Consider the following 57671-nt stretch of genomic DNA (forward strand, 5'->3'; position numbering starts at 1 on the left):
AGCTTGATGGGCGTCACGTGGGACACCACCAGCACGGTCTGGTGCCGGTAGCGCACCTTGAGCTTGTCGAGCGCGGTGCGGACGCGGCGTTCGGCCTCGACGAGGCTCTCACCGCCGGGCGGCGCCACGGACGGGTCGGCCAGCCAGGCCTTCAGCTCGGCGGGCCAGCGCTCCCCGGCCTCGCGGAACGTCAGGCCCTCCCACGAGCCGAAGTCGGTCTCGCGGAACCCCTCCTCGACCCTTACTTCGACGCCCGTCTCGGCGGCGACGGCGGCGGCGGTGTCGCGGCAGCGGCCCAGCGGCGAGGTCACGATCGCGTCGATCGACCTGCCTTTGAGCGCCACCGCCACCGCCCGCGCCTGGGCCAGGCCGTGCTCGGTCAGCGGGAAGTCGCCCACGCCCGCGAAGCGCTTCTCGATCGACAGCGGCGTCTCACCGTGCCGCAGCAGGAGCGTCCTGGTCGGCGTGGCCGTCGCCCCCGACCACGCGAGCGCGGGGGCCGCCGGTTCAGGGGTGGGCGGCGGCTCCTCGTCCTCGACCTTGCGGACCCAGTGCTCGCCGCGCGCCGCCGCGTCCATCGCCTCGTTGGCCAGGCGGTCGGCATGCGCGTTGCGGTTGCGCGGGATCCAGCCGTAGGAGACCGAGCCGAGGCCGTTCGCCGCCTCCCGCCCCGCCAGGGCCAGCGGGATCATGTCCGGGTGCTTGATCTTCCAGCGGCCGGACATCTGCTCGACGACGAGCTTGGAGTCCATCCGGACCTCGACCCGGGCGCCCGGGTCGATCGCCGCGGCGGCGCGCAGGCCCGCGATCAGGCCGCGGTACTCGGCCACGTTGTTGGTGGCGTGGCCGATCGACTCGGCGACCTCGGCCAGCACCTCACCGGTGATCGCGTCGCGGACCAGCGCGCCGTACCCGGCCGGGCCGGGATTGCCGCGCGACCCGCCGTCGGCCTCGACGACCAGCTTCCGCCCCACGCCTACAGACCCGACTCGGGCGTACGGATGAGGATGCGGCGGCACTCCTCGCAGCGGATCACCTCGTCGCCGTCGGCGGCGCGCATCCGGTTGAGATCGACGGTGTTGAGCGCCAGGTGGCAACCCTGGCAGGCGCCCCGGTAGAGCTTGGCCGCGCCGACCCCGCCGAACTGGCCGCGCAGCTTCTCGTACAGCGCCAGGAGGTCGTCCGGGACGTCCTTGGCCACGGCGGTACGGGCCGTGCTGGTCATGCCGGCCTCTTCGTCGATCTTCTGCTGGGCCTCGTCGCGGCGGCCGCCGGCGGCGGCGAGCTCCTCCTGGGCGGTGGACTGCTCGGTGCGCAGCGCGGTGACCCTGCCCTCGGCCTCCTCGCGGCGCTCCATGATCTCCAGCACGACCTCCTCCAGGTCGGACTGGCGGCGCTGCAGCGAGGCGATCTCGGCCTGCAGGCTGCTCAGGTCCTTGGCGGAGCCGACCTGCCCGGAGTCGAGCCGCTTCTGGTCGCGGTCCGCCCGGGTCCGGACCTGGTCGACGTCCTGCTCGGCCTTGCGCTGCTCCCGGTCGAGGTCGCCGACCTCGGTCTCGGCCGCCACGATGGCGTCGCGCACCTCGGTCAGGCGGGCCTCGAGCCGCTCGATGTCGGCCAGCTCGGGCAGGGTGCGGCGGCGGTGCGCCAGCCGGTCGAGCGTGGTGTCGAGCTCCTGCAGGTCGATCAGGCGCAGCTGGGCTTCCGGTGCGGCTTTCACTTTGCTCCTTCGTAATGCAGGCTCCACGCGTCGGTGACGAGCGTGGACACCCGGGTCTTCACGTCCAGCGTGCGGGCCAGGCGCCGCTCTACATCGGCGAGCCACGGCCACTCGGTCGCCCAGTGCGCCGCGTCGACGAGCGCCGGGCCGTCGTGCTCGGCGAACTCCGACGCGGGATGGTGCCGCAGGTCGGCGGTGAGGTAGACGTCCACACCCGCCGCGCGGGCGGTGTCGAGCAGCGAGTCGCCCGCGCCGCCGCAGACCGCGACGGTACGGATCGTACGGCCGGGATCGCCCGCGGCGCGCACACCCCACGCGGTGGCGGGCAGGCCGGCGGCCGCGCGGGCGGTGAATTCGGCCAGTGTGACCGGCTCGGCCAGCTCGCCGACGCGTCCCAGGCCCCGGCCGCCCTCGCCGGCCGCGCCGGATCCGGCGGGCCCGTCCGCCGGGACCATCGGGCGCAGCGGCCCGGTCAGGCCCACGGCCCGCGCCAGGGCGTCGGACACGCCCGGATCGGCCACATCGGCGTTGGTGTGGGTGGTGTAGAGCGCCACTCCGCTCGTGATCATCCGGTGGATCAGGCGGCCCTTGGGCGTGGTCGCGGCGACGCTGGTGACCCCGCGCAGCAGCAGCGGATGATGGGTGACGACGAGGTCCGCGCCCCACTCCAGGGCCTCGTCGACGACGGCGGCCACGGGGTCGACCGCGAACAGCACGCGGCCGACCTCCTGCTCCGGATCACCGCAGACCAGCCCGACGGCGTCCCAGGCCTCGGCCCAGGCCGGAGGGTAGAACTCCTCGAGGACCGCGATGACTTCGGAGAGACGCACGCCCCGCAGGCTACCGCTCCCGGCGGCCCCAGCCGAGTCACGGACGGCGACTGACCATGTCCGCGTCTGGAACGATAGGAAGGGGAGAGCCAGACCGAGGGGAGATCGTCATGCCGGCTTCCGGCGCCGTACCGGGAGTGGTTCCCGCCAGCAGCCGTCCGTACATGCCCGGTTATGGGATCGGCGGCCCGGCGGAGGGCACCGGCCTGCTGCCGTGGTCGTGGGCGGTCGAGCGGTTGAACAAGACGCGCAACTTCTGGCTCAGCACGGTGTGGCCGGACGGGCGCCCGCACACCATGCCCGTGTGGGGGGCCTGGTCGGGCGAGGCGCTGTGGTTCAGCAGCAGCATGTCGTCGCGCAAGATCAGCAACATCCGGGCCAACGAGATCGTCACGATGGCCACCGAGGACGCCGAGAATCCCGTGGTCGTGCAGGGGCGCGCCGAGATCGTCACCGAGCCGGACCGGCTGCAGCGGTTCATCGACATGGTCAACGCCAAGTACGACACCGGCTATCGTGTGGACTTCCTGGACCCCGCCGTCAACGCGACGGTGGCCGTCTGGCCACAATGGGCGTTCGGGCTGCAACAGGGAGACTTCAGCGGTTCTCCCACCCGCTGGTCGTTCACACAATGAACGGCGGCGGGATCAATCCGGAGACTCATCGCGTTGGAGAGTGTGTGAAGTCACCCTTTCGCCGCCGCAAGCGCGTCAAGGGCCGCCCCATGGGGACGGCCCCCAAGCCTGCCGAGCACGAGCCCGTGGACTGGCCGCAGGAGGGCACCGGCAAGTCGTCCCTGATGGGCGCGATCCGCGGTGACGGCGAGACCGGCGCCGGCTTCGGCGGCGGCATGTTCGAGGATCTGGCCTCGGCCTTCGAGGGCTCCAAGAAGGTCAAGATCGAGGAGCAGGAGCAGCAGAAGCTGCGCAAGGCCGACGACATGCTCCAGGCGGGCACGGGCGGCCGCGACAACCTGGCCTCGGGCAAGATCCGCATCCGCCGCGCGCCCGCCGAGGGCGAGCCGCAACCCGAGTAGGGCGGGAGACGCATGGGCAGAGCCGTGCGCGCAGCCATGACCGTGTGCCTGGATACTCCGTGCCTGGATACTCCGTGCCTGGAAACCGCGTGCCTGGTTACGACCCTGCGCCCGGATACGAACATGTGTCCGATATGTGTCGAACATAGGTTCGAACATCGGGTTATCGTGGACGGGTGAGCACGTACGTCCCGCCCGGCTGGCCCGCGCAGGTGCACCCCCCGGCCACCGAGCGCTTCGAGGACACGGCGATGACCTGGCTGCTCGAGCTCGTCCCGCCGGAGTATCGCCGCTACGGGGTGCTGCGCCGCTATCCGATCGCGCTGGCCCGCATGGCCCGCCACCACGTCAACGCCTCCGTCGAGGCCGCCCGGGAGGGTTTCCGCACCGCCCGGGTCGAGCTCGCGGAGGCCGTCCCTCCCCACGGCATCGAGGCCGTCCTGGAGACCTACCGCCGCGAGGGCGGCCGCCTGGTCGCCCTCGCCTCGGCGATCGAGCTCGTCGAGTCCGCCCTGCGCAGCCAGGATCTCCCCGACGACCCCGAATTCCGCCGTCCCTTCACCCCCAAGCTCTGACCCGCCCGTCCCCGGCCTCCCGGTTCCCGCCGGGAGGTCAGAGCGCACGGGTGGTGGGCCGCTCGGCGGGAACGGCCGTCAGGAAGCGCGGTGGACGCCGGGCCCGGCCTGCCAGCCGGCTCGTGACCGCCGCCCGGATTCCAGGCACGCCGGCCATCGGGACCAGGGCCACGCCGCAGCGGCCGATGGCCAGCCCGCCCAGCGCGCCGGCGTCATGGGCGGCGTCGAGGGCCAGATCCAGCAGGGGTTCGCCGCGCACGTGAGCCTCGGTGAGCAACGGGCCCAGGCCGGCGATGTCACCGGCGCGCAGGGCCGCCGCGGCTCGTTCGGCGAGGCTCCCGTCCTGGCGGGGGGACGGCGCGCCGGCGCAGCCGACGTCCATGATCAGGAGCCTCAGGCCCGCGGTGACCAGGTCGAAGGGCAGATGCTCGATCTTGTCCGAGAGCAGCAGCGCATGCTTGGCGCGGGCGTTCAAGGCGGTCGCGTAGGACGCGGAAATGGACGGGCGCGGGGACGGGCGCGGGGACGCGTCGCACGGCCGTCCGTCCGCCTCGTGGAGCTCCCGGAGACCCAGCTCGACTGCGCAGGCTGTCTCATCGCCCGTGAGCAGCCCCATCTGGGCCGGCAGTTCGCGGTTGACCATCACCCGTGTCCCGGGCCCGTCGTACGCGATCAGCGCCTCGGCGGCGGCACGCGCCCACTCCGGAACGCCGCCCGAGGCGAGCGCGGACGGGAGCCGCCCGTGACCGACCGAGAAGGCGTCGGTGTGGTGGTTCATCGAGTAGAACGCGGCGGAGCCGTCGCCGGTCGCGGCGAGGGCCACGATGACGCCCCACGGCAGCGCGACCGCCAGCGCGGGCTGCCCGCCCAGCAGCGTCAGCGCGCCCGGCGCCCGCCAGACCCCGGCGGGCGCGCTCCCGTACGCCCGCTCGAAGATGTGCGCGGTGATCCGCACCTCCGGCTCGACGGCGAGCTCGGTCACGTCAGCTTCTCCAGACGCTCGGCCGCCTGGGCCGCTCCCCCGGCGGCCGCGAAGGAGTCCCGGACGCGTCCGGCCGCCGCGCGGTAGCTCTCGCCGGTCAGCACCGTGCCGAGCGCCGTGCGCAGCTCGTCCGCCCGCACGCGGGCGAACCGGACCGTCACGCCGGCGCCCGCCGCCTCGACCTGGCGGGCGATCACCGGCTGGTCGTCGCGGATCGGCGCGACCACCAGCGGCAGGCCGTTCGCGAGCGTCTCGCAGACCGTGTTGTGGCCGCCGTGCGACACGACCGCCGACATCCGCTCCAGCAGTGCGAGCTGCGGCACGTGGTCGCGGACCAGCACGTTCGGCGGCGGGTCGGCGACCATGCCGGCGGGCGCGACGAAGACGGCCTGCACGTCCATGCCGCGCACCGCGTCGGCGGCGGCCCGGAAGAAGCGCTCCCCCGCCGGCCCGTTGACCGTCCCCAGCGAGACGAGCACGGCCGGGCGCCTGCCGGTCTCCAGCCATTCCCAGGGGAATTCACCTCCCCGTGGACGTCCCAGGGCGGGCCCCACCAGCGCGAAATGATCCGGGAAGAACGAGACGTCACCGATCAGCGCGCCCGTGGAGAACACCAGCACCAGGTGGTCGGAGAAGCGGAGGTCGAGCAGGTCCTCGATGCCGTGGTCAAGCTGGAACTCGCCGATCTGGTCGCGCACCCACTCCTCGACCAGGGGCATCCCCGCCAGCGGCCGGGTGAACTCGGCCGACGTGGTCGCCGACGTGACCCAGGGCAGCCCGCGCAGCCGCGCCGCGACCGGCGCCGCCAGCACCTGCTGGTCGGAGATCACCACCTCGGGCCGGAAGTCCTCGATCGCCGCCTCGACGCCCGGCATCATCGCGTGCCCGAGCGGGACGATGAGCTCCTCCCAGAGGAACTTCAGCGCCGCGGGGCCGCGCAGCCGCAGCCATTCCCTGCGGCTCTCCGCCAGCCGGGCCGTGAACGCCTCGTCCTCCGCCGGGTAGACGCGCGATCCCGGGTTCAGGAGCGGTTCGAGACTGTCCGGGTGGCCCACCCATGCGACGTCGTGGCCCCGCTGGACGAGCTCGGCCGCCACCGCGACGGTCGGGTTCGTGTGCCCGGTGAGCGGCGGCACGGCGAAGAGGAACCGGCGCGGAGACGCCTCGGCGCGGCCCTCGTCCGCGCCGCCGGCCACCGCGCCGCCGGTCGCCGCCCCGCTGGCCCCCGTTCCACCGGCCGCCGCCCCGCCCACGAGCGGCGGGACCTCGACGCGGCGCGGCTTCGCCGAGCGTCCTCCCTTGCGCGACCGCCCCGTCATGCCGCACCCCCCGCCGCCATGACCGGGACGCGCGTCCCGGCATGATGCGCCAGCCACGGCAACATGACTCCGAGCAGTTCCGCGGTGCCCTCTCGGAGCACGGTGTGCGCGTGACCGGCCATGATGTGGAGCGTGCAGCCGGGTACGGAGCGCAGTAGCAGCCGTCCGGCGGCCACGATGTCCGAGTGCTCGCCGTAGACGGCCAGCACCGGGCAGTCCAGGGCGGCCAGGGCGGCGGGCCGGACGGGCTCGACCGCGGCCAGGTCGTCGAGGAGGCTGGTGCCGTTGATGAGGGCGTGGGCGGTCTGCGCCTGCCTGCCGCCCTTCCGCCAGCCGATCGCCAGCAGCTGGTCGGCGAGCCGCTCGTACTCCAGGGCGAGCGCCGACCGCCCGATGGTGTTGAGCATGTCCTCGGTCCACTCGCCCGCGTGCTCGGCCGGACCGTACGACTCGATCATGACCAGCCCGGCGACCCGGCCGGGCCGGGCGAGCGCGGCGTTCAGCGCGACGACCCCGCCGAAGCTGTTGGAGACCAGGTAGACCGGCTGCCGGTGGCCGAGGGCGTCGAGGACGCCGAAGAGGTCCTCGACCCCGTCGGCGGCTCGGTAGCCCGCCGGGGTCAGCTCGGAGCGGCCGTGGCCCCGCAGGTCGTACAGCACGGCGCGGGCCCCGGCCGCCGACACCGGCCCCGCCAGCGTGTAGTAGAAGCTCGACAGGTTGTCGATCACCAGCCCGTGGACGAACACCACGACGGGCGCGCCGGGCGCGGCGCCTCGCGGGGGGTCCATCGTCTGGGCGTGGAACCGGATCCCGCGTACGGTCACCTCGGGCATGCGCGTCCTCCAGGAAGTCCTCGAAGTCCTTGCTGTCCTTGAAGTCGTTGCCGTCCTTGCAGCCCTTGCCGTCCTCGCAGGCCCTCGGGGCCGGTTCAGACGCCGGCGGGCCGCAGGCGCGACTCGATGTGCCGGACCAGGTCACCGACCGTCATCCGCATGATCTGGTCGAGGTCCATGCCCGCGATGAACGCGGCGAACTGCACGCGCTCGCCGTAGCGCCGCTGGAGCCTCTCGGCCAGCACGACGAACTCGATGCTCTCCAGGGCGAGGTCCTCGTTGAACGTGGTGTCCGGGCCGACCTCCACGTCCAGCAGGAAGTCCTCCCCGACGACGCCGACCAGCATCGCGACGACCTCCTCGAGGACGTCGCCGGTGTCCGCGTTCATGTCCATGTCATCTCTCCTCGGAATCTCTGCTCTGCGACGTGACGGTCCAGGTCACGACATGGCCGTCCACCGCCCGGGACGCCACGGCCGTCAGCGAGTCGAGCGCGGCCACCAGCAGGCGGTCGGCGTCGGCGGCGATGACGGCGAAGTCCCCGGTCCGGACGGCGTCGCCGGGCCGGCCACCGGCGGCGACCTCGCGCGCGGCGGCGCGCTTGGCGGTCAGCAGCCGCGCGGTGGCGGTGGCCGGGTCGCCGGGCAGACGTCCCAGCAACGCCCGCTCGCCCTGGCTCAGCGCGGTCCCGCCTGCGGAGTCCGGATCCTCGGCGATCGGCATGATGTCGATGCCCGCGGGTTCGGTGGCGGGCCGGACGAGCGCCACTCCCAGCTCCCGGCTCCGTGCGATCGACACCGCCAGCGGCAGGTCGAAGGGCCCCGCGACCTCGGTCCGCCCCGCCTCGTCCTCGCGGACGGTCACCTCCGCCGGGAACAGCGGCCCGTGGCCGCGGCCCCACAGCCAGTGCCGTACGGCGTCCTTGGCCGCGATCCGGCCCAGCAGCCACGGGTCCTGCTCGCGCGGCCCGAGGGCGTGGTACTCGGCCCGTTCGGCGGCGCACAGGTACTGCCGCATCAGCAGGTCGCGCGACGCCGCGCCGTCCCAGCGCCGGCGCGCCAGGCACCAGTCCCCCGCCTGCGGCTCCCCGATCGCCGAGACCTCTGGGGTGAGCCTCATCCGCCACACCGGCTCGTCGGTGTAGAAGCGGCGCGTCGTCCAGCCGTCGACGCGTCCCCACACCGTGCCGTCCGCGCGGACCAGCTCGGCGTCGCACCGGATCGTCGTGTCGGACATCGTCCGGTTCCAGACGGTGACGTCGAGCCGCTCCCCCGCCGGCGGCAGCGGCGCGTACCAGGACACGCGCTCGATGCCGACCGGGAAGACGGTCTGGTCCTTGTCGCCGTACACCTGGATCCAGTGGCCGCACAGGTGCCCGGCGCTGTCCATGAGCGCGCCCGGCGTGGGCAGCGAGACCAGACCGGCGCGCAGGCCGTCGCGTGCGACCGCCGAGATCTCCTTGACGCCCCGGTAGAGCGGCCCGTGGAACATCCACCGCTCGGCGTAGAACCGCTCGGCGAGCACCGGCGGCGGTCCCTCGGCGGTGAGCGGCGTCCGGTCGGGGGCGGGCGGCGCCGGGTAGCCCGCGGCGAGCAGGACGGTCCCGTCGGTATGGCCCTTGATGACCACCTTGACCCGGCGGACGCCGGAAAGGCCGGGAACGCCGGGGACGCCGCCGGAATCCGCGAGGGTCGCCTGGATGTCGGCGGTAGTCGCCGGTTCGGCGATGACCCACCGGTGGGCCCGCACGTCCTCGAAGCCGACCACCACCAGCTCGGGGAAGAGCTCCCGGGCGGTCTCGGCCATCACCTCGAGCAGGGTCGTCAGCGGGACGACCGGGAACCGGTCGGAGGTGTCCGGCCAGTCCGCGCGCTGCGGGATCACGCAGTGGTCGATGACGTACGGCATGGAGTCGAGCGAGAACACCCGCGAGGTGGTCAGCTCGGTGACCTGCGGCGCGGGCGGCGGCGCGGGCTCGGTCGGCGAGGACCGCACCGTGCCGGTGTGCAGCGCGTCGAGGACGACCTGGGCGCTCTCGGTGGCGTCCCGGAGCAGCGCGTCCAGCTCGGCCATGATCGGCCCGGCGTCGGCCGGCGCCGGCAGGTCCCGGGGGAAGAGGCCCGTGCCGAATCCCGTGCCGACCCCCGCGTCGACGTTCAGCGGCGGTACGGCGCCGTCCAGCCGGACGAGCGGGGTGCCGAGGTCGAGCCGCATCCCCGTGCCGTGGCCCGCGTCCGGCTCGCCGGGTCGCTCGTCCTGCTGCGCGGCTCCGTAACCCTCCGCCCACAACGCCGCGACGACGCGTTCGAGCTGGGCGAGGCCCGTCCGCTGGGCGGTGTTGGCGGCCATGGTGACGTGGTCGCGGCCGCCGAGACGGTCGCTCACGAATCCGGTCAGGCTCCCCGGCCCGACCTGGACGAACGCGCGCACGCCCGCCCCGTACAGCTCCTCGATCAGCTCGCTGAACCGGACCGGCTCCAGCAGATGGCGCACCATGAGCCCGCGCACCTCGTCCGTCCCGGCCGGGAACGGCGCGGCCGTGGTCCCCGACCACAGCGGCACGCGCGGCGCGCGGATCGGCAGCGCCTCGAACGAGCGGTGCACGCTCTCCAGGTAGGCCCCGGCCATCGGCGTGTGGAAGCCGGACCGGAACGGCAGCTCCTGGCCCAGCACGCCCTCGGCGCCGAGCCTGGCCAGCACCGCGCGCACGGCCTCCGGAGGTCCGCAGATCACCGACTGGTGCGGGCAGTTGTCGTGGCTGACCACGACGTCGCGGCTCGTGCCGATGGCCCGCAGCGCCTGGTCGACCCCGCAGCCCAGCGCGGCGTACGCGGCGTCCGGGACGTCGAGCGCGCCGTGGTCGAGCGCCGTGAGGAACGCCTCGGCGGCGCCCGGCTCGTACATGCCCGCGGCGATCATCGCGGTCCACTCGCCGAGGCTGTGCCCGGCGGCCACGTCCGGCTCGATGCCGAGCCCGCCCAGGGCCCGCGCCAGCAGCCCGCCGACGGCGATGACGTCCGCCGCGTGCCCGGGCAGGTCGGTCCGGCCGGTGAGGCCGGGGCGCGGCATGCCGAAGTGGTCGGCGACGTCGTCGACGCGCGGCTCGAAGACCGGCTCGAAGCCGGGGAAGAGGAACGCCACCTTGCCGCCCGCCGCGAGCAGGGGCCGCGGCGTGAACCAGATGTCGCTCCGGCCCCGCCACGGCGTGCCCCGGAGCACGATGGCCCGCGCGAGGTCGAGCCGCCGGCGGGACGGGTCGACGATCGCCAGGCGGCACGGCAGGTCCGGGGGGTCCTCGCCCTTGGCCGCGATCGCCTGCAGGTCGTCGTCGGGCCGTTCGAGCAGCCGGGACAGTTCCGCGTCCGTGCGGGCCGCCAGCCGCAGCACCCCGGCGCCGCCGGCATCCGTGCGCGGCGAGCTGATCATGCGCAGCCGTTCCGGCCCGCCCGCACGGGTGCCGGGCCGCAGATGCGCGGGCGGCTCTTCGAGGATCACGTGGGCGTTGGCGCCGCCGAAGCCGAAGGCGTTGACGACGGCGCGGCGCGGCACGCCCGGGGCGGGCGGTTCCCACGTGACCGGCTCGTGGACGGGCCGGAGCCGCGAGCCCGCGAGCGCCGGGTGCGGCTCTTCGATGTTCAGGGTCGGCGGCAGCACGCCGTCGCGCAGCGCGCAGGCCGCCTTGATGAGGCCCGCGATGCCGCCGGCGGGCATGGCGTGGCCGATCATCGACTTCACCGTGCCGAGCGCGAGCGGCGGCCCGCCGTCGCCGAAGACCCGGCGCAGCGTCGCCAGCTCCGCCTCGTCGCCCGCCGGGGTGCCCGTCCCGTGCGCCTCGACCAGGCCGAGCGCGCCCGGCGCCGCGGGATCCAGCCCGGCGTCCTGCCAGGCGCGTTCCACCGCGAGCACCTGGCCCTCGACGAGCGGGCTCATGATGCTGCCGGCCCGGCCGTCGCTGGACGAGCCGGCGCCGCGGATGATCGCGTGGACGCGGTCGCCCGCACGTTCGGCGTCCGACAGCCGCTTGAGCAGCACCACGCCAGTGCCCTCCGACAGGAGCGTGCCGTCGGCGGACCGGTCGAAGGGGCGGATCCGCTGGCTCGGGCTCAGCGCCCGCAACTGGCTGAAGACGCTCCACACCGTCGCGTGGTGCGCGTGGTGGACCGCCCCGGCGAGCATCGCGTCGCACTGCCCGGAACGTAGCGCCCGGACGGCGTGCTCGACCGCGATCAGGGCGGACGCGCAGGCGGCGTCCAAGGTGTAGGCGGGGCCGCGCAGGTCGAAGCGGTTGGCGATCCGGGACGCCGCGAAGTTGGGCACCAGCCCGATCGAGGCGTCCGGGGTGTCGGGGCCGAGCCGCTCGCAGAACGCGTGCCGGATCCGCGCCAGCCGGTCGGCGCCGAGGCCCGGCACCAGCTCCATGAGCACGGACGTGAGCTGGTGCGCGGTGCGCACCCGCTGGTCGAAGCGTGCCACGCCGGGCGTGATGTAGCCGCCGCGCCCGATGACGACCCCGATGCGGGACCGGTCCGGCAGGCGCTCGTCGCCGCCCGCGTCCGCGATCGCCTCGGCCGCGGTGCGCAGCGCGAGCAGCTGGTCGGGCTCCATGCCCGCCACCGCGTTGGGCATGATGCCGAACCGGGCCGGGTCGAACGTGGCGAGGTCGTCCACGAACCCGCCGCGCCGGCAGTAGAACCGGTCGCTCTCGGGTGCCCGCCCGTACGCCTCCGGGTCGTAGTACAGCGCCGGGTCCCAGCGGTGCGCCGGAACGTCGGTGATCGCGTCGAGCCCGGCCCGGATGTTGCGCCACAGCTCCGCCGCCGACCCGGCGCCCGGGAACAGGGCCCCCACCCCGACGATCGCGATCGGCTCCGTGTTCATCGGCTCGCTCCGCTCACCGGCTCACGGCCGCCTTCACGTGACGGCTTCCCTCGTCGCTCTGGTCGCAAGCTCCCGCCGCTCCTCACTCCAGCCGCCACACGGCCGCCCGCGCTCATCGAGCGGTCGTCCCGGTGAAGACGACCTGCGTCTCGTCGCCGTAGGCGATCTCACGCAGCAGCGCGGTCACCCCGGCGTCCGGCTCTATGAGCGCGAGGCCGCGCCGCGCGTACCGCTGCGCGAGCTCGGGCGAGACCATGCCGCCGCCCGCCCACGGGCCCCAGTCGGCCACCAGGACCTTGCCTCGCAGCGCGGTGCGCCAGACGTGGGCGAGGGTGTCGCAGGCGTCGTTGGCGGCCGCGTAGTCGGCCTGGCCACGGTTGCCGTAGACACCCGCGATGCTGCCGAAGACCACGAAGAAGCGCAGATCGGGCCGGACGGCGGCGGCCAGCGCGGCGGCACCGTCCACCTTGGTGCGGTAGACCCGGGCGAACGCCTCGGGCTCCTTGTCGCGGACGAGCCGGTCGGCCAGCAGCCCGGCGCCGTGGATCACGCCGTCGAGCCGGCCGTGCCGGGCGTACACGTCCTCGACGAGGGCGCGCACGGCCTGCGGGTCGCGCACGTCGAGCGCGTGGTAGCGGACGGACGCGCCGGCGCCGGACAGCGTGTCCAGGGTGGCGCGCACCTCCCGCTCGGCGAGGATCCGGCGGATCCCCGTCTCGATCTCCGCGGGCGTCCGGCCGCCCTGCGCGACCAGGACGTGCCGCAGCGACGCCTCGTCGGGCGCGCCGGCGATCGCCGGGTCCTCCACCGGGCGTGGCTCCGGCGTCCGGCCGACGAGCTCCAGGCGGCAGCCGGTGGTGCGGGCGAGTTCGAGGGCGACCCGCGCGGTGATCCCGCGGGCGCCGCCGCTGAGCAGCACCACGCCGTCCGGGCCGAGGCCCAGTCCGCGTGCGGGCGGCTCGGCCGCCGGGTCCGGCGCGGAGACGGGCAGTTCGGCCGGCGTCACGGTCAGCGTCCGGCGCCGGCCGCCCTCGTGGCCGACGTCGACCGGCGCCCCGGGGACGAGTAGCTCGGCGAGGATCCGCAGCGCCACCGCCCGCGGGCTGTCCTTGGTGTCGACGTCGAGCGCCCGCACGAGGACGTCCGGGTACTCCTGCGCGAGCGTGCGCGCCAGGCCGCGCAGGCCCGCCCCGGCGGTCGGGTCGCCGATGCCGCTGCCGTCGAACCGGCGGCCGAACGTGCCGCCCGAGCCGCCGGCCAGCACCAGCCAGCGCAGGCCGCCGCCGAGCAGCGCGTCGCGGATGCCGCCGTACGCGCCGGGCAGCACCGGGCCGCCGCCGGGCCGCAGCGCGGCGAGATGGACGAGCCCGTCGCAGGGGCCCTCCGGCTCCAGCGGTGTCCCCACCCGGGCGCCCTGCTGCTCCAGCAGGTCGGCCAGCTCCAGCGCGATCCCGCAGCCGTCGTCGACGATCACGAACCGCTTGCCGGCGAACGTTCCCGGCGCCGGCTCGGGCACGGGCAGCGCGGGCAGGTCCGTCATCCGGACGACCTGCCGGAGCGGCGGGCTCACGACCGGCAGGGCCCGCGCCTCTCCGCCGGCCGGAGCGGCGGGCGCGGGCACCGGCACCCCGGCGGAACGCGGACCGCCGGACAGCACGACCGTGGGCGCCTCGGAGGCCGCCGGAGCGGCATGGCCGCCGCTGCACGGACCGCGCTGGAACGTGCTCGCCACGTCCTGCTCATCGGCGGCGGCCTCGTCCGCGGCCTCCGTGGCGTCGGCAGTGTCGGCGGGCTGCCCGGCGTCGTCGCCGTGGCCCAGGTGATCGCAGACCCACGGGACGATCTCGCCGATCGTCTTGATCCGGGCGAGCTCCTCGACGATCGACTCGTCCAGCCGGGTACCGGCGGTGGTCAGCCCGACCCGCTCCGCCAGCTCCCCGATGATCTCGGTGCGCTTGATGGAGTCGATCGACAGGTCCGCCTCCAGGTCCAGGTCGGCGCCCAGCATCTCCTCGGGATAGCCGGTGCGGGCACCGATGACCGCGAGCACGGCGGCGCGGATCTCGTCCGGTCCGGGGCGCGCGGGCTCGGGCGCGGCGGCGGGGGCCGGTTCCGCGACCGGCGCGGACGCGGCGGTGGACGCGGGCAGCACCTCTCCCGCGTGCACCGCGCGGGGTGCCGGAACGGGCGCCGCGACGGGCGCCGTCACCGCCGCCGGCGTGGCCGCGCCGAGGAAGCCGAGCACGACGTCGCGCTGGGCGGCGACGAGCTCGCGGCTGGTCCGCAGGTATTCCAGGACCGCGGCCTCAGACACGCTCGGCGCGGGCTGGGCGTCGGCACCCATGGTTCCTCCTTCTGAGGGAAGCGCGACCCGCTCGGCGGGACGCAGCGCATTGGTCAGGTATCCACCCTCGGCGGTGCGGACGAGGTGTCCGTTGACGGTCCAGCCCGGGGCCCGGCCCGCGCCGTCCGCCGGCACCCGGCGCGCGTCGCGTCCGGCGAACAGCGGCAGCGGGTCGACCGCGACGCCCGCCACGGCGAGCCTGGCCAGGGCCTCCAGCAGTTGCCCGAGACCGCCCTCGCCGGGCGTGTCCACGTTGACGGCGGTGTGCGGCCGGTCGCCGAGGATCTCGCCGACGAGCCGGGTCAGCACCCGGCCCGGCCCGGCCTCCACGAACACCCGCGCGCCCGCCGCGTACATCGACTCGATCTGGTCGACGAACCGGACCGGCACGGCGACCTGCCCGGCCAGCGTGGCGCGCAGCTTCGCCGGATCGGTGTCGTACGGCGCGGCGGTGGTGTTGGACCACACGGGGTAGGCGGGCGGACGCAGGTCCCGTCCGGCCAGCTCGGCGCGCAGCGCGGCGGCGGCCCCGGCGACGAGCGGGCTGTGGAAGGCGCAGGCGACCGGGAGCCGCTTGGCCGCGATGCCCTGGCCCGCCAGCACGCTCAGCGCGTTGTCGAGCGCCGCGGTGGAGCCCGAGATCACGACCTGGCGGGGCGCGTTGTGGTTGGCGACCACGATCTCGGAGACGTTCGCGAGCGCGGCCCGTACCTCCTCCAGGGTCGCCGTGACGGCCGCCATCGTGCCCGGATCGCCCTGGCTGCCGAGGTCCATGGCGGCGGCCGCGGCCAGGATGGCCTCGGCGCGCGCCGCGCTCAGCTCGACGAGATCGTGCTCGCTCAGGGCACCGGCGGCACAGAGCGCGACCAGTTCGCCGTAGCTGTGCCCGCCCGCCAGGTCGGGCCGCACGCCGAGCCCGGTGAGGAGCCGGTGCACGGCCAGCCCCGCGATGCCCAGCGCGGGCTGGGCGACCCGGGTGTCGGTGATCGCCGCGCGCTGCCGCTCGTTCTCCTCGGGGGTGAACGCGGCGGGCGGGAACATCGCCCGGGCGTAACGGCCGCCGGCCAGCCGCAACAACCGTTGCAGGCGCGGGAAGGCCACGAAGAGATCGGCGAGCATGTCCGTGCGCTGGCTGCCCTGCCCCGGGTAGAGGAAGGCGACCTGACCAGCACCCCGCTGAGCATCCTCCCGAACGAAGACGCCGGGCACAGAGATGCTGGGCGCAGAGACGCCGGGCGCGAAGTCGTCAGGCGCAGAGTCGGCAGGCATGGAGCGCGGGGCGAGCGTGGCGCGGAGTTTGTCGCGTAGGTCGTCCAGGCTCGTCGCGACCAGCGCGATCTGCACCGGCCCGTCGCCGTCGGCGAAGGTCAGGGCGAGATCGCGCAGCCGTGTCCCGCCGGCGTCGAGCAGGGCACCGAGGCGTTCCAGCTCGGCGCGGGCGGCGGCACGGTCGGCGCCGCGGATCAGGAACAGCTCGGCGGGCCACTCGGTGAGCCCGGAGACCGGCTCGGGCGCGCCGTCGTATCCCGCGAGGACGGCATGGAAGTTGGAGCCGCCGAAGCCGAAGCCGCTCAGGCCCGCGTACCGTTCCGCGGGCACGGCGGCCCACGGCCGGGCACCTCCGCCGCCGAACGCGAACGGGCTGGTGACGGCGTCCCACGCGGTCGACGGCTTCGTGAGGTGCAGGGTGCCGGGCAGCACGCCGGTGTGCAGCGCGTACGCGGTCTTGATGAGCCCGGCGAGACCGGCGGCGCACTTGGTGTGGCCGATCTGCGACTTGACCGAGCCCAGCGTGACGCTGCCCGGTCCGGCGCCCGCCTCGGTGAACGTCTCGGTCAGCGTGGTGAGCTCGATGCGGTCGCCGACCTCGGTACCGGTGCCGTGCGCCTCCACCAGGCCGACGTCCGCCGGGGAGATCCCGGCCCGCTCGTACGCGCGTTCCAGCGCGAGCCGCTGGCCCTCGACGCGCGGCGCGGTCAGCCCGAGCGAACGGCCCCCGCTGGAACCCGCCACGGACTTGATGACCGCGTAGATCCGGTCGCCGTCGCGTTCGGCGTCCGCCAGCCGCTTGAGCACCACGCACGCGACGCCCTCGCCCAGCGCGGTGCCGTTGGCGTCCGCGTCGAACGCGGCGCACCGGCCGCTCGGCGACAGCGCCTGCACCGACGAGAAGAGCAGGTAGTCGTAGATCCCGTTGTGCAGGTCGGCGCCGCCGCAGAGCACCATGTCGCTCGTCCCGGCGACGAGTTCCTTGCAGGCGGCGTCGAGCGCGGCCAGCGACGCGGCGCAGGCGGCGTCGACGGTGTAGTTGGCGCCGCCGAGGTTGAGCCGGTTGGCGATGCGGCCCGCGATCACGTTCGTGAGCACGCCGGGGAACGAGTCCTCGGTCAGCCGCGGGAGCTGCGCGTCCAGTCCCTCGGGCACCTCGCCGAAGTACTTGGGCAGGGTGGCGCGGGTGCTGTAGGCGGTGCCGAGGTCGGTGCCCGCCTCGGCCCCGAAGAAGACCGAGGTCCGGGACCGGTCGAACGGCCGGTCGGCGTAGCCCGCGTCGCCCAGCGCCCGCGCCGCCACCTCCAGCGCCAGCAGTTGCATCGGCTCGACGCTGGCGAGGGAGTTGGGCGGGATGCCGTAGGCGAACGCGTCGAACGGGATGTCGGGCAGGAAGCCGCCCCACTTCGAGGGGGTCTTGGCGCCCAGGTCGTCCCGTGCCGCCGCCGGGTCATAGTAGAGCTCGGGGTCCCAGCGGTCGGCGGGAACCTCGGTGACCGCGTCGACGCCGCCGACGATGTTGGCCCAGTACTGGCCCGAGTCGCGGGCCTCGGGGAAGACGCAGCCCATGCCGACGATCGCGATGTCCATGGGAGACGCCGCCGCGGGCACCCGCGCCTCGTCCTCGGCGCAGGCCTCGATGCCGAGCGTGGCGGCCCGCGCCGACAGGAAGCAGGTCGCCCCCGTCGTGACCTGCTCGTGCAGGCCCGTGATGCTGGTGACGGCCGAACGCAGCGCGGCCACCTGGCCGATCATGTACATGCCGTCGCGGCGCTGCTCGGCGGCCCCGACCGGCTCCAGGTCGCCGCCGGAACCCCCGGGGCTCGCGGCGCCCGTGGTGCCCGTGGTGCCCGTGGTACCCGTGGTACCCGCGGTGCCCGCGGTGCCCGCGCGGCGCAGGCCCTTGGCGGCGATACGCAGGCGCCCGAGGTTGAGCTGCTCCAGCCGGGCCCACATCTCCCTGCCGCCGGTGCCGGCGGCCTCCAGCTCGCGCCGGGCCTCCTCGAACTCCCGCACGTACGGCGTCCGCGCGCATCGGGTCGCGTGGCCGGGCGAGGTCTCCAGCAGCGTGGTCGCGTCGCACTCGACGGCGGCGCTCTGGAAGCCCGGCAGGATCGCCCCCGCCGCGACCGCCTCGTAGGTGAACAGGTAGGCGGTGCCCATCAGGACGCGGATGTCGGCGCCGCGCTCGGCCAGCGGGCCCGCCAGCGCGCAGACCATCGCGGCCGAACGTTCGTCATGGATGCCGCCCGCGAACAGCACCGACATCTCGTCGGCGGCGCCGGGATTCTCGTCGGCGAACGCCAGCAGCCGGTCGATCTGCGCGTCCCACAGCGGGAAGCTGGCGCGCGGCCCGACATGGCCGCCGCACTCCATCCCCTCGAAGACGAACTTGCGCGCGCCCTCGCCCAGGAAACGTTCCAGCAGTCCCGGCGAGGGGACGTGCAGGTAGGTGCTGATCCCGGCTTCCTCCAGCGGCGCGGCCTGGGCGGGCCGCCCGCCCGCGATCAGCGCGTACGGCGGCTTGACGTCCCTTACCGCGGCGAGCTGCGCCTCCCTCAGCTCGGGCGGCGCGAAGCCGAGGACGCCCACGCCCCAGGGCCGGTCACCGAGCCGGTCTGCGGTGTCGAGAAGCAGCTCCCGTACCTCGTCGCCGCCCATGAGCGCGAGCGCGAGGAACGGCAGGCCGCCGTCCTGCGCGATCGCGGCGGCGAACGCGGACCGGTCGCTGACCCGCGTCATCGGCCCCTGCACGACCGGGTAGTCGCGGTTGGTGAGGGCACCGGGCGGGTTGTCCTCGGGGGCCAGCGGCTCGGCTCGGAGCGCGGCACGGATGTGGGAGGTGATCTGCTCGCGCACGGCTCGCACGACACCGCCCGCCGTCTTGTGGCGTTCGGCCAGTGGCGCGGCCAGGGCGCCGTCCTGGCCGACGGGCAGCAGCTCCTGCCGCAGGCCGGCGGCGCCGAGACGCGCGTTGATCCCGGCCAGGCCGAGCCCGTCCAGGTCGATCCCGGGGAGATCCGGCCGCGTGTAGACCCGGTGGCCGCGGACGACCCTGGTCTCGCCGCCGTCCATCGCGGCCAGCGCGCTCGCGACGTCCGCCGGAAGGTCCATCTCCCGCACCAGCGCGAGCTGGGCGTCGAGCACCACGCCCGCCGCGCCGCCGGCCACGGCGGCCGCGGCGGTGTGCGGCCCGATCCCGCCGGCGGCGAAGACCGGCACGCCGATCCTCGCGTCGCCCAGCAGCCGCTGGAGGAGCACGAACGTCGTCAGCTCCCCGACCCGTCCGCCGGCCTCGCAGCCGCGGGCGATGAGCCCCGACAGCCCGGGGATCCGCGCGGCCGCGGCGGCCTCCTCCGGGTCGACGACCTCGGCCAGCAGCCTGCGGCCCCGGGCGTACGCCGCGGCGTCCGGCCCCGCCGCGTCCATCATCGCCGCGTCCATCACGACCGTGCCGGCGGCCTCGGGAAGGTCGTCGGGGCGCACGCCGCAACCGGCCGGTACCCGGACCCCGAACGTGCCCTTCCACCACCGGCCGACGTCGGCCAGGGCCGCCAGGGCGGCGTCGCGGTCCAGGCCGAGGTCGAGGACGCCGAGCCCGCCGGCCCTGGCCACGGCGACCGTCAGGTGGGGTTCCGGCCGGCCGAAGGGGCCGATCACGATGATCTCGGTCTGCGCGCCGCCCCGTCCGTCCGGCCCCGTCCGGCCCTTGTCCGCCGTCATCCACTGCCCCCCGACGCCCGCGCGGCCGGATGACCCTTCCGGCCGGCGCGGCTAGAAACCCTGCGGTGCCCCCCACTGCCAGGGGGATCACTGTTGCTGGACCGCGAGCACACGCCCGCGACGTCGGGCAACACTACGTTCCGTAACTGTCAGATCACTCCTGCGACACACCCCGGGCCAGGATTCAGACCGGGAGGCCCTCGCGGCGGGAGGGGCGGATGCCGTGGCGGACGGTGCCCTCGTCCAGCCAGCGGTCCAGGTGCGCCCAGGTGGCGGAACGGGCCGACCGGCCGGTCAGGACGCCGAGGTGGCCGCCGGGAGCGACCTCGAACCGGACCTCCTCGGCTCCGGTGAGGACGCGGGTGAGGGGATGGACCGAGGCGGCCGGGGCCAGGCCGTCGCCCCGTCCCGCGATGGCCAGGACCGGCACCCGGACCTCGCCCAGGCGGATGCGGCGGCCGCCCACCTCGATCCCGTCCACCACCAGGGCGTTCTCCCTCAACAGCGCGGAGTAAAGCTCTTCAATGGTGCGGCCGGGATAGGCAAGCATGGTGTTGGTGAAGTGATCGACCGCTTCGATCTGGGCCAGAAACTCTGTATTGTTGAGATTGGTCAGCATCGCGTAAGGACGCAGGACGTATTTGTCCAACCCCACGAGTTGATAAGCGCCCTTCACCAGCGGCCGCGGCACTCCCCCGAACAATGTGCTGACGACGTTCACCTCCATGCCCCGGGTGACCCGGGACAGGGGCCGCAGCGGTGCGGCCAGGCGCACCCGCCGGATGTCGATCGGAGTGGCGATCGCCGCCACCGAGGCGATCGGCAACTCCGGATCATCGGCGGCGGCGAGCAGCGAGAAGATGCCCCCGAGACACCAGCCCACCAGCTGGACGGGCTGCCCGCCGGCGTCCTTGCTGACCGCGCGGATCGCCCCCGGCAGGATCTCCCCGACCCAGTCCGCGAAGCCCAGGTCACGGTCGGCATAGCCGATCGGGCCGTAATCCAGCAGGTAGCTGAGCCTGCCCGCGTTCACCACGTGCTCGGCGAGGCTGCATCCGCGGCGGAGGTCATAGCAGCGCGCGGGCGCGGCCAGCGGCGGCACGAACAGGACCGGCGGACCGGCGGGGACGACCCCCTCGGGCGACCGGTAGCGATGGACCGAGCGCTTGGGCCCGTCGTCGATCATGACCGCGGGCATCGGGCGCAGGTCGGCGACATGCCCGTACAGCAGCTTGTGGGTGACGTTGGACGCGGCGGCTCGCAGGCTCCGGGGGGAGAAGAACATCGCGCTTTTTTCCAGCTCCATTCAGGGACGGGCCCGGGGGCTTTCTCGCTTCGTTCGCTCGCTCACGTATTTTGTACACCCGCTTCATCGAAACTCATATTGTGCATTCGTGAAGCGTGTGTTAAATCGTCCCGGCAACCTGACCGAAAAGCGGCGGCCGGACGACCGACCGGTCATTGCTGACGGCGCCATCGCGGCGAGGGAGGGGCCCGATGTTCCGTCGCGGCGGCGGCATCGCGCATAATGCCGTTACACCCCGTAGTAGTCGCGCTACGGGTCAGGCCGCCAGGGCGGGTGCGTGATGACGTCCCTCAATCCGGCGCGTTCGCAGGGAACGGCACCCGGGAGCGCGGTGCCGCGCGCCCCTGCCGCCGGGCGGCGGCGATGGTGGCGTCGGCCCGATCCCGGCCGCGCGGCGCTGGCGCCCCTGCTGGCCGCGCACCGCTCCGCCTGCCCGGCCGCCGACGAGGACGAGCTGCTGCGCGGCTACGAGATCGCCGAACGCCTTCACCGTGGCCAGCTGCGCAAGTCGGGCGCCCCCTACATCACCCATCCGCTGGCGGTGGCCATGATCCTCGCCGGCATGGGGATGGACTCCACGACGCTGGTGGCCGCGCTCCTGCACGACACCGTCGAGGACACCCCGTACACGGTCGGCGAGGTCCGGGCCGACTTCGGCGAGGAGGTCGCGGTCCTGGTCGACGGTGTCACCAAGCTGGACGGCGGGAAGTGGGGCGACCGCGCCGAGGCCGAGACGTTCCGCAAGATCGTGCTGGCCGCGGCCGCCGACCTGCGGGTGCTGGTCATCAAGCTCGCCGACCGGCTGCACAACCTGCGCACCCTGCGCCACCAGCCGCCGCACAAACAGGCGCCGTACGCGGCCGCGTCGCTCGAACTGCTGGTTCCGTTCGCCGAACGCCTGGGAATCCACGTCCTCAAGCGGGAGATGGACGACCTCGCCTTCGCGGCGCGCGAGCCCGAGCGGCACGCGGCGGCCGACCGGGCCCTCAGGTCCGCGCTGACCGGCACCGGCGTCACCTTCGGCCCCGCGATGGCGCGCGTGCGCGCCGGCCTCAGGGAGCAGCACGTTCGCGGCCGCGTCGAGATCCGGCCCCGGCACGCGTACGCGGTGCACCGGCAGCGGGAGGGCGACGTCGAGGGGATGCGCGCGTCCGAGGCGGCGCACCTGCTGCTCCTCATCGACGGCGGCGTCCAGGACTGCTACATCGCGCTCGGCGCGGTGCACGCGGCGCTGCACCCGGTTCCCGGCCAGGTGAAGGACTTCATCGCGCTGCCCAAGTTCAACATGTACCAGTCGCTCCACACCCGGGTGATCAGCCCGGCCGGCGACCCGCTCGACGTCATCATCCGCAACCACGTCATGCACCCGGTGGCCGAGTACGGCATCGTCGCGCACATCCGCGACGCGGGGAGCGGCGTGGCCACCGCGGTGGGCCGCCGCGACCTGGCGTGGCTCAGCCGGTTGCTGGCCTGGCAGTCGGACGTGCCGTCGGCCGAGTTCCTCGCCGGGCTGCGCGCCGACCTGGCCTCGGGCAACCTCGCTGTGTTCACGGCGTCGGGCGAGGCCGTCACGCTGCCCGCCGGGGCGACCGCCCTCGACTTCGCGTACGCGCTGGGCACCGAGACCGGCGACCACAGCATCGGCGCCCTCGTCAACGGGCGGCTCGCCGCCCTGTCCACCGAGATGCGCAGCGGCTACGTGGTGGAGATCCTCACCGACCCTCGCGGCGCGCCCTCGGCCGAGTGGCTGCGGTTCGCGGTCACGACTCCGGCGCGGGTGCGCATCCAGCAGCGGCTCGCCCGGCAGCGGGCCGAGGAGGCCGCCGACCTCGGGCGGCGGCGCCTCGTCCGGGCGCTCGCGGGACGGCAGATGGACCTGCTGGCGGCCGAGGCCCACGGCGACTCGCTGGCGGTCGCCAAGGACCTGGGCTACTCCGAGCCCGACGAGATGTACGCGGCGCTCACGCTGGGCTCGCTGCGGCTGGACGACCTGCTCTCCCGCTTCGCCCGCGCCTGACGCCGGGGGCCTGCCGGCTCACGCGAGCCTGGGCATACGCTGGCTGTGAGGTGATCACATGAGCGAGGTGCCGTTCGAGCTGGGAACCGATGGGCCGCGGGTGATCGTCACCGGCGTGGACGGCTCGGAGACGTCCCTGCGTGCCGCCGCGTACGCCTGGGGACTGGCCCGGCGCAGCGACGCGCGGCTCGTCCTGGTTCACGTCTCGCCCCTGGCCGCGCTCTCCGCCCTCACGCCGGGCGGGGCGGCGGTGATGCGCGAGGCGGGCGAGCAGGTCGCCGCCGAGCTGCGCGAGGAGCTCTCACGGGCGGCCGAGCGGGCCGCCGTCCGCTACGAGCTCGTCACCGAGCAGGGCGATCCGTACCAGGTGCTGGCCCGCGTCGCCGACGAGGTGAAGGCGGACGCGGTGGTGGTCGGCGCCTCGGCGCAGGCGGGCCACCGGCTGATCGGCTCCGTCGCGGTACGCCTGGTCCGGGCGGGCCGGTGGCCGGTGACCGTCGTCCCCTGATTCCCCGGGCCGCGGCGCGGGTAGTGATCGGTGACCGGGCGTTCAGGAGAAACCGTGCGTGATCCTTTCTTGACGGAGATCGGCTGGGCCGACGGCACCATCCGGCTGGCGGGCCGGCTCAAACGCGAGGCCGGCGTGCCGCGGCACATCGAGCTGCTGCTCCGGGAACGCGACGGCGACCGCGTGCTGAGGTTCCCCGCCACCGCCGGGCCGCCGGAGGCCGCTGAACGAGTGCGCTTCGAGGCGGAAGTCGACGTGCCGTCCGCCATGGACGGCCGGGCGCTGCCGTGCGGCCTCTGGGACCTCGAACTCGCGGTCGACGAGGGCGCCACCCCGCTGGGACGGGACCGCGACCCGGCGATCGACGTCTCGCCGCGGCGGCACTTCCTCGCCGACTCCACGACGGTGACCGTCTACTTCACTGTGCACGGCACGCTCGCCCTCGACGTCGGCGGCGCGTCCCACACCGCCGGGACCACCACGGCCCACGCCGTGGAGTGGAACGTGCGGGACGAGGAGCTCGTGGTGACCGGCCATCTCGCGGTCCGCGGCGCGACCATGCCGGTCTCGGCGACGCTGGCGCTCCGGGAGCACGACACCGGCCGGGTGTACGAGGTCATCGCGATGCTGGACGCCGATGCCGAGGGCCTGGCCTACCGGGCCGACATCCCGATGACCCGGGCTCTCATCGACGACCCGCTCCCCCGCGGCAGCTGGGACGCCTACCTCGTCCTGGGCTTCTCGGGCCTGCACCGCGAGCTGCGCGTCCAGGCAGCCGAGCGGGCCGCAACAACACGAGTCTGGCGGCGCCTAAGGCACCTGCGGATCAGCACAACCCGATCCCCAGAGCCCCTAACGATCCGCGTCAGCTAACAACACCCCGCCTCACCAGCCGCCGGGGAGCAGGGGGTGGCGCGGTGGTGATGGTGGTGGGGGCGGGTCACGGCGGCGTAGCAGGGCGGTGGTGAGCGTCGCCAGCAGGGCGACGACGACGCATCCGCCGACGAGGTTGAGGAGCCCGGTGGCCGCCGCGACGGAGAACGAGCCGCGCAGCGTGAGCGGCAGGAGCGACACCATCAGCACGGCGAGGCCGCCGATCCAGCAGAACGCGCGCACGGGCCGTGCCGCCGCCACGGCCAGGATGTGCAGGAGCGCGGTCGTCTGGAGCGTCGCCGCGCCCGCGAACGTCGCGTAGGTGGCCGCGGCGGGTTCGGGGTCGAGGCCGCTCCCGCCGACCGGGACGGCGATGCCGAAGAGGCCGCGCAGGAGGAGCACCCCGGTGAACATCATCCCGGCGGCGATGAACGCGGTGCCGACACCGCAGGCCCACACGCGGCGGAGATCGACCTTCGGCCGGGTGGTCAGCGACTCGTGCAGCGAGACGAACTCGTCGAACCGGCTCATCGGCAGGGGCTCGACAGGCGGCGCGACCGAGGTGCGGCAGCGGAAGAACCGCTGCCAGGGCGGACGTAAGCCGGGCATCTGGTGGCGTCCGGCGCCTCCTGGCATCTCCCCCATGTCCCCTCCCCGGTGCGACGAAAGAGTGCTACCCGGGACCGTTGGGAAAAACTCCCTTCACTCTGCCAATTTGTCGCCATTCGACCACCGCCGGTGGACCCTTTTCGCAATTACGGAATTACTGGCTATCGTGGAGAGGGTGTCCACCACAGACGACCGGATCAGCGCGCTCGAAGCCCGGGTGGCGGAGCTCGAGGCGCGGCTGCCCAAAAGCGCGGCATCCGGGGCCGCCGCTGATGACACCGGGCAGGTACGGTACGGCGGCGACGCCCGCCTGGGCGGATACGAGTGGACGTGGGACGTCGTCCGCAGCCCCGGTGAGCTGCTCAAACTCCCGGCCGGACCGCTGGCCGCCGTGCTCCAGGCCGCCGGGCATCCCGCCCGGTTCGAGGTACTGAGGTCGTTGCTGACGGGCCCCCGCACGGTGACCGAGCTGCAGTCGGAGCTGGGGCTCAACTCGACCGGCCAGCTCTACCACCATCTGAAGGCGCTCTCCAGCGCCGGCCTGATCGAGCAGACCGAGCGCGCGGTCTACCGCCTGCCGGCCCAGGCCGTCTTCCCGGTGCTCGCCCTGGCCGCCGCCGCGTTCGACGTCACCCAGGCCCGCCGGACATGAGACCGCCCCACTGCGCCGGGCGCGGTGGGGCGGGCGGGGCATGGCTCAGTCGAGCTCGGCGGGCGCGCTGCCCAGGACGGGCGAGTCGGCCTCCAGCTCCTCATCGGGTGAGTGGTAGCTCAGCAGGCCCTCCGGGCCGAAGACCGCCCGCGTGAGGGACCCCAGCAGGCAGACGACCTCGCCGACGAGGCTGCTGAGAACGCCCTTCATCTCGGCCTTCGGCTGCTGCGGGCACTCCTCGACCGGCGGAGCGGTGGCCGTGGTCATTCCGCTCAGCGACGACACGGTGCCCTCCGGCGGCCCGTCCTCGATCGAGACGACCCTGTCATCCCCGTCGTAGATGACGCCGGCATTGATGGTCCAGCCGGCGGGCAATGCGATGGCCTTTTTCTGGGCGTTGTAGAGAGTGGTCCCTTGAATGTAATAACCCGGTGGGAGCTTCTGTGCGACGCCGGTCGCGGCGGCGCCGGGCATAACGGGCGTCTCATCGGCGACCGCCGCACCGGCCGGTGAAATCGCCATGGCGCCCAGGCCCCCGATGACGACCGCCCGCTGCCATCCCCTAATGGTCATGCTTTCTCCAGTGATCAGGTCCCGTCAAATTGTTCGGAGATTATGTCCGGGCGATCCTGTTGGCATTGGCACGACCAGGTAAAGTTCCTGAAATGGAAGAGGGGACCCCCGAAAGCGCCCCGCTCCGGGAATCCCCTCTGTCTCAGGAGGTCTTGATCAGACCTGGCCTGCCTTCTCCAGCGCGGAGCAGCAGGTGTTGACCAGCAGACGCGTCACGTTGTACGGGTCGATGTTGGCGTTCGGGCGGCGGTCCTCGATGTAGCCCTTCTTCTCGACCTCGACCTGCCACGGGATGCGCACCGAGGCGCCGCGGTCGGAGACGCCGTAGCTGTACTGGCTGTAGTGCGCGGTCTCGTGCTCGCCGGTGAGGCGCTCCTCGATGCCGTGGCCGTAACCACCGAGGTGCTCCTCGACCTTGCCCTCGGCGCCGAGCGCCTCGCACGCGGTGATGATGGCGTCGTAGCCCTCGCGCATGGCCTTGGTGGAGAAGTTGGTGTGCGCGCCGGCACCGTTCCAGTCGCCCTTGGCCGGCTTGGCGTCCAGGGTGGCCGCGACGTCGAACTCCTCGGCGATGCGGTAGAGCAGCCAGCGCGCCACCCACAGGTGGTCGGCGACCTCGGCCGGGCCCGCCGGGCCGATCTGGAACTCCCACTGGCCGGGCATGACCTCGGCGTTGATGCCGGAGATCTTCAGACCCGCTTCGATACAAGCATCGAGGTGCTTCTCGACGATCTCGCGGCCGAACACCTCGTCGGCTCCCACACCGCAGTAGTACGGACCCTGCGGGGCCGGGAAGCCCACCGCCGGGAAGCCGAGCGGGCGCCCCTCCTGGAAGAAGGTGTACTCCTGCTCGATGCCGAACCAGGAGTCCTGGTCGGCGAACTTCTCCGCGATCGGGAGCAGCTTGGCCCGGTTGTTGGTGGGGTGCGGGGTGCCGTCGACGAGGTAGACCTCGCACAGCACCAGCTTGTTCTCGCCGCCGCGGATCGGGTCGGGACACGCGAAGACCGGCTTGAGCACGCAGTCCGAGTTGTCACCGGGCGCCTGGTTGGTGCTGGAGCCGTCGAAGCCCCAGTCCGGCAGCGGGGCACCGTCGGCGAGGACCTTCGTCTTCGAGCGGAGCCGCGCGCTGGGCTCGGTGCCGTCGATCCAGATGTACTCGGCCTTGTAGCTCAACGTCTGTCCCTTCGTCACAGCCGACCTGTCGGTGTTTCCGGCCTCTGAGTCGGCCACGAAGAGCGTGACAATCACCCATTTCGGACCTGTTGCCCAAATGTGAACGCCATGTTAAACGCCACCTGACCAGCCCGAACAACAATGAGAGACCGGTCACACCACAAGATTTCGGCCGACAAAGGCGCACACTAACGCACGAACCCCCTGGGCCGAGCACGACACACAAACACTCGGGGCACGACACACGAACACTCGGGGGCTGAGCACAGTGCACCCCGCCACACGAGCGCCCGAGAGGCGAGCACGACGAGCAAGGTGCCGAGGGCTAGGCGCAACACGCACCACCAGACCGGCACACCAGGGGGCCGAGCACGGTACGCAAGGTGCCGGGGGTTGGCACAGCACCCACTGCTCGGGGGGCTGAGCACGATGCGCAAGATGCCGGGGTTAGGCGCAGCACGCACCAGCGGGCCAGCGCTCCGGGGGCTGAGCACGATGCGCAAGATGCCGGGGTTAGGCGCAGCACGCGTCAGCGGGCTAGCGCTGAGGGTTCGGCGCGGTGCGCGAGGTGTGGGGGGTTGGCGCAGTGCGCGCTAGCGCGCGAGCACCTGCGGGGGTTTGGGGGTCGCCCCCCAAAAGGCATAGCGGCCCCCGCGGGAAGCCGCCCGAAGGGCGGCGACCAACAGGGGCCGGCTCGTGGGCGCGGACGGTTTCGAACCGCCGACCGCTCGGTTGTAAGCCGAGAGCTCTACCCCTGAGCTACGCGCCCTGAGCCGGGGGTTCGTCCCCGGCGACCGGGCAAGCGTACCCGGTCCGGGGGGACGTTCGCGAAACGGTTACGGTTGCTGGTCGGGGCCGTCCTGCTCGGCCAGGAAGCGCTCGAACTGGGCGCCGAGCTCTTCGGCGGTCGGCATGTCCTGGTCTTCGGCGAGGAGGTTCTCGCGTTCGGCCGCGCCGGCGAACGCGTCGTACTGCTGCTCCAGGGCCTTGACGACCTTCTCGACCTCGTCGTTGCCGGTGACCTGCTCGGCGATCTCGGCGTCGGTCTTGACCGCGGCCTCGCGCAGGGCGTCGGTCGGGATGACCAGCCCGGTCGCGTTGACGACGGCCTCCAACGCGGCGACGGCGGCGGCCGGGTAGGCGGACTGGGCCAGGTAGTGCGGCACGTGGACGGCGAAGCCGATCGCGTCGTGGCCGGCCTCGCCGAGGCGGAGTTCCAGGAGGCCGGAGGCGCTGCCGGGCACCTGGACCTTGTCGAACCAGGAGGACCGGGTGATCAGCTCGGGCCGGGTGGCGTGCGAGGTCAGGCCGACCGGGCGGGTGTGCGGCACGCCCATCGGGATGCCGTGGAATCCCACGACCAGGCTGATGCCCAGCTTTTCCACCAGCGACCGCACCGAGGCGGTGAAGCCCTCCCAGAGGCGGTCGGGCTCGGGGCCGGTCAGCAGCAGGAACGGGCTGCCGACCTCGTCCTTCATCAGATGGACGACCAGCTCGGGGGCCTCGTAGGAGGCCCAGTGGTCGCGGTCGTAGGTCATCATCGGCCGCCGCGCCCGGTAGTCGATCAGCGAGTCGACGTCGAATCGGGCGACCACGCGGTGTTCGAGTGCGTCGAGGAGGTGTTCTCGCACGAGCTGGCCCGTGGACCCCGCGTCCACGAAGCCGTCGAGGCTGTGGAGGAGCACCGGCCCGGCCAGCTCCGGCAGGTCGGTGTCCAGCTCGTACAGGTCCTCAGGGTTTTGCACCGTCTCCCCCACATCTTCACGTCGATGTCTCAACACTAGGACATGGGAGGGAGGAGACCATCCTCTGTTCGATTGACGTCCTCCCCTCGGGATCGAGGGGATTCCAACCTGTGGCCTCAGCAAAGAGGGCAGGTTGAGGTTCGCGGTTCGTCCGCCCGGGCGACCCCGAGCGTTCCCGCGCAGCGACCGCCCGTCCGGCGGCCGACGCAGCTTGCCGCGCTGCGTGGGCGATGTTGCCGGCCGCGTTCACGTCGGCGTTGCAGGCCAAGTTGCAGGACCGACACCGGAAGACGGCTTGGCTCTCACGCGCCGCCCGGTCCGTGGTCCCGCACGCGCTGCAACGTTGCGAGGTGTACGCGGGGTTGACCTTCACGACCCTTCCAGGGGCCTTGTGCTCCAAACGGGCCACCAGGGCACCCCAACCATTGGCCAGAATCCCCCGGTTCAGGCCCGCTTTCTGGGCGACGTGCGGCCCGGCTGCTCGACCGTCCCGCGCGCCGAGGCGGTCATCGCGCTGATGTGCAGGTCCTCGACCGCGATGACGTCGAAGCCGCGGGCCAGGGCGGTACTGGTCTGCTCGACCCGGTCTTTACGCTGGTCGGCTTCCTTGGCGCGTAGCCGCGCCACGGCAGCCCTGAGCTTGGCGCGCCGGTTCGATCCGGTCTTGGCGCGTCCTAGCTTGCGGGCCAGCAACGCCAGGCGCCGGGCCTGGCCGGGGGTCAAGCCGTGCACCGACAGCAGTTCGCCCGTGGACAGCGCCGCCGAGACCGCCACACCCCGGTCGACTCCGACGGTACGGCCGTTGCCGGGTGCGGGGATCGGGTCGGGCACATGCGCGAACGCCACATGCCACCGCCCAGCCCGGTCCCGGGTGGCCCGGTACGACTTCACGCCGTCGGGGACGGGCCGGGACCAGCGGAATCGCACCCGTCCCACCTTCGGGACTTTCACCTCACCTACTTTGCGGGACAGGCGGCGGACGTCGTCGGCCTTGACCGCGACGATCCGGAATCCCTCGTGCCGTCCAGCCTTGCGCCACGTCGGCCGCCGGTGCGTACCGCCGAAAAAGTTGCTCATCGCCTGGGAAAAGTCCCGCAACGCCTGCTCCTGGGCGGGCGAGGGTTGAAGCCGATACCTGGTCACGCTCAGCAACCTACCGACCACCCCCGACAAATCCCGGAGGCCACGGTGCAGCATCGTGCCGCGTTCCCGCCCCGCCCCGAAGGGCGGGCCATCCACGCTAAGAACGCACTGTGAAGACCCGGCTGGCGAGGAAGTCGTCGGGGCGCAGGGTGGTCAGCTCGGCGCGGCCGACGGGCGTGCCGTCGGCGAGGAGCCGGTTGGCGTGGCGGAGCCGGGCCCGTTCGATCGCGTTGCGGACGGAGCGGGCGTTGGCGAAACGGGGCTGGTCGCGGCGGCGTTCGAGGTAGTCGCGGAAGATCGGGACGGTGTCCTCGGCGAGGGTGTAGCCCTCGCGGTCGAGCATCAGGTGGCCGATCGCCTCCAGCTCGTCGGTGGAGTAGTCGGGGAAGTCGATGTGGTGCGCGATGCGGGAGCTCATGCCGGGGTTGGACGCGAAGAACGCGTCCATGCGGTCCCTGTAGCCGGCCAGGACGACCACCAGGTCGTCGCGCTGGTTCTCCATGACCTGGAGGAGTATTTCGATGGCCTCCTGGCCGTAGTCGCGTTCGTTCTCGGCGCGGTAGAGGTAGTACGCCTCGTCGATGAACAGGACGCCGCCCATGGCTCTTTTGAGGACCTCTTTGGTCTTGGGAGCGGTGTGGCCCACGTACTGCCCGACCAGGTCGTCGCGGGTCACCGAGACCAGGTGGCCGCGCCGGATGTAGCCCAGGCGGTGGAGCAGCTCGGCGAGGCGGACGGCCACCGTGGTCTTGCCGGTGCCGGGGCTTCCGGTGAAGCACATGTGCAGGTTGGGCCGACCGGAGGTGATTCCGAAGCGGGAACGCAGGCGGTCGATGAGGAGCAGCGCGGCGACCTCCCTGATCCTCGTTTTGACGGGGACCAGGCCCACAAGGTCGTTGTCGAGGGCGTCCAGGATCTCGTCGGCCTGCGAGTCCTCGCGTTCCCGGGCCAGGTCGATGCGCGCGTCCGGCCGGAGGGGCTCCCCGGCGCCCGCCTCAGCGGAAGGGGACGCCGGGGAACCGTCCTCGGGCGAGTCGCCTGAACCGTTCCCGGTGGGCCGCATGCCGAATCCGGGTCTTTCGCTCATCGGGATCCCTCCTCGGAACGGCCGTGACCTCGTCACGCGTAGCGATCGCCCTGGGGGCGGTCGAGCGCGTACGGGTGGACGCGGACGCGGACGCGGCGGTCGCTGGTCTCCTCACGGTCCAGGCGGAAGCCGGGCTCCTCGGCCGGACGCTGGACGAGGAACGACAGGGCCGTGGTCTGCCTGCCATAACGGGCGTCGTAGGCCGTCAGCCGGACATAGTGGTTCGGGTAGGCGCGCCGGCATTCGTTGATCTCGTACAGGACGGCGGCCGGGTCGGTCATGTCGAACATCGGCAGCCCCCACATCTCCCAGTACGAGTTGCGCGGGTGCGGGTCGTCGGTGAACTCGACCGAGCAGGGCCAGCCGTTCTCCAGCGCGTACGCGATCTGCGCGGAGATCTCGTCGTCGGTCAGGTCCGGGAGGTACGAGAACGTGCCTTGGGTGATCCTCATCAGACGCTCACAGGTGTCTCGACGACGTCGGGGGTGTCGGTGGACTCGTAGGTGAACGTGATGTCGCCCCAGGTGGACAGGGCCACGTCCAGCTCCCGGCTCTTCTTGGCGGCGGCGCGCAGGATGTCAGTGCCCTCGCCGAGGAAGTCGCGACCCTCGTTGCGCGCCTTGATCATCGCCTCCAGGGCGACGCGGTTGGCGGCGGCGCCGGCGGCGATGCCCATCGGGTGGCCGATCGTCCCGCCGCCGAACTGCAGGATCACGTCCTCGCCCAGGTAGTGCAGGAGCTGGTGCATCTGCCCGGCGTGGATGCCGCCCGAGGCCACCGGCATGCAGCCGGGCATGGACGCCCATTCCTGGTCGAAGTACAACCCCTTGATCGGGTCGGCCGGGATCCTGTCCAGGCGCAGCGTGTCGTAGAAGCCGGCGACGCTGTTGGGGTCGCCCTCCAGCTTGCCGACGACCGTGCCCGCGTGGATGTGGTCGACCCCGGCGAGCCGCATCCACTTGGCGATGACGCGGAAGCTGACGCCGTGGGTCTTCTGGCGGGTGTACGTCGAGTGCCCGGCGCGGTGCAGGTGCAGCAGCATGCCGTTGGCGCGGGCCCACTTGGCCATCGACTGGATCGCCGTGTAGCCGACGGTCAGGTCGATCATGACGATGACGCTGCCGAGCTCCTTGGCGAACTCGGCCCGCTCGTACATGTCCTCCATCGTCGCGGCGGTGACGTTGAGGTAGTGGCCCTTGATCTCGCCGGTGGCCGCCTGCGCCTTGGCGACGCCCTCCATGCAGAACAGGAAGCGGTCGCGCCAGCGCATGAACGGCTGCGAGTTGATGTTCTCGTCGTCCTTGGTGAAGTCGAGCCCGCCGCGCAGCGCCTCGTACACGACACGCCCGTAGTTGCGCGCCGACAGCCCCAGCTTGGGCTTCACGGTCGCGCCGAGCAGCGGACGGCCGTACTTGTTGAGGTACTCGCGTTCCATGACGATGCCGTGCGCCGGCCCCTGGAACGTCTTCACGTAGTGCGTGGGGATGCGCATGTCCTCCAGGCGAAGGGCCTTCAGCGCCTTGAATCCGAAGACGTTCCCGATGATGGACGACGTCAGGTTCGCGATCGACCCCTCCTCGAAGAGATCGAGGTCGTAGGCGATGTAGGCGATGAACTCGCCTTCCTTGCCCGGCACCGGCTCCACGCGGTAGCACTTGGCCTGGTAGTTCTCGTACGAGGTGAGCCGGTCGGTCCACACCACCGTCCAGGTGGCGGTGGACGACTCGCCCGCCACCGCCGCGCCCGCCTCCTCCGGCGGCACGCCCGGCTGCGGCGTGATCCGGAAGGCGGCGAGGATGTCGCTGTCCTTCGGCTCGTAGTCCGGCCGCCAGTAGCCCATCTCGGCGTACGGGATCACGCCCGCCGACCATCTGCCCTCGCTCATCGCCACTCCTGCTTCTACGGCGGCGGGCCGCCCCCGAAAGGGCGACGACCCAGGGGAGGGAGCGGCCCGCCGCGTGTCCGTGGACGGTTCGAGCGTGCCCCGGCGATACTTGCGATGTCCATCAAGTGTTTCGCGGTGAGGCTTGAGCGATGACTGAATCCAGGCTGCGGTCGCTGCTCGCGCTGGCGGAGACGGGGTCGGTGCGGGCGGCGGCGCAGCGGTTGTACGTGACGGAGTCGGCGGTGTCGTCGGCGATCACGGCGCTGGCCCGTGACGTGGGCGTTCCCCTCGTCCAGCGGGCCGGACGGGGCGTGCGGCTGACCCCGGCGGGCGCGGTGTACGTCGGCTACGCGCGGACGGTGCTCGGGCTCCTCGAACAAGGCCGGGCGGCGGCGCGCGGCGAGGCCAACCCGGCCCGGGGCTCGCTCCGGCTGGCGGCCGTCACCACCGCCGCCGACCAGATCCTGCCCGGGCTCCTCGCGGGCTTCCGGGACCGCTGGCCGGACGTCGAGCTGACCGTGGAAGTCGGGCCCAGCCGTCACCTGTGGCGGCGGCTCGCCGATCATGACGTCGACCTCGTGCTGGGCGGCCGCCCGCCCGCAGGCGTCCCTTCTCAAGTACTGGCGACCCGGCCGAACGACCTGGTGGTGGTGGCCGCACCCGCCGTCGCGGAGACGTTCTCACTCGGCACGACACCGTGGGTCATGCGCGAGCCAGGCTCGGGGACGCGCGCGACAGCCGAGGCCTACCTGACCGAACACGGCGCCGGACCGCCGCAGCTCGTCCTCGGCTCCAACGGTGCGGTCATCGCGGGCGCGGCGGCCGGGCTGGGCGCCGCCCTCGTCTCCCGCGACGCGATCAACGACGAGCTGGCCGCCGGCCGCCTGGCCATCATCGACGCCCCCGGCACCCCACTCGACCGTCCCTGGCACGCGACCACGGCCCCCGCCCCCACCGCCACCACCCGGCTCTTCGTCACCCACCTCCGGCAAGCCCCCAACTGGCACGCCCCCGCCACCCGCTAGCGCACAGGCGACACTCCCCCGCCACGCCACACGGTAAAAGCCCAGGCAGCCTCCCCGGCCCCAGCCACTCGGTAAAAGCCTGGGGCGGCTTCCCGCCACACCACCTGGTGAAAGCTCAGGCGGCTTTCCGCCACGCCGCTTGGTGAAGCCAGGGCCGCGCTTTCCGCCGCCGCCTGGTAAAGGCTCGGCCTCATCGCCGTGTCTCGGCCGGCGGGTGAGGCAGGTCACTGTTATTGGATATGGAGTCTGGTAGACGGTGTACCGGGCAGGGGACAGAATCGAGTTCGGGAATCCGTGATGTGGAGGCGTGGCACATGGCCGGCGAACGTCCGTACGACATCGTCCTGTTCGGCGCGACCGGGTTCACCGGCGAGCTGACCGCCGAGTACCTGGCCGAGCACGCGCCCGCCGAGACGCGCTGGGCGCAATCCGGCCAAGCTGGAGGCGGTGCGCGACCGGCTGGCGGCGATCAACCCCGCGTGCAAGGAACTGCCGCTGCTGCACGCCGACACCACCGACGTTCCCTCCATCGAGGCGGTCGCGCGCGCCACCCGCGTCGTCATCACCACGGTCGGCCCGTACGTCAAGTACGGCGAGCCGCTGGTCGCCGCGTGCGCCCGGGCGGGCACCGACTACCTCGACCTGACCGGCGAGCCGACGTTCATCGACCGCATGTACGTCCGCCACCACGCCGAGGCCGTCCGCAGCGGCGCCCGGATCGTGCACGCGGCGGGCTTCGACTCGATCCCGGCCGACCTGGGCGTCTACTTCACGGTCAAGCAGCTTCCCGAGGGCGTCCCGCTGCACGTGGAAGGGTTCGTGCGGGCCAAGGGCGACGCGTCGGGCGGGACGTGGCACTCGACGATCGGGATCTTCTCCGATCTGCGCGGGATGGTCACCGCCGAACGCGAGCGCCGCCGCCTGGAGGGGTCTCTCGAAGGGCGGAAGGTGCGGATCTCACGGCGGCCGGCTCCCAGGGCCCGGGCGCGCTGGCCGCTGCCGTTCCCGGCGATCGACCCGCAGATCGTGACCCGGTCGGCCGCGGCGAACGAGCGTTACGGGCCCGACTTCTCCTACGGGCACTACATCGCGGTCAAGCATCTTCCGGTGGCGGTGGGGGTGGCCGTCGGTGCCACCGCCGCCGTGGCGCTGGCGCAGCTCCCGCCCACCCGTTCCCTGCTGCTGCGCCTGCGGGCGCCGGGCGCGGGGCCCTCGGCCGAGCAGCGCGCCAAGCACTGGTTCAGCGAGAAGTTCGTCGGCGAGGGCGGCGGCGAGCGCGTCGTCACCGAGGTCAGGGGCGGTGACCCCGGCTACGGCGAGACCGCCAAGATGCTCGCCGAGTCGGCGCTGTGCCTGGCGTTCGACGACCTCCCGGAGACCGCCGGGCAGGTGACCACCGCGACGGCGATGGGCGACGCGCTGATCACCCGGCTCGACCGGGCGGGCATCACCTTCCGGGTGTTGTCCGGGGGGCCCGCGGCCCGGGGATGACGGCCTCGACCGTCGTGCCGACCCCGGGACGGCTGGTCACGGTGACCTTGCCGCCCAGCAGCTCGGCGCGTTCGGCCATTCCCCGCAGCCCGTAGGAGTCGGGACGGCGGCCGGGCGCGAAGACGTCCTGGATCGAGAAGCCCGTGCCGTCGTCGATCACCCGCAGCCGCACGCGGTCCCGGTCGTGCTCCAGCACCAGGTCGACGCACGACGCCGACGCGTGCCGCAGGCAGTTGCCGACCGCCTCCTGGGCGATCCGGTAGAGCGCCGTCTGGACGTGGTCGGGCAGCGCGTCCTCCAGCTCACCCTCGACGGTGACCGTGATGTCGAGGGACGATCCGGGCGCGTCGGCCTCGCGGGCGAGGGTGGCGAGCGCCGCCGAGAGCCCGAGATCGTCCAGTACGGGGGGACGGAGGCCCCCGATGGCCGCGCGTGATTCGGCGGCGGCCAGGTCGCACAGTTCCCTCGCCAGCACGATCTGGGCTGCGGCCTCAGGATGGTGGTCAGGCAGGGCCCGCTGTGCCGCCGACAGGTGAAACCCGAGCCCTGCCAGCCGTTGCGCTATGCCGTCATGGATTTCACGGCTGAGACGTGAACGTTCTGCCTCTTGAGCCTCGACGGCGCGTTCGGCGAAGCGTTCGGCCGCGTGCTCGCGTTCCTGCGCTGTACGTAGCCTGCGGCAGGAGCAAAGCACGGGCGCGAACAGCTCGGCCAGCGCCGCCACCAGCGTCGCGTCCTCAGCCAGCACCGCCCCTGCAGCGCGGACGTCGACCACGGCGATCGTCGCATTGCCGCTGCGCACGGGCACGGCGAGGCCGCGGCCGTCGGCGTGCGGGCGGGGACGGCCGTGCGCGGCGACCCAGCCCGCGTCGCCCTCTCCCAGCGGCACGGCGGGCCCCGACCATTCGAGGGCGCGCTCGTCCTCGTCCAGCACGTACACGTCGCAGAAGGTCAGCGCCGTGGCCGACCGGACCACCAGCCCCGCCAGCTCCTCGGCCATCTCCGGCAGCGCCCGATCCGAGCACGCGACCGTCACGATGCGGATCAGCAGGTCCTGCCCGCGCCCGGCCACCTGATCAAGCGGACTCAACAAAGCACACCCGACGCCAGACCTGCACCCGCCGAACCTGCCACGCCAGACACACCTGCCGCGCCCGACGAGGTCGACGCTGAGGCAGCCGACGTCGAGCCTGCCGCCGACCCCGACCCCGACCCCGACGCCGCCGACTCCGACTCCGACGTCGAGCCTGCCGCCACCCCTGAAGCCGAGGCCGCCGATGCCGATGCCGAGCCTGTCGCCGCCCCTGAGCTCAAGGCCGCCTCTTCCGAAGCCGACGCCGTCACCGGAAGAGGCCTTCCCTCAAAGCGACGGCGATGGCCGCTGAACGGTCGGTCACTTCGAGCTTGCGGTAGAGGGCGCGCAGGTGGCTCTTGACCGTCTCCTCGCTGAGCACCAGCCGCGCGGCGATCGCCTTGTTGGAGAGGCCGCCGACCAGCAGCGACAGGACCTCGCTCTCGCGCTGGGTGAGCCCGCGGTTGGCGCCCGGCCAGAACTCGCCGCGGGTGAGCCGGGCCGCGGTGACCGCCATCCGGCCCGCCAGCGTCGGGTCGACGACCGTCTCGCCCTGGATGACCTCCTCCAGCCGCCGGACCAGCTCGGGGCCGTCGACGCGTTTGAGCAGGTAGCCGCCGGCCCCGGCGCGAAGGGCCTCGAAGACGTACTGCTCGTCGTCGTACACCGACAGGAACACCACGCGGGCCTCCGGCACCTGGCGGCACAGCGCCCGGCAGAGGTCGAGCCCGCTCTCCGGGCCGAGCCGGACGTCCAGGAGCACCACGTCCGGCCGGAGCGTGGTGACCAGCCGGGTCGCCTCGGCCGAGCTCCCGGCCTGCCCGACCACGCGCACGCGCCCGGTGAATCCCGCCAGCATGGCCTGCAGCCCGGCCAGGATCATTTCGTGGTCGTCAACGAGGACAACGCGTACGGGAGCGCCCATCCCGGCACGATAACAACCGAAGCTACTCACCAGTAGCCCTACCTTCGCGACCCCGGACGGACGGACGTTTCCCCCCTATCTCCCCCGAGGTCTCCCCCGCTCGGGGGAAGAGCACTCCGCGCGGCGGGCCTAGCGTCCAGAGGGACAACTGAACACCGCCGGACGGAGGAGCCAGAGTGCCCCATCGGATCGTGCATATGCTCCGGGCGCGCGGATCGGTCCGCCGCCCCGTCATGCTCGCCATCGCGGGGGACAGCGCGGCGGGCAAGACGACACTCACCAGGGGGCTCGTGCAGTGTCTGGGGGCGGACCGGATGACAGCGGTCTGCGTGGACGACTATCACCGCTACGACCGCGGGGAGCGCGCCGGGAAACCGTTCACGGCGCTGCATCCCGACTACAACCACATCGACATCATGGAGCAGCACCTGCAACTGCTGTCGATGGGCGAACCGATCCTCAAACCGGTGTACGACCACGCCACCGGGGAGCTCGTGCGGCCGGAACTGGTCGAGCCACGGGACTTCGTGATCGTCGAAGGTCTGCTGCCCCTGCACACGCGGCTCGCCCGCGCCTGTTTCGACATCACCGTGTACCTCGACCCGCCCGAGCCGCTCCGGCACGGCTGGAAGGTGCAGCGCGACTGCCAGAAGCGGGGTTACACCCCCGAGCAGGTGACGGCCGAGCTCGAACGGCGCGAACCGGAGAGCGCCGCCTACATCCGGCCGCAACGGCGCTGGGCCGACATCGTGGTGCGGTTCGCGCCCGTCGCCGCCCGGCACGACCCGCCGGGCACACCGCTGTCGGCCGAGCTGCTGCTGCGGCCGACGATCGACCATCCCGAGCTCGGGCCGGTCATCGACGAGGCCGCGCCGGCGGGCGGCAAGAACGCGATGCACCTGCGCCTGCACCGCGACACCGACGGCCGCCCCGTGGACGCCCTGCACGTGCACGGGTACGTGTCGTCGGAGGAGTCGCGGGTCGTGAAGAAGGCAATCTGGGAACGCCTCGGCCCGCGGGCCGGCGACCTCGACCACGAGGCGCTCGGCCGCTTCGGCGACGGCGAGCTGAGCGACCCGCTGGCGATCACCCAGCTGCTGCTGCTCTACCACCTGCTGGACGCCGACCACCGGCAGGCCGCCTGAGGCCGGAACTCCGCGGATCGCGCGGGGAGGCCCCGGAACACCCCTTCCGGGCCGCGCGATACGCGGCTGCCAGGAGGGCACCCCAAAGGGCGCGCGGGTGCCCTCCTGGCGTTACCTTCGAAATCCCGGTCTACGGGGCCCAGGCGTTGCTAGGCCTTCACTTCGGTGGGGGTCAGCTCGTGCCAGGGGATCTCTGGGCGGTCGGGGGCCACGATGGCCAGTGACTGGCCGCCGCGGACGATCTCGTCCGGGTGGGCGGCGAGCCGGAACTGCGCGTTGGGGCGATGCGACTCGCCGACGGCCAGCAGCGTGCTGCCCCGCCGCAGCAGGAAGATCGCGACGTCCAGACGTGGCCACTCCCCCGCGCCGTCGGGGATGTTCACCCGGAACAGCGACGAATCGGCGTCGAGCGTGCTGGCCAGGTTGTGGTAGATCCCCGCGATGCCGGGGTTGCGGATCGCGACCGCCACCACCGCCGGGTCGTCGATGTCCACGGGCTCGATGTCGGGGCCGATGAGGCCGAGGGCCCGGTCGATCTCGGCCCGGCTGCCGCCGTCGTGGACGCCGGCCAGCTTGTGGATCTGTGGCCGATCGTGGTCACGCAGGTAGGCGCTCACGCCGAGCATCACCCGCACCGTCTCGTCGTCCGTCCGCCCCGCCACCAGGACGGTCCGCGCGTCCTCCAGGCAGGCGCGCGCGAACGCGGTGTCGTCGTAGGCGATGACGTCGTACAGCGAGGGGTCGGGGTTCTCGCCGCTGAGCTGGTCGTCCCAGAAGACCGTGACCACCGGCGTCTTGACGAAATCGGTGTCGGCGCGGAGCTGCTGGATGATGGCCCGCAGCCCGTTCCGCTCGTACCCGATGATGACGATGTGCCGCTTGAGGTGCAGCTGCGCCTGGCCGTTGGCCTTCAATGTCCTGCCCTTCGCCATCCAGAGCGTCAGTTCCGCGAACAGCATCAGCCCCGCGGTGAGCCCGGCGGTGACAACGATCATGCCGCCCAGACGGCCGCCGGCCGTCTTCGGGAAGAGATCGCCGTAGCCGACCGTGGTGCCGCTGACGAAGAAGTACCAGACGTAGTTCAGCGGTTGCTTGATGTCGGCGCCGGGCTCCTCGAACACCGCGATGAGCACCCAGCCGAGCACCGCGGCGGCGAGCAGCACGAGCGCAGGCCCGCGCCAGGCCCGGGTGCCGATCCGGTGGACCAGGCGCATGAACAACAACGGCATCGGCGGCTTCCCGTCTCGTCTCACGGCTGCTGCGACGCAGAGTCGCAGCCCGTTCGAGCGCCGTCAACCCTCGATAAGTCGAGGTCAGCTCTTGATCCGGTCCCGCAGCCGGAGATCGGGCACGCTCATCGGCCGGAGATCCCGCCCGCTCAGCCGAAGATCATTCGACCGGACGGAGCGGCGGCCGGACGTGGCCAATCACCGGGCCGGAGATGGCCCGGCACCACCTCGCGGCGGCGCGAGGCGGCTCGGTCGCCGCGGGAGCGGCTTGGAGGCGGCGCCAATGGGACGGCCGGACGTGGTCAATTGCCGATGGGGCCGCGCCGCAGGACCCTGCTCAGGGCCGCGGCGACCTCCTCCGACAGGCCGGAGTCGCCGGGCGGCGCGCCGGAGCGCACCAGGTCCCGGTCATCGGCGGGACCGTCGTGGTCGCGGACGGCCTCGCGGGTGTGGCCGCAGTCGCGGCACTCCACCTCGCCGAGCCGGCAGACGAGCGCGGCCGAACCGCAGGCGGCACACCGATCGAGGTCGGCCGCCCAGTCGTGTTCGGTCTGGCAGCGGGGACAGACCAGCACCTGCCGATCCGCCTGGACCCCGCGGCGCCATGGGCTGGCGCCACGGGCGGGGTCGGTCTGCCGCGCCCCGCATCGGAAGCAGGGCATCACACCTCCAGCGGTGCGGGGACCGGGTCCGCCCACGTCACGGACGGACCCGGCCCTTCGAAACTAGATGTCGGCGAGCGCCTTGCGGTACTCGTCGAAGTCGCGCGCTTCGGCCGGAGGATGCACGACCTTCCAGCGCACGACGCCCTCAGTGTCGATGATGAAGGTACCGCGAATCGCGATGCCCTTGGCGTCATCGAACACACCGTACGACTGCGCGGCGCCTCCGTGCGGCCAGAAGTCCGACAGCAGCGGGAACGTGTACTTCTCTTGCTCGGCCCAGGTGCGCAGGGCCCAGACCGAGTCGACCGACACGGCGAGGACCTGGACGTCGTCCTCCCCGCCCAGCGTCGGAAGCTCGTCTCGGATGGTGCACAGCTCGCCCGTGCACACACCGCTGAAGGCCAGTGGGTAGAAGACCAGGACGACCTTCTTCTTCCCCCGGAAGTCCGACAGCTTCACCGGGGTGCCGTGCTGGTCCTTCAACTCGAAGTCCGGTGCCGCGTCGCCTACCTCGACCGCCAATGCATCTCCCCGCGGATCACCCCCGCTCACCGGCGGGGGAACGTCCGTCCCCCACGGCCGTGGAGAACGCGTGCGCGCCCGAGCGCGCGACGGCGGACCGAGTCCGCCCCGGCCAGTCTGCCACCCTCCGGCAGCGACACGACAAGCGCCGCCCACCCGACGCACGGCGCCCGCTGGACAGGTGGCCCACCGGACGGGCGGACCACGACGGGTGCAGGGGCCGCCGGACACGCGAAGGCGCCGGACGCGCGAGCGCTCCGGACGCGCGAGTCGGCCGCTGGGCGCGCGGGGACGCCCACGGAGCGGCCGCCCTCGGGAGGGGCGGTGCCCGGTGGTCCGCGGTCCGGTTGCGGCGGTCCGTCGCGCTACTTGCGGACCTTGGGCGCGACCAGCAGCGTGCCCGACCATTCCTTGGCGGCGCTGATGCTCTTGGTCTGGCTCAGCCCGGCGGACGTGGCGGCCTCATCGATGTCGCTCGGCTCGACGTGCCCGTCGCGGCCGGCCTTCGGCGTGAGGAGCCAGATGCGGCCCGCGTCGTCGAGCGGCACCAACGCGTTGGTGAGCTCGTCGAACAGGTCGCCGTCGTCTTCCCTCCACCAGAGCAGCACGACGTCGACCACGTCCTCGTAGTCCTCGTCGACCAGCTCGGCGCCCGTCGCGGCCTCGACGGAGTCGCGGAGCTCCTCGTCGACGTCGTCGTCGTAGCCGATCTCCTGCACCACCAAGCCCGGCTTGATGCCGAGCCGTTCGGCCAGGCTGCGCTCAGACTGCGCCTGACCCGCGGTCGCGCTCACGAAAGTCCTCCCATGATCGAAAAATCGGGCGAGGTGACTTCGGTTCTCACGAGAGCCTCGATCACAACCCGTCGGTGTTTGCGGGACAGTCCACACAAGTGATGGGCACTCGCGCAAGTGTCTTCCCGGCTTTTGGTGGGCTCATTGGCCCGAATACGGCGATCCTCGTAACAGGACACACGCAGAGCGTAACAACCCACGTTCATCCCGCAAGGAAGGACAATCGGACTTGGCGCTCCGGATTGTCGACATTGAGATCGACGAGCGCCACCGACTGCCACGTGCCGAGGGCCATCCTGCCGTTCAGCACGGGGATCGTGGCGTACGGGGGGATCAGCGCCGGCATCACGTGTGAACGCCCGTGCCCGCGCGAACCGTGGGCGTGGCGCCACCGGTCGTCGGCGGGCAGCAGGTCCGCGAGCGCGGCCAGCAGGTCGTCGTCGCTGCCCGCGCCGAGCTCGATGATCGCCACGCCGGCGGTGGCGTGCGGCACGAAGACGTGCAGCAACCCGTCACCGCCCTCCCCGGCGGCGAACCGCTCGCATTCACCGGTGATGTCGTGCACGACCTCCCGGGACCCGGTGGTCACCTGGACCACGGTGCTCTTCATGATCAGTGTCTACCCGATCGCACGCCCGGAACCCACTCACCAGGCGCAGAAAAACCGCTCTTCAGAACGCGAATCCCAACGTTCAGAAAACGGATCCCACCATGTGGAACGACGCGGTTCTCTCCATAGGCGTTCTAGGCGTTCCCCGGGGTCGCGGGAGCTCCCGGGGTTGCGAAGCTCCTAGGATTTCTGGGGCTCGATGACGGCGTCCGGGCCCGGGTAGCACAGGGTCTCGTGGCCGTCCTCGAAACGGACGACGTACGGAGGGCCGCCCTCCGCGCCACGGACCTCGATGATCTCGCCTTGCCTGTCAGGCTGGCCCACGATGTTGCCATGGACATGCAGCCGGTCTCCGACGGTAGCCTGCATGGTGCCCCCTGCGATCGGCAGCGGTCGCGTTCACTTCCACCTTCGTACGTCTTCGGCGCGTCGTCGAGAGGCTTCCGCGACGCGGAGCCGGAGGTTTGCCGGCGATTGACCGAAGATTCGAGGGCGACCTGACGACGGCACCGCACGCGTCCGGGCGGTGGCGCGGCGAGGATCCCGCGGCTGGCGCCGCGCGTCCGGCCGGTGGCACCGGACATCCGGCGGGTGGCACCGCGCAGGTCCCGCCAGTGGCACCGCGCGCGTCCCGCCAGTGGCGCCGCGCGTCCAGGCGGTGGTGCTGCGCGTCCGGGCGGCGGCCCGGCGCGTGGTCGGACGCCCCATGGCCCCCACTTGGCACCTTGTGCCAGGCGGGCCACGTCCGGCCTCTGACCGGCCGAAATAGTTACTGGCAAGTAGAGATGCGTTAGCCGTCATTACCGACGACGATGGATCACGTAGACGACGAACAGTCGTAGGAGAAAAGACGGTAAGCGCAGAGGGGACCCCGTGGCTTCCGGACGTCAACGCTTTTCGATCATCAGCGACGGGCTGCCGAGCCAGCTCCCGGACATCAATCCGGACGAGACCCGGGAATGGCTGGAATCGCTCGACACGGTCATCAAGACCGAGGGCCGCGGCCGGGCTCGCTACGTGATGCTCCGGCTCCTGGAGCGTGCCCGCGAGCAGCAGGTCGGCGTGCCCGGCCTGCGCAGCACCGACTTCATCAACACCATCCCGCCGGAACACGAGCCCTGGTTCCCCGGCGACGAGCACATCGAGCGGCGCATCCGCGCGTACATCCGCTGGAACGCCGCGATCGCGGTCTCCCGGGGCAACCGGCCCGGGCTCGGCGTCGGCGGCCACATCGCCACCTACGCCTCGGCGGCGTCGCTCTACGAGGTCGGCTTCAACCACTTCTTCCGCGGCAAGGACCACGGCGAGTCGGGCGACCAGGTCTTCATCCAGGGCCACGCCGCGCCGGGCGTCTACGCCCGCGCGTTCCTCGAGGGACGCCTGCCCGAAGAGAAGTTGGACGGCTTCCGGCAGGAGATGTCGCATCCGGGCGGCGGCCTCTCGTCCTACCCGCACCCGCGGCTGATGCCGGACTTCTGGGAGTTCCCCACCGTCTCGATGGGCCTGACGGCGATCGACTCGATCTACCAGGCCCGGTTCAACCGGTACCTCTACAACCGCAAGATCAAGGACACGTCCCGCTCGCACGTGTGGGCGTTCCTCGGCGACGGCGAGATGGGCGAGCCCGAGTCGCTCGGCGCGATCGGCCTGGCCGCGCGCGAGGAGCTCGACAACCTCACCTTCGTGATCAACTGCAACCTGCAGCAGCTGGACGGCCCGGTCCGCGGCAACGGCAAGATCATCCAGGAGCTGGAGTCGTTCTTCCGCGGCGCCGGCTGGAACGTCATCAAGGTCATCTGGGGTCGCGACTGGGACCCGCTGCTGGCCCAGGACGGCGACGGCGTGCTCGTCAACAAGATGAACACCACGCCGGACGGCCAGTTCCAGACGTTCACCGTCGAGTCCGGCGAGTACATCCGCGACAAGTTCTTCGGCGACGACCCGCGGCTGCGCAAGATCGTCCAACATCTGTCGGACGACGACCTGCGCAAGCTGTCGCGCGGCGGCCACGACTACCGCAAGGTGTACGCGGCGTTCAAGTCGGCCCGCGAGCACGTCGGCCAGCCGACGGTCATCCTCGCCCACACGATCAAGGGCTGGACGCTCGGCACCGACTTCGAGGCCCGCAACGCCACGCACCAGATGAAGAAGCTCACCAAGGCCGAGCTCAAGGCGTTCCGCGACCGCCTCTACCTCGACATTCCAGACTCCGCGCTCGAAGGCGACCTGCCGCCCTACTTCCACCCGGGCGAGGACTCCGACGAGATCCAGTACATGCGCGAGCGCCGCGCGGCCCTCGGCGGCTTCCTGCCCAGGCGGGTCGTCCGGGCCAAGCCGCTCAAGCTGCCCGGCGACGCGGTCTACGGCGAGCTCAAGAAGGGTTCCGGCAAGCAGAACGTCGCCACCACCATGGCGTTCGTCCGGCTGCTCAAGGACCTGATCAAGGACGGCGAGATCGGCTCGCGGTTCGTGCCGATCGCGCCGGACGAGTACCGCACGTTCGGCATGGACTCGCTCTTCCCGACCGCCAAGATCTACTCGCCGCACGGCCAGACCTACGACGCGGTCGACCGCAAGCTGCTCCTCTCCTACAAGGAGTCGGAGCAGGGCCAGATGCTGCACGAGGGCATCAGCGAGGCCGGCTCGATGGCCAGCACCATCGCCGCCGGCACCTCGTACGCCACGCACGGCGAGCACATGATCCCGGTCTACATCTTCTACTCGATGTTCGGGTTCCAGCGGACCGGCGACCAGATGTGGGCGTTCGGCGACCAGATGGGCAAGGGCTTCCTCCTCGGCGCCACCGCCGGCCGCACCACGCTCACCGGTGAGGGCCTGCAGCACGCCGACGGCCACTCGCCCCTGCTGGCCGCGACCAACCCCGCGTGCGTGCACTACGACCCGACGTGGGCGTTCGAGCTGGCGCACATCACGCAGGACGCCCTGCGCCGCATGTACGCGCCGACCGACGAGCACCCGCACGGCGAGAGCATCTTCTACTACCTCACCATCTACAACGAGCCCTACCAGCAGCCCGCCGAGCCCGAGGGCCTCGACGTCGAAGGGCTTCTCAAGGGCCTCTACCGCTACAAGGAGGCGCCCGCCCTCGACGACGCGCCGCACGCCAACATCCTCGCGTCCGGCGTGGGCGGCCGCTGGGCCCTCGAAGCCCAGCGCCTCCTGGCCGAGGAGTGGAACGTGGCCGCCGACGTCTGGTCGGCCACCTCGTGGAACGAGCTCACCCGCGAGGCGCACGCCTGCGACGACTGGAACCTGCTGCACCCCGACCAGGAGCAGCGCGTCCCCTACGTCACGCAGAAGCTCCAGGACGCCGCCGGCCCGATCGTCGCCGTCTCGGACTTCATGCGGGCCGTGCCCGACCAGATCGCACAGTGGGTGCCCGGCGACTACTCGTCCCTGGGCACCGACGGTTTCGGCTTCTCCGACACCCGGGCCGCCGCGCGCCGCTTCTTCCACGTGGACGCGGCGTCCATCGTCCTGGCCGTCCTCACCCGCCTCGTCCGCCAGGGCGAGGTCAAGCCCGAGACCCTGCAGCAGGCGATCGAGCGCTACCAGCTCAACGCCGACGTGAGCAGCGTCTTCGCGGGCGGCGTGGGCACCCGCGAAAGCAACACCGGCGGCGAGGCGTAACCAGCTTCAGCGGCCAAGAGGGCCCCGGGATCAGCAACGACCCCGGGGCCCTCGCACGTCACCCACCCTCCCCATTGATCCCGCCCGGCCGAGCCGGGACCAATGCCCCTGTTAGGCAGATGCACTCGGGATTAGCGTGATTTTCACGGGGTTAGGGGGACCAATGAAACGCGCGACGGTAGCCATATTGGCGATCAGCGGCCTGTTCACGGTCGGCGCCAAATGCGGAGGGGCCACGGAGGCGGGCCCACCGGCGCCGACGGCGACGAGTACGGCGTCTTCCGCACCGGCGAGCGCAGCGGTGAAAGCCACGCCGAGCAGCGAAACGCGCACCGTCACCGAGACCAAGTCCATTCCGTACAAGACGAGAAGAATTCAAGATCCTTCGCTGGCCGAGGGCGTCACCAAGGTGCGGACGCGCGGCGTCGCGGGGGTCAAGACCCTCACCTTCCACGTCACTTCCGTCAACGGCGCAGAGGTGACCAGAAAGCTCATCCGTGAGGTGGTCTCGAAAAGGCCGATCACGCAGGTCATCGTCGTCGGGACGAAGCAGGCCTCGAAGTGCGATCCGAACTACAGCGGTGCCTGCGTTCCGATCGCCAGTGACGTCGACTGCGCGGGCGGCAGCGGCAACGGTCCCGCATATGTCGACGGGCCCGTTCGCGTCGTCGGCTCGGATATCTACGACCTGGATCGCGACGGCGACGGCATCGCCTGCGACACGTAAACCTCACGCTGTTGAGCCTCCGCACAACGCACGCATGGCCGTTGTCTGCGAGGACGGCATGGGAATCCAGGAGGTTTGCTACGGTTTCGCGCATGCTGGTGGGGCGGGAGCCTGAGCAGGAGCAGATCACCGGGCTTCTGGCCGATGCCCGGGCCGGGCGGAGCGGCGCGCTGGCCCTTTACGGCGAGGCCGGTATCGGTAAGTCCACGCTCGTGGAGTTCGCCGTCAGCGCGGCGCGGGACATGACCGTGATGCGCGGCATCGGGATCGAGTCCGAGGCCGAGATCCCGTTCGGCGCGTTGTTCTCGCTGCTGCATCCCTACCTGGAGCACATCGAGGCGCTGCCGGGGCCGCAGGCTGCGGCGTTGCGCGGCGCGTTCGGGCTCGCCGAGACGGGTGCGAGCGACCGGTTCCTCATCGGGGCGGCCACCCTGACCCTGCTCGCCGAAATCGCGGGCGACCGGCCGGTGCTGTGCGTGGTGGACGACGCGCAGTGGCTCGACCAGGCGTCCTCGGACGCGTTGCAGTTCGCCGCGCGGCGGCTGGGGGCCGATCCCGTCGCGATGATCTTCGCGGTGCGGGACGAGGGCGAGCGTTCGCCGATCCAGGGCATCTCGGGCCTTCGGGTCACCGCGCTGAGCGAGACCGACGCGGGCAGGCTCCTGAACGCGCGGTCGCCGGGGCTGGCGGCTCCGGTCGCCACGCGGGTGCTGGCCGAGGCCGCGGGCAACCCTCTGGCGATCATCGAGCTGGGCGTCGATCCCGCCCCCGTCGGCCCGCTGCCGGTCGCGGGGCGGGTGCAGGAGTCGTTCCGGGCCCGGCTCGCCGCGCTGCCCGCGTCCACGCGTGCGGTGCTGGCGGTGGCGGCGGCCGACGAGACCGCCGGGCTCGGCGTGATCCTCCGCGCCGCCGCCAGGATCGGGGCCGGCGCGGCCGACCTGGACGCGGCGGAACAGGCGCGGCTCGTGACGTTCGCCGGGGACGAGGTGCGGTTCCGGCATCCACTCGTGCGGTCGGTCGCCTACCAGTCCACGCCCCATCATCAGCGGATCACGGTGCACGCCGCCCTCGCCGCGGAACTGCCGGGCGAGCGGCACGCCGATCGCCGCGCGTGGCACCTGGCGGCGGCGACCACGGGACCGGACGAGGAGGTCGCCGCCGAGCTGGAACGTGTCGCACGCCGCGCCGAGGACCGCGGGGGGACGATGGCGGTCGCCGCAGCCTACGAACGCGCGGCGCGTCTCAGCACCGACGCCGAGGGCCGCGCCCGCCGCATCGTCAACGCGGCACGGGCGGCCTACGACGCTGGACGGCCGGCCTGGGCTGCCCGCCTCGCGGCCGAAGGCGCCGCCTCGACCACGGAGGCCCGGCTTGCCGCCGAGGCGACCTTCATCCGCGCGCAGGTGGAGTACGAGGCGACCTCGCCGGAGGCCGACGCCGTGCTCGCGCTGGAGGCCGCGGAGCTCATCGTCGGCGAGGCCCCGGAAGCCGCCGTGAGCATGCTCACCGAGTCGATCTTCGCCGCCCGTGACGCGGGCGCCCACGAGCCGATGACGCGTGCCGCGTCCCACCTGGAAAAGCTGCGACTGCCGGCCGGGTCCCCCTCGGTCTTCCTCGTCGACGGCCTGATCGGCTGGGCCCGCCTGCTCGACGGCGAACCCGAGTCGGCCGTTCCCCCGATGCGCGCGCTGGTCGGCGCCGAACGGGACGGGGCCTTCGACGGCTACCTCGAACGGGTGTGCGCCGGGGCCACCGGCTTGCTCATCGGGGACGACGACACCGCCATGACGATCGTGGACTCCGTCACCGCGGACGCGAGGGCGGCGGGGGCGCTCACCTGGCTCACGTACATCCTGGAGCTCGTGGCGGTCGGGAGAACGCTGCGGGGCGACTTCCGCGACGCCGAGACCGCCGTGGCCGAAGGCGCCTCGCTCGCGGCCGACCTCGGCATGGAGACCCAGAAGACCATCTACGACACGATGATGGTCTGGCTTGCCGGGATCTTCGGAGACGAGGAACGCTGCACATCGGTCACGCTGGACCACGCCGCGTTCCATCCGCCGGTCACCGCGCTCGCGCGCTGGGGCCAGGGCGTACTCGACCTGGCGGCGGGACGTGCCGAGGACGCCCTCGACCGTCTCGGCTCGGTGTGCGGGGGGCCGGCCCGCTATGACGTCCTGATCCGGGCGGTGCCCGACCACGTGGAGGCGGCCGCCCGCGCCGGACGGCCCGAACTCGGCCGCGAACATCTGCCCGCGTTCGACCGCTGGGCCGAACAGACCGGCCAGGCCTCCGTCCTCACTCTGTCCCGGCGCTGCCACGCCCTCCTGGCCTCGGGCGACGAGGCCGAAGAACACTTCACCGCGTCCCTTCGGCTCAGCGGCGGATTCCGTCCCTACGACGAGGCCCGCACACGCCTGGTCTACGGGGAGTGGCTGCGGCGCCAGCGCCGCCGTACGGAGGCCGGAGCGGAACTGACCCAGGCGCGGGACGTCTTCGAAAAACTAGGCGCCGCACCCTGGGCGGCTCGGGCCCGTGCGGAACTCGGCGTCCTAGGTGGCCCTTCGGCCTCTCGCGGCGCGGAGCTGCCCAGCCGCCTCACGCCCCAGGAGCTGCAGGTCGTACGGCTGGCCGCGGCGGGGTACAGCAACAGGGAGATCGCGGCCCAGCTCTTCCTGAGCCCTCGGACGATCGGCCACCATCTCTACCGCGCGTATCCGAAGCTGGGCGTTTCCAAGCGGATCGAGCTCACCCAGCTAGAGCTCTGAGCCGTATCGGTCAAACGACTTACTCTGCGCGTTTCACCAGGTCAAGCACCACCTCCAGCCCCCCTGAGCAGCCGGCTCCCCAAGCCCCACGCTCCGCCCCTTTCCCGGTGAAGACCCGAAGGACGACCGATGTGCGCGCACCGGCACCGTCCCTACCGTCGAGGCATCCAACGACAGGAGACAACGATGCTTCTCGACAACAAGACCGCGGTGATCTACGGGGGCGGCGGCTCGATCGGCGGGGCGATGGCCCGCGCCTTCGCCGCCGAGGGAGCGAGGGTCTTCCTCGTCGGCCGCACCCAGGAAAAGCTCGACAAGGTTGCCTCCGACATCCAGGCCGCGGGCGGCCTGGCCGAGACCGCCATCGTGGACGCGCTCGACGAACGAGCCGTCGACGACTACGTCGACTCGGTGGCCGCGCAGGCCAGCCGCGTCGACATCTCGGTCAATGTGATCTCCCACAACGGCCTGTTCGGACCCCTCCTCCAGGCGCCCGCCGAGGACTTCGCGCAGTCGCTGGGCTCGGTCGCCAAGACCTTCCTGATCACCACCAAGGCCGCCGCCCGGCACATGACCAAGCAGGGCTCCGGCGTGATCCTGCACTTCGGCGGCTCGGACAACGTGCCGATGGCGAACATGGGCAACGTGCAGATCGGCTTCGACCTCGTCGAGAGCATGCGCCGCCAGTGGGGAGCCGACCTCGGCCCGTCCGGCGTCCGCGTGGTCACGCTGCGCACCGGCGGCATCCCCGAGACCATGCCGGACTCCGAGGAGATGGCCCCGATGAAGCAGCAGATGATCGACGGCACCCAGCTCAAGCGCGCCGCGACCCTCGCCGACGTGGGCAACGTGGCCGCCTTCGTGGCCTCCGACCGCGCCCGCAGCATGACCACGACCCAGGTGAACATCTCCTGCGGCGCCCTGGTCGACTGACAGCCAGCCGCCATCACGCGCAGGGCCCCTCACGGGGCCCTCGCAATGCGAGGGCCCTCGCTTCGCTCGAACAGCACCGCCTTCGTGGAAACGGTAGAGAAACCACCACTGCTCAATAACTGTTCCGCATGACATATCGAACATCACTGACGGCGCTGGTGGTCACCTGCGCCGTGGGCGCCACCATTGGTATCGGTGCGAGCGCCACCGCGAGCCCCGGCGTGTCGTCCGTTCAGTGGAAACCCTGCCCGGCCTACTCCGATGAGGTGATCGGGGGCCTTGGCGTGAGACAGGAGCAGCTTCCGGTCTTCCGCGTCCTCATGAAGCGTCTGCAGTGCGGGACGGTCAGCGTCCCGCTGAACCACCGCGACCCCGGCGGGCGGAAGATCGACATCGCGGTGACCCGGCTGGCCGCCACGGACAAGGCCCACCGGCTCGGCGCCGTCGCCGTCCTGCCGGGAGGGCCGGGCGGCAGCGGGTACCTCGACCCGATCGTGCGAGTCGCCCTCAGGAACAAGGAGATGGCCAAGCTCAACGAGCGGCACGACATCATCGGCTTCGACCCGCGCGGTGTGGGATACAGCACCAAGGTCGCCTGCCCCATCTCACCACCGGGCCCGCCGGAGCCGGGCACGCTGACCAAGGAGGCGGCCAGGAAGATCTACGACGCTCAAGTCGCCGCCAACCGGGATTGCGGACGCTCTGACCCGGCCTTCCTCGGACAGCTCACCACCGACAACGTCGCCAGGGACCTGAACCTGGTGCGGGCCGCACTCGGTGAGCGCACGCTCAACCTGCTCGCTCTCTCCTGGGGCACCTACCTGGGCATGGCGTACCGCAGCCTGTTCCCCCAGCACACCGGACGGGCGTTCCTCGACAGCGTGGCGCCGCCGTGGACCCGGTTCGACCGGCACATCAAGGACAGCGCGAACGCGGCCGAGCGTGACTTCGGGCGCATGGCCGCCTGGCTTGCCGGCCGCGATGAGAGCTACGGGCTAGGTGCCACCGCCCGGCACGTCCGCGAGGAGGTGGCCAGGCTCGTCCGCACCTACGACAAGAACCCCAAGACCTACACTGACCTCCGGCGGCCCATCGACGGCTCGGCCGTCGCCGATCTGGCCAGGCGCAACTCGACAGAGTGGGCACGCGCGGGCAGGGCGCTGGCCGAACTGCGGACGGCGACGGGCACCACCGCCCCGCCCACCGTCAAGGAGATGTTCGGCGCCATGTCGACGCCCGTGCCCGGTGCGCCAGAGATGCAGAACATGACCATGAACCTGGCGGTCGCGTGCAACGAGGACGGCAGCCGGCCCGGTTTCGACAGCGCCTGGCGCGACTACCGGCAGCTCGTGAAGCGCCATCCCGCGACCGGCCGGGCCTGGGGACTGACGTCCCTCTGTTCCGGCTGGCCGCTGCCGGTGCGGCAGGCCACGTTGGAGCGGGGTAGCGGCTCACTGGTGCTGGCAGGGCACCTGTACGAGTTTATGTCCGTCTACGACTGGACGCTCCAAACGCGGCGCTCCATCGGCGGCACCGTCTACACGGTCGCCGATGACGTGCACGTGTCGGCCACCCGAGTGCCCGAGTGCGCCGCCGACATAACGCGCTACTTCGAGACGGGCCGGATCGACAGAGGCTGCAAGGGCAGCCAAATCCCGAACTGACAGATCCCGGGGCCCGGCTGCCCGTCACGGGCCGCCGGGCCCAATGCCCTACCGACGACGTCCGTCCAGCATCAGCGGCCCCGCGAGTGGGGCATCATCACCTGACGTCCGGACGTGTCCATGACCGCACGCTTACGGACCGGACCGGACCGGACCGGACCGGTTGAGGTGGCTCCCGCTCACGCGATCGGTCACAGGCCGACCTGGGTGACCACAGGCTGAGGATGCTCTGGTTCGGCCCGTCAGCGGTCGCGCAGCGGCGATCGGTCGATCACCTCGACATACATGATGCGCCCGTTGACGACGTCGACGTTGAGCATGCCTTTCGAGGGGCTGAGGGGGGCGGATGCTCGGCTTCCACGGAAAGACCATAACCGGGCCTCACGTCCCGAACGAGGGGCCCTCGCGCGTGGTCGTATCAGGCGACCGATTCCTCGTGTTCCAGATAACGGGTCGTTGATCCGTAACCACGCGACAGAACCGTAGGCGCCGTTTTCAGTCCCACCAGAAGCGGACTACCTCTGCGTTGAGCAGGCTGCCGGCCAACTCCGGGAGCTCCTCGGCTTGATAGAGGTCCGCCCCGTCAGCGCAGTACGCGGTGTACTCCCACGCGAAGGCGAGCGCCTCAGCTCTGGTCTGGGGTGGTCGGCTCAGAAGCAACTCCAAAGCAGACCGCTCCAAGCACACGAGCTCAGCGCCATAGTGCTCATGCCAATGCCGCAGAACCGCACCGTGCACGGCGGGTGGCGGGCAGTCGTTGAAACCGCCGTAGTTCAGCAACGCCGGCACCTGCCAGCCATGCTCCGCCTCGACCAGCGCGACCGTAACCGGCGCAGGCCCTCCATCCCGGAGATACGGAAACCCGAACCCGTCGAGCCTGTGAGGCTCGTCAGGCCATGGCATGTCGTCCAGCAACTCATAGGTGTCCCCACTGGGATTCAACACCTCGGCGCCGTCGAGCTCGGCCGCCTCCGCGAGCCGCGCGGCAGGGTCGCCACCAGGCAGAGCAACCCCGTCGGTCAATACCGGCCAGAGCCCCGTGTGGCCGTGAACAGCCCGCAGCCGGTACCACCAGGCGAGCGCCTCGGCGCCTCCAGAGGCGAACCCCGCCACGGTGACGGCACCCGGCAGCGGCCTGAGCTCAGGAACGCCGACACCGCACGCCGCCAACCGACCAGAGATGCCGCCGATCATGGGGGGATCTTAAGGGCACGAACGGCGGCATAGGTCCAATGAGGATGGTACCCGTTTGCTGGGTGGCCGCCTGGAACGTACCGCGAGCCACTCACATAGGACCGCATCTCCCGCACTCGTAGCCTTTGACTGCCAACTTAAGAAGTGATCGTGGCATACCCGGGGTGGGATTGAGGCCGCCATCGGCCCCACGCCGGCTGGATGACGGTGTCCCACCTGCCAGCCCATGAACCTGCCCGAGAGCATCAAGATTGTCTACACCCCAACATCACTTGGCCGCGCACGGCCATAACACGTCCTCAGCAGATTGCCGAACAGCGCCTCGCTGACCAAAAGCGGCCAGCGGAACCGACTCGCCTTTGCAGTCACAGGGCTCAAAAGAGAATCATTTTCCATGTCTTGTGATCATGTGAAAGAGCCGGTGATTCTGGCAGGTGGCGCGTCTTTTCGTTCGGGCAGGTGTCGCCGATGCCGTGGAGAGCAAGGGAACAACACCAGTACGACGTCTTCTTGTCTTACAACCGCGCCGAGAGTCAGGCCATGGCAGAGGCGTTGCAATCTGGACTCCAGCGGCTGGCGCGCCCCTGGTGGAAAGCCCGGGCGTTGCGGGTCTTTCGCGACAAGAGTGATCTGGCGGCGGCTCCGGCGCTCTGGCCGACCATCGAGAACGCGCTCGCTGCGTCACAATGGCTGGTCCTGCTGGCCTCACCTGGCGCGGCGCGATCTCCATGGGTGGCGAAGGAGGTCTCCTGGTGGCTTGAACATCGGCCGCAGGCGGACGAGCGGCTGCTCATAGCACTGACGGCCGGAGAGCTGCGGTGGGGTAACGGCGATTTCGACCGGCGGACCACCGACGCCCTGCCGGACGCACTGTTCGGTGTCTACAACGAGGCACCTACGTGGGTCGATCTGCGCCCTGAGAACGGGCTGGGGACCGCCCTGCCCGAAGGCCGCCTGCCTGACACGGTGGTCGCAGACGTGGCCGCGCCCGTGCACGGCCGCGCCAAGGCCGTCATGGTCGGAGAGCACCTGCGCCAGCGGCGCCGGACACGGCGGGCCGTTCAGGCGACGGTCGCCGTGCTGACGGTGCTGGCGCTGACGGCGACCGCAGCTGCGATATTCGCCTTTGAGCAGCGCGACATCGCGCGGGACCGCGCCCGGGTCGCTGAGGCGCGCCAGCTCGCCGCCCTCTCCGGCGCGCTCACCGATGAACGGCTCGACCTCGCGCAGCCAATGGCCGTGGCCGGATACCGGCTCGATCGCAACACCGAGACCCGCGCGGCGCTTCTGCGAGCCGTTCTGGCCAGCCCCCACCTCGTCCGCTACCTGGACGCCACCGACCCGGTCACCACCCTGGCCGGTGCACGCGACGGCGACACGGCCGTGGCCGGAACACGCTCCGGCAGAGTCGTGCGGTGGAACCTCGCCAGACCTTCACCGGGGACGACGGTGATGCGGTTGCCGACAGCGATCGGCGCCCTGGCGGTCAGCGCGCATGGCGAGACGATCGTGGCCGCCGGGGCCACCACGGCGACGCTGTGGGCCGGCGGGACGCAGCGTCCATTGTCCCTTCCGCGCGGGCAGGTGCCGCAGGGAGTCGGTCTCTCCCCCAGCGGACAGCGCGTCGCCGTCGTTACCGGGGGTCGCGACGACGAGCTCGGCGCCCCCGGAACCTTGCACGTCCTGGACCGGAGGACCGGACGGTGGACGCGGGCACCCTCCCTGCGCAGCGGGGTGCGTGTGGCCATGCCGAACGAGACCGAAATCGTGCTTCTCGATCCGAGTACAGGCCGCTGGATGCGACATATTTCCAATGCCCTGACATCGGACGGGGGGACGGGGCCTGGTTTCGGCGTGCACGGCTACGCGGCGGCGCTGGCCCAGGATGGCGGGTACTTCACCTTCAGCAATGGAGCCTCCGAACTCCGCGTGTGGCGTACGGACCACTCCTCCGCCGACTCCGATCGTCCGTTCCGGTGGGTCAAAGTCGCCGCCGGCGCACCGACGGCGGTGGCGGTCACCTCGAACGGCGGGCGGTTCGCGGCGGCCGACGGTGCGGGCACCATCCATGTCACCGCTACAACGACGCGACGGGGGCAAGACGCCCCGACGACCGTGCTCACTGGCAACTCTTCCGTCACCACCGACACGTTGCTGTTCCTTGGTCCTGCGGGTGACCGGCTGCTCTCGGCGACCGGACGCTTTCTGGCGCTGTGGGATCTCCGGCAGCCCTCGCGTCTCAGCACCGTACGAGAGCTCGCCATCCCGTGGTCGTGCAACGCCTGCCCAGCCCCGCATCTCGCCGTCCGCCCCGACGGACGGCAGGTGGCGGTGCTCGACGGTGAGGGCAGGGCACTGACGCTGCAGAACGTCCCCCTGTCGGGTGTCCCTTTGACCATCCGCTCTGCCCGCTGGTCCTACGGCCCGCCGCTCTGGAATCCGCGTGGCGACCGGTTGCTGGTGCCCACCTCCGATGGAGGCGTGGATGTACTCGACGGGACGGCGGCGGTCGCTCACTGGGCGCCTGACTTCGATTCCGGGAAGCCGGTGGACGGGGATGTCGTGGTTCTCACCGGCTGGTCCCAGGCCGGGCACTTCGTTGAGATCTGGGGCTCGGGATGGGTCCGGATGCGCGACCCCTCGACAGGGAAGGTCGTCATCAGTAAGCGCGGCCCTGCGGGAGGCCTGCACGCCGGGAGACGGATGCCGGAGTGGGCCCAGTTCAATGCGCGAACCGGGCGCGCCGTTCTGCTGGTTCCCACCGGTGAGCTGGAAGACCGCAGGGCCGTGCTCATCGACACCCGCGACGGCGGAGGCACGTGGCTTCCCGGTCCTGCCGTGCGGGGAGTCGGATTCGCGGGCGACCGGGTCATCGTTCAACGCACCTCTGGATCTCTGGAGATCCGGTCGCCCGATGGGCGCCGTCTCATTCGGACCTTCCAGAGCGACAACCCGGGCGGGGATCGGCTCGCCTCGGACGGGGGTGACCTGCTCGTAAGGCTTCGCCCGAATGGCAAGGCACTTATTACCGATGTGACCTCGGGTGCGACTCTGGGCATCCTGCCTCTGCTCGATGAGCCGGCCATCGATCCGACGGGGTTGGCCTTCTCGCCGGACGGACGGATGCTGTTCGCGGCGATACCCGAGGGACCAGCGACCGGCAAGGGAAGGCTTCAGCAGTGGTCGTTCGATGAAAGGGCATGGTCGAACGTTGCCTGCACCTCGGCTGGACATGACATCTCCGCCGGGGACTGGTCGCAATATGTGGGCGCGGGAGTACAACACCGCGCCGCATGCGGATGATCACCGGACTGGTAGATCGCTCACTGGTCGCCCAAGGGGGTGGTGACGATGGCCGGAATTCGCGAAGGTAATGGGGACGCCTTTTCCTACGACGCGTTCCTGTCCTATGGGCACGCTCACGACGCCAAACTCGCGTCCGTCTTGCAAACGAAACTGGAGCGGTTCGCCAAGCCTTGGTACCGGACACGCGGACTGCGGGTGTTCCGGGACGACGCCGACCTGGCGGCCGACCCCGACCTATGGGGCGCGATCGAGCGTGCGCTGGGCACGGCCCGCTGGTTCGTGCTGCTCGCGTCCGATTCCGCGGCGGCGTCACCGTGGGTCAACCGCGAGGTGACGTGGTGGCTGGCCCACCGGTCGGCCGCGCGGCTGCTGATCGTGGCGACCGAGCGGCGCCTGGTCTGGGACGATGCTGCTGACGATTGGGCACCGAACGCGCCTGTCCCCCCTGCACTCCGCAAGGTCTTCCGCACCGAGCCGCTGTGGGTGGATATGAGCGGCGTAACGGGCGTGGACCTGCCGGTCGAGCGCCTCGCAGACCTGGCAGCGCCACTCCATGGAACGCCGAAAGAGCTGCTCATCAGCGAACAGGTCCGGCAACACCAGCGCACGATGCGTCTGGCGTACGGCGCCGTCGCCGTGATGACGGTGCTGACCCTCTTGGCCGCCGGTGGGGCGTTCGTCGCCGTCGGCCAGCGGGACAAGGCGCGCACGCAGGCGCGCCTGGCTACCTCGCGCCAGCTCGCCGCGCTCGCGACGGCGAACCTCTCCACACGTCTGGACGTGGCGCAACTGCTCGCCGTGGAGGGTTACCGGCTCGACCACAACCCGCAGACCAGGGCCGCTCTCTTTCAGTCACTCGCTTCCAGC

Annotated in this window: 44 protein-coding genes, 1 tRNA gene and 1 pseudogene (2 of these 46 cut by a window edge); 17 read left to right on the forward strand and 29 right to left on the reverse strand. The window is 71.9% G+C overall.

Annotated elements, in window-relative coordinates; genetic code table 11:
* The 3 genes in view from ACGFNU_RS28095 to ACGFNU_RS28105 are tightly spaced (at most 2 nt apart) and all read right to left on the reverse strand, a layout consistent with a single transcriptional unit that may run on beyond the window.
* On the reverse strand, positions 1-974 hold the 5' portion of the coding sequence (locus ACGFNU_RS28095; RefSeq protein WP_392598280.1) for a bifunctional RNase H/acid phosphatase. Its footprint begins 145 nt before the window's first position; only the first 974 of its 1119 coding nucleotides appear in the window; its start codon is at positions 972-974; its stop codon lies beyond the left edge, outside the window.
* Positions 975-976: 2 nt separating this feature from the next.
* Positions 977-1720, reverse strand: a complete 744-nt coding sequence (locus ACGFNU_RS28100; RefSeq protein ID WP_392598282.1) for a zinc ribbon domain-containing protein — start codon at positions 1718-1720, stop codon at positions 977-979.
* Positions 1717-2550, reverse strand: a complete 834-nt coding sequence (locus ACGFNU_RS28105) for a Nif3-like dinuclear metal center hexameric protein (protein WP_392598284.1) — start codon at positions 2548-2550, stop codon at positions 1717-1719. The genes ACGFNU_RS28100 and ACGFNU_RS28105 overlap by 4 nt, the downstream gene beginning before the upstream one ends.
* Before the next feature lie 110 nt (positions 2551-2660).
* Here ACGFNU_RS28105 and ACGFNU_RS28110 point away from each other — a divergent pair, with 110 nt between their 5' ends.
* The 3 genes from ACGFNU_RS28110 to ACGFNU_RS28120 all read left to right on the forward strand — a co-directional run bounded on the left by ACGFNU_RS28110 (position 2661) and on the right by ACGFNU_RS28120 (position 4161).
* On the forward strand, positions 2661-3185 hold the full coding sequence (locus ACGFNU_RS28110) for a pyridoxamine 5'-phosphate oxidase family protein (RefSeq protein WP_392598286.1): 525 nt from the start codon (positions 2661-2663) through the stop codon (positions 3183-3185).
* Positions 3186-3229: 44 nt separating this feature from the next.
* Entirely contained in the window at positions 3230-3586 is a 357-nt protein-coding gene (locus ACGFNU_RS28115) for a hypothetical protein (RefSeq protein WP_392598287.1), read from the forward strand.
* A gap of 176 nt (positions 3587-3762) precedes the next feature.
* Entirely contained in the window at positions 3763-4161 is a 399-nt protein-coding gene (locus ACGFNU_RS28120) for a hypothetical protein (RefSeq protein WP_392598289.1), read from the forward strand.
* Between the two features lie 37 nt (positions 4162-4198).
* Here the strand turns inward: ACGFNU_RS28120 and ACGFNU_RS28125 are convergent, their stop codons facing one another.
* From ACGFNU_RS28125 to ACGFNU_RS28155, 7 genes are all read right to left on the reverse strand, one after another.
* Positions 4199-5143, reverse strand: coding sequence for a hypothetical protein (locus ACGFNU_RS28125; RefSeq protein WP_392598291.1), 945 nt, complete (start codon positions 5141-5143; stop codon positions 4199-4201).
* On the reverse strand, positions 5140-6462 hold the full coding sequence (locus ACGFNU_RS28130) for a glycosyltransferase (protein ID WP_392598293.1): 1323 nt from the start codon (positions 6460-6462) through the stop codon (positions 5140-5142). Before ACGFNU_RS28130 ends, ACGFNU_RS28125 begins: the two co-directional genes overlap by 4 nt.
* Positions 6459-7295: an alpha/beta fold hydrolase gene (locus ACGFNU_RS28135; RefSeq protein ID WP_392598295.1), complete on the reverse strand. Its 837-nt coding sequence runs from the start codon at positions 7293-7295 to the stop codon at positions 6459-6461. The genes ACGFNU_RS28130 and ACGFNU_RS28135 overlap by 4 nt, the downstream gene beginning before the upstream one ends.
* Positions 7296-7390: 95 nt before the next feature.
* Positions 7391-7690: an acyl carrier protein gene (locus ACGFNU_RS28140; RefSeq protein ID WP_392598296.1), complete on the reverse strand. Its 300-nt coding sequence runs from the start codon at positions 7688-7690 to the stop codon at positions 7391-7393.
* A gap of 1 nt (position 7691) precedes the next feature.
* Positions 7692-12173, reverse strand: a complete 4482-nt coding sequence (locus ACGFNU_RS28145) for a beta-ketoacyl synthase N-terminal-like domain-containing protein (RefSeq protein WP_392598298.1) — start codon at positions 12171-12173, stop codon at positions 7692-7694.
* A 112-nt stretch (positions 12174-12285) separates the two neighbouring features.
* Complete coding sequence (locus ACGFNU_RS28150; protein WP_392598300.1) at positions 12286-19509, reverse strand: SDR family NAD(P)-dependent oxidoreductase; 7224 nt, start codon at positions 19507-19509, stop codon at positions 12286-12288.
* A gap of 184 nt (positions 19510-19693) precedes the next feature.
* Positions 19694-20815: an alpha/beta fold hydrolase gene (locus ACGFNU_RS28155; protein WP_392598302.1), complete on the reverse strand. Its 1122-nt coding sequence runs from the start codon at positions 20813-20815 to the stop codon at positions 19694-19696.
* A gap of 280 nt (positions 20816-21095) precedes the next feature.
* Here ACGFNU_RS28155 and ACGFNU_RS28160 point away from each other — a divergent pair, with 280 nt between their 5' ends.
* Genes ACGFNU_RS28160 through ACGFNU_RS28170 form a run of 3 tightly spaced genes read left to right on the forward strand, consistent with a single transcriptional unit; the run spans position 21096 to position 24213 of the window.
* A complete protein-coding gene (locus tag ACGFNU_RS28160; protein ID WP_392598304.1) occupies positions 21096-22832 on the forward strand; it encodes a RelA/SpoT family protein in 1737 nt (578 codons plus the stop codon).
* Between the two features lie 58 nt (positions 22833-22890).
* Positions 22891-23340 (forward strand): universal stress protein, encoded by a 450-nt coding sequence (locus ACGFNU_RS28165; RefSeq protein ID WP_392598306.1) that lies wholly within the window; start codon positions 22891-22893, stop codon positions 23338-23340.
* A gap of 54 nt (positions 23341-23394) precedes the next feature.
* Positions 23395-24213 carry a hypothetical protein gene (locus ACGFNU_RS28170; protein WP_392598308.1) on the forward strand — a complete coding sequence of 273 codons (819 nt, stop codon included), beginning with the start codon at positions 23395-23397 and terminating at the stop codon, positions 24211-24213.
* Between the two features lie 12 nt (positions 24214-24225).
* Here the strand turns inward: ACGFNU_RS28170 and ACGFNU_RS28175 are convergent, their stop codons facing one another.
* A complete protein-coding gene (locus ACGFNU_RS28175; RefSeq protein WP_392598310.1) occupies positions 24226-24822 on the reverse strand; it encodes a DUF6069 family protein in 597 nt (198 codons plus the stop codon).
* A gap of 175 nt (positions 24823-24997) precedes the next feature.
* Between ACGFNU_RS28175 and ACGFNU_RS28180 the strand changes: the two genes are divergently transcribed.
* Positions 24998-25474 (forward strand): ArsR/SmtB family transcription factor, encoded by a 477-nt coding sequence (locus tag ACGFNU_RS28180; RefSeq protein ID WP_392598312.1) that lies wholly within the window; start codon positions 24998-25000, stop codon positions 25472-25474.
* A 45-nt stretch (positions 25475-25519) separates the two neighbouring features.
* Here ACGFNU_RS28180 and ACGFNU_RS28185 read toward each other — a convergent pair whose 3' ends face one another.
* From ACGFNU_RS28185 to ACGFNU_RS28225, 9 genes are all read right to left on the reverse strand, one after another.
* Complete coding sequence (locus ACGFNU_RS28185; protein WP_392598314.1) at positions 25520-26047, reverse strand: hypothetical protein; 528 nt, start codon at positions 26045-26047, stop codon at positions 25520-25522.
* A 156-nt stretch (positions 26048-26203) separates the two neighbouring features.
* Positions 26204-27241, reverse strand: a complete 1038-nt coding sequence (glnII, locus tag ACGFNU_RS28190) for a glutamine synthetase GlnII (protein ID WP_392598315.1) — start codon at positions 27239-27241, stop codon at positions 26204-26206.
* A gap of 679 nt (positions 27242-27920) precedes the next feature.
* Positions 27921-27992, reverse strand: a tRNA-Val gene (locus ACGFNU_RS28195).
* A gap of 67 nt (positions 27993-28059) precedes the next feature.
* Positions 28060-28968 (reverse strand): proteasome assembly chaperone family protein, encoded by a 909-nt coding sequence (locus ACGFNU_RS28200; RefSeq protein ID WP_392598317.1) that lies wholly within the window; start codon positions 28966-28968, stop codon positions 28060-28062.
* A 16-nt stretch (positions 28969-28984) separates the two neighbouring features.
* Positions 28985-29377 (reverse strand): zinc ribbon domain-containing protein, encoded by a 393-nt coding sequence (locus tag ACGFNU_RS28205; RefSeq protein WP_392598319.1) that lies wholly within the window; start codon positions 29375-29377, stop codon positions 28985-28987.
* A 35-nt stretch (positions 29378-29412) separates the two neighbouring features.
* Positions 29413-30111: an RNA-guided endonuclease InsQ/TnpB family protein gene (locus ACGFNU_RS28210; RefSeq protein ID WP_392598321.1), complete on the reverse strand. Its 699-nt coding sequence runs from the start codon at positions 30109-30111 to the stop codon at positions 29413-29415.
* A 97-nt stretch (positions 30112-30208) separates the two neighbouring features.
* Complete coding sequence (cbbX, locus tag ACGFNU_RS28215; protein WP_392598323.1) at positions 30209-31198, reverse strand: CbbX protein; 990 nt, start codon at positions 31196-31198, stop codon at positions 30209-30211.
* A gap of 32 nt (positions 31199-31230) precedes the next feature.
* Positions 31231-31650: a ribulose bisphosphate carboxylase small subunit gene (locus tag ACGFNU_RS28220; RefSeq protein ID WP_392598325.1), complete on the reverse strand. Its 420-nt coding sequence runs from the start codon at positions 31648-31650 to the stop codon at positions 31231-31233.
* Entirely contained in the window at positions 31650-33083 is a 1434-nt protein-coding gene (locus ACGFNU_RS28225; protein ID WP_392598327.1) for a form I ribulose bisphosphate carboxylase large subunit, read from the reverse strand. The genes ACGFNU_RS28220 and ACGFNU_RS28225 overlap by 1 nt, the downstream gene beginning before the upstream one ends.
* A 149-nt stretch (positions 33084-33232) precedes the next feature.
* Between ACGFNU_RS28225 and ACGFNU_RS28230 the strand changes: the two genes are divergently transcribed.
* Positions 33233-34108, forward strand: a complete 876-nt coding sequence (locus ACGFNU_RS28230) for a LysR family transcriptional regulator (RefSeq protein WP_392598328.1) — start codon at positions 33233-33235, stop codon at positions 34106-34108.
* 314 nt (positions 34109-34422) lie between these two features.
* Positions 34423-35599 (forward strand): annotated as a pseudogene (locus ACGFNU_RS28235) (saccharopine dehydrogenase family protein).
* Here the strand turns inward: ACGFNU_RS28235 and ACGFNU_RS28240 are convergent.
* Together ACGFNU_RS28240 and ACGFNU_RS28245 are read right to left on the reverse strand one after the other, a co-directional pair.
* Positions 35556-36689, reverse strand: coding sequence for a histidine kinase (locus tag ACGFNU_RS28240; protein ID WP_392598330.1), 1134 nt, complete (start codon positions 36687-36689; stop codon positions 35556-35558). The pseudogene ACGFNU_RS28235 and the gene ACGFNU_RS28240 overlap by 44 nt on opposite strands.
* 250 nt (positions 36690-36939) lie before the next feature.
* On the reverse strand, positions 36940-37596 hold the full coding sequence (locus ACGFNU_RS28245; protein ID WP_392598332.1) for a response regulator: 657 nt from the start codon (positions 37594-37596) through the stop codon (positions 36940-36942).
* 176 nt (positions 37597-37772) lie between these two features.
* Here ACGFNU_RS28245 and ACGFNU_RS28250 point away from each other — a divergent pair, with 176 nt between their 5' ends.
* Complete coding sequence (locus ACGFNU_RS28250) at positions 37773-38741, forward strand: phosphoribulokinase (protein ID WP_392598334.1); 969 nt, start codon at positions 37773-37775, stop codon at positions 38739-38741.
* Between the two features lie 149 nt (positions 38742-38890).
* Here the strand turns inward: ACGFNU_RS28250 and ACGFNU_RS28255 are convergent, their stop codons facing one another.
* The 6 genes from ACGFNU_RS28255 to ACGFNU_RS28280 form a co-directional block, all read right to left on the reverse strand.
* Positions 38891-39970: a potassium channel family protein gene (locus ACGFNU_RS28255; RefSeq protein WP_392598336.1), complete on the reverse strand. Its 1080-nt coding sequence runs from the start codon at positions 39968-39970 to the stop codon at positions 38891-38893.
* Positions 39971-40272: 302 nt separating this feature from the next.
* The gene (locus tag ACGFNU_RS28260) at positions 40273-40632 is read right to left on the reverse strand and encodes a hypothetical protein (protein WP_392598338.1); all 360 of its coding nucleotides are present in this window, start codon (positions 40630-40632) and stop codon (positions 40273-40275) included.
* Between the two features lie 63 nt (positions 40633-40695).
* Entirely contained in the window at positions 40696-41157 is a 462-nt protein-coding gene (locus ACGFNU_RS28265) for a peroxiredoxin (protein WP_392598340.1), read from the reverse strand.
* 365 nt (positions 41158-41522) lie between these two features.
* Entirely contained in the window at positions 41523-41951 is a 429-nt protein-coding gene (locus tag ACGFNU_RS28270; protein ID WP_392598342.1) for a DUF3052 domain-containing protein, read from the reverse strand.
* A gap of 202 nt (positions 41952-42153) precedes the next feature.
* Entirely contained in the window at positions 42154-42561 is a 408-nt protein-coding gene (locus ACGFNU_RS28275; RefSeq protein WP_392598344.1) for a secondary thiamine-phosphate synthase enzyme YjbQ, read from the reverse strand.
* 180 nt (positions 42562-42741) lie between these two features.
* The gene (locus tag ACGFNU_RS28280; protein ID WP_392598346.1) at positions 42742-42930 is read right to left on the reverse strand and encodes a DUF1918 domain-containing protein; all 189 of its coding nucleotides are present in this window, start codon (positions 42928-42930) and stop codon (positions 42742-42744) included.
* A gap of 504 nt (positions 42931-43434) precedes the next feature.
* Here ACGFNU_RS28280 and aceE point away from each other — a divergent pair.
* From aceE to ACGFNU_RS28305, 5 genes are all read left to right on the forward strand, one after another.
* Complete coding sequence (gene aceE, locus ACGFNU_RS28285; protein WP_392598348.1) at positions 43435-46212, forward strand: pyruvate dehydrogenase (acetyl-transferring), homodimeric type; 2778 nt, start codon at positions 43435-43437, stop codon at positions 46210-46212.
* Positions 46213-46375: 163 nt separating this feature from the next.
* Entirely contained in the window at positions 46376-46939 is a 564-nt protein-coding gene (locus ACGFNU_RS28290; protein ID WP_392598350.1) for a G5 domain-containing protein, read from the forward strand.
* Between the two features lie 92 nt (positions 46940-47031).
* A complete protein-coding gene (locus ACGFNU_RS28295; RefSeq protein ID WP_392598352.1) occupies positions 47032-49707 on the forward strand; it encodes an ATP-binding protein in 2676 nt (891 codons plus the stop codon).
* 186 nt (positions 49708-49893) lie between these two features.
* Positions 49894-50640: an SDR family NAD(P)-dependent oxidoreductase gene (locus ACGFNU_RS28300; protein WP_392598354.1), complete on the forward strand. Its 747-nt coding sequence runs from the start codon at positions 49894-49896 to the stop codon at positions 50638-50640.
* Positions 50641-50924: 284 nt separating this feature from the next.
* Complete coding sequence (locus ACGFNU_RS28305) at positions 50925-52304, forward strand: alpha/beta fold hydrolase (protein ID WP_392598356.1); 1380 nt, start codon at positions 50925-50927, stop codon at positions 52302-52304.
* 495 nt (positions 52305-52799) lie between these two features.
* On the opposite strand, the gene ACGFNU_RS28310 is transcribed toward ACGFNU_RS28305, so the two are convergent.
* On the reverse strand, positions 52800-53498 hold the full coding sequence (locus ACGFNU_RS28310; RefSeq protein WP_392598358.1) for a DUF4253 domain-containing protein: 699 nt from the start codon (positions 53496-53498) through the stop codon (positions 52800-52802).
* A gap of 468 nt (positions 53499-53966) precedes the next feature.
* Here ACGFNU_RS28310 and ACGFNU_RS28315 point away from each other — a divergent pair, with 468 nt between their 5' ends.
* Positions 53967-56801, forward strand: coding sequence for a TIR domain-containing protein (locus tag ACGFNU_RS28315; protein WP_392598812.1), 2835 nt, complete (start codon positions 53967-53969; stop codon positions 56799-56801).
* 48 nt (positions 56802-56849) lie between these two features.
* On the forward strand, positions 56850-57671 hold the 5' end (the start) of the coding sequence (locus ACGFNU_RS28320) for a TIR domain-containing protein (protein WP_392598360.1). Its footprint extends 1971 nt past the window's final position; only the first 822 of its 2793 coding nucleotides appear in the window; it begins with the start codon at positions 56850-56852; its stop codon lies off the right edge, out of view.

The organism is Spirillospora sp. NPDC048911, from assembly GCF_043198015.1.
Lineage (GTDB): Bacteria > Actinomycetota > Actinomycetes > Streptosporangiales > Streptosporangiaceae > Spirillospora.

Excerpts from the sequence above, each read along its gene's own strand:
- ACGFNU_RS28110 (WP_392598286.1), top strand. The coding sequence starts at position 2,661 with ATGCCGGCTTCCGGCGCCGTACCGGGAGTGGTTCCCGCCAGCAGCCGT.
- ACGFNU_RS28130 (WP_392598293.1), bottom strand. The coding sequence starts at position 6,462 with ATGACGGGGCGGTCGCGCAAGGGAGGACGCTCGGCGAAGCCGCGCCGC.
- ACGFNU_RS28135 (WP_392598295.1), bottom strand. The coding sequence starts at position 7,295 with ATGCCCGAGGTGACCGTACGCGGGATCCGGTTCCACGCCCAGACGATG.
- ACGFNU_RS28140 (WP_392598296.1), bottom strand. The coding sequence starts at position 7,690 with ATGGACATGAACGCGGACACCGGCGACGTCCTCGAGGAGGTCGTCGCG.
- ACGFNU_RS28145 (WP_392598298.1), bottom strand. The coding sequence starts at position 12,173 with ATGAACACGGAGCCGATCGCGATCGTCGGGGTGGGGGCCCTGTTCCCG.
- ACGFNU_RS28150 (WP_392598300.1), bottom strand. The coding sequence starts at position 19,509 with ATGACGGCGGACAAGGGCCGGACGGGGCCGGACGGACGGGGCGGCGCG.
- ACGFNU_RS28155 (WP_392598302.1), bottom strand. The coding sequence starts at position 20,815 with ATGGAGCTGGAAAAAAGCGCGATGTTCTTCTCCCCCCGGAGCCTGCGA.
- ACGFNU_RS28160 (WP_392598304.1), top strand. The coding sequence starts at position 21,096 with ATGACGTCCCTCAATCCGGCGCGTTCGCAGGGAACGGCACCCGGGAGC.
- ACGFNU_RS28165 (WP_392598306.1), top strand. The coding sequence starts at position 22,891 with ATGAGCGAGGTGCCGTTCGAGCTGGGAACCGATGGGCCGCGGGTGATC.
- ACGFNU_RS28175 (WP_392598310.1), bottom strand. The coding sequence starts at position 24,822 with ATGCCCGGCTTACGTCCGCCCTGGCAGCGGTTCTTCCGCTGCCGCACC.
- ACGFNU_RS28185 (WP_392598314.1), bottom strand. The coding sequence starts at position 26,047 with ATGACCATTAGGGGATGGCAGCGGGCGGTCGTCATCGGGGGCCTGGGC.
- cbbX (WP_392598323.1), bottom strand. The coding sequence starts at position 31,198 with ATGAGCGAAAGACCCGGATTCGGCATGCGGCCCACCGGGAACGGTTCA.
- ACGFNU_RS28220 (WP_392598325.1), bottom strand. The coding sequence starts at position 31,650 with ATGAGGATCACCCAAGGCACGTTCTCGTACCTCCCGGACCTGACCGAC.
- ACGFNU_RS28225 (WP_392598327.1), bottom strand. The coding sequence starts at position 33,083 with ATGAGCGAGGGCAGATGGTCGGCGGGCGTGATCCCGTACGCCGAGATG.
- ACGFNU_RS28230 (WP_392598328.1), top strand. The coding sequence starts at position 33,233 with ATGACTGAATCCAGGCTGCGGTCGCTGCTCGCGCTGGCGGAGACGGGG.
- ACGFNU_RS28245 (WP_392598332.1), bottom strand. The coding sequence starts at position 37,596 with ATGGGCGCTCCCGTACGCGTTGTCCTCGTTGACGACCACGAAATGATC.
- ACGFNU_RS28255 (WP_392598336.1), bottom strand. The coding sequence starts at position 39,970 with ATGCCGTTGTTGTTCATGCGCCTGGTCCACCGGATCGGCACCCGGGCC.
- ACGFNU_RS28260 (WP_392598338.1), bottom strand. The coding sequence starts at position 40,632 with ATGCCCTGCTTCCGATGCGGGGCGCGGCAGACCGACCCCGCCCGTGGC.
- ACGFNU_RS28275 (WP_392598344.1), bottom strand. The coding sequence starts at position 42,561 with ATGAAGAGCACCGTGGTCCAGGTGACCACCGGGTCCCGGGAGGTCGTG.
- ACGFNU_RS28280 (WP_392598346.1), bottom strand. The coding sequence starts at position 42,930 with ATGCAGGCTACCGTCGGAGACCGGCTGCATGTCCATGGCAACATCGTG.
- ACGFNU_RS28290 (WP_392598350.1), top strand. The coding sequence starts at position 46,376 with ATGAAACGCGCGACGGTAGCCATATTGGCGATCAGCGGCCTGTTCACG.
- ACGFNU_RS28295 (WP_392598352.1), top strand. The coding sequence starts at position 47,032 with ATGCTGGTGGGGCGGGAGCCTGAGCAGGAGCAGATCACCGGGCTTCTG.
- ACGFNU_RS28300 (WP_392598354.1), top strand. The coding sequence starts at position 49,894 with ATGCTTCTCGACAACAAGACCGCGGTGATCTACGGGGGCGGCGGCTCG.
- ACGFNU_RS28310 (WP_392598358.1), bottom strand. The coding sequence starts at position 53,498 with ATGATCGGCGGCATCTCTGGTCGGTTGGCGGCGTGCGGTGTCGGCGTT.
- ACGFNU_RS28315 (WP_392598812.1), top strand. The coding sequence starts at position 53,967 with ATGCCGTGGAGAGCAAGGGAACAACACCAGTACGACGTCTTCTTGTCT.